Source organism: Agrobacterium albertimagni AOL15 (assembly GCF_000300855.1).
Taxonomy (GTDB): Bacteria; Pseudomonadota; Alphaproteobacteria; order Rhizobiales; family Rhizobiaceae; genus Allorhizobium; species Allorhizobium albertimagni.
In genome coordinates, this window is record NZ_ALJF01000004.1 from 165559 (window position 1) to 221249 (window position 55691).

Below are 55691 nucleotides of genomic sequence, written 5' to 3' on the forward strand. Positions count from 1 at the left end.
TTTCGATATACTGGAACGGGGCCATGGGGAGACGCTTTCTGGAGATTCGGCTGAAGAATCGGTCGGGGCTCGATTAACACTCCGTTAGGGTTAACAGATTATTGCTTGAGTGGAGGTTGCGCCGCCCGACAAAGGCGCGGCGGCGGGGACTAGCTAACTCGGGACGATCACCATGCGCATGCGAATTCCAGGCTCGGCAAACCATCTGCGGATCGTGGCCATGACAGGTCTGGTGATGGCGGCGATGACGCTCACCGGCTGCGGCTCGGCGAAGAAGGAGCTGACCACCGGCTCGATCCCCAAGGCAAGTCAGCAACTCGATTCGCTCAGCGGTCCGCAACTCAACCAAGCAGTGGAGGGCATTGGCCAGGCCTATGCTCGCAACCCGCGAGACCGGAATGTCGGGCTTTCCTATGCCAATGGACTGATGATGACCGGCCGCAACACGCAGGCGCTTGCCGTCATGCAGCAGGTGGCGATCGCGCATCCAAATGATCGCGAAGTGCTCTCCGCGCTTGGCAAGGCGCAGGCGGCGGCGGGGCAACTGGAAAAGGCACTAGGAACCATTCAACGGGCGCAGACGCCCGACCGGCCCGACTGGCGGCTCTATTCGGCGGAAGGTGCTGTGCTCGACCAGCTCGGCCGTTCCAGCGAGGCGCGCTCGCGTTACCGCATGGCGCTGCAGATGCAGCCGAACGATCCAAGCGTGCTGTCGAACATGGGCATGTCCTTCGTGCTTTCCGGCGACCTAAAGACGGCCGAGGACTATCTGCGCCAGGCGTCGCAGCAGCCCCGTGCAGACAGCAGGGTTCGCCAGAACCTCGCGCTGGTGGTTGGCCTTCAGGGCCGGTTCCAAGAGGCAGAACAGCTGGCGGCCCAGGAGCTCGATCCGCAGCAGGCGGCGGCCAATCTGCAATATCTGCGCGGCATGCTCGCCCAGCAGAATTCCTGGAAGCAGCTTTCCAGCCAGGACATGCCGAAAAAGAAGAGCTGAGGCTTTAGTCCGGAAAGACGAGGCTCGAGCGGCCGCTGGTGAGATCGCGCACCAGCCGGATCGCCTGATCCTCATCGCCCTGCCTCAGTGTGACCGTGAGATCGACACCCTCTGCCGTGAAGCTTTCGACGAAGGTGAGGTGCGGGATCGCGGCGAGCCGTGATTTCACGAGGGCGAGGTCCGAGAAGTTCACCGATGATTCGCCCGTCACCATCGGGATGATCTCGCGCTTGCCGGCGACCCGCAGCATCTGGGCTGCCGTTCCGCCATAGGCACGCATCAGCCCGCCACTGCCAAGCAAGATGCCACCGAAGAAGCGGGTCACGACCACGACGACACCATCGAGATCCTGACCATCGATGGCCTGGAGGATGGGCTTGCCGGCCGTGCCCGAGGGCTCACCGTCATCGGAGAAACGATAGGCCTGACCGATGCGCCAGGCCCAGCAATTGTGGTTGGCCGCGGGATCGGAGACCGCGGCGAGGAAGGCTTTCGCTTCCTCTTCACTTGCAATCGGGGCGGCCTGGGCGATGAAGCGGCTTTTCTTTATGTCCTGAACGAACTCAACCGGCGCGACGAGGGTGAACGGCATCGCCTAATCCTCAGCCGTCCGCTTCGTGGGCGGCGAGCCATTCGGCAAGCGCTGCGATCACGGAGAGGCGCAAGGCGGCTTTCATGGCGAGCGCACGGGTAAGCGAGGCGTCGCGGCTGGAGAAGCCGAGTTCGGCCATGACGCCGGAGGGCGAGAGTTTTCGAGCGCGCATGACCGCCTCGACCCGCTCGATCGTCGATGGCAGCAGGTAACGGCCATTGGCAATGAGGGCTGCGGCATCGTCGGGAATCGGTTCGGTAGCGGACGAAACGGGCGAGACGGATGCGCGGGCCCGCAGCTCTGCGGCGACCAGATCCAGAAAGGCCTGGCGATCCTCGGGACCTGTTGCTGTCCATGCCTTCAGGAGCTTCTTCAGGGGACTGGGCTTCTCTTTCTTCGACATGACCGGCTTTCTGTTCGTCCCCGTCCATAGCCCGAGCCGAGACATGGTGCGAGAAAAAAACTTGGGGGGCCGCATCTTCCGGCAAGGGGCGAAATTCGGCTTTGGCAACAGCGGCATCGGGGGCGAAACGGCCCGATTCAGACCCTTCATGCATTAGAAATTTCTGCCGGACGGAAAGCGGTCGTTAACCTTTATTTTCTACTCAGATAGCTCAGTTTTCGCGTTCTTGTATCCCGCCAGCGTTCAGGTTTCCGATGCACCCTCCCCGTTCAAATTCCGCGTATCAGCTCAATCAGTTAGGGGACAACAAGGGTGAAGGTGCCGATCAGTCGGCGGCCGACCAGATCGAGGGGCGTGAGGAAACGCCGGTTTGGCAGAAGGCCTTCGTTCTGGGTCCCAATGTGCGGTTCACCCGTACGCCCGACCGCGTGTCAGGCAAGGCCGAGCCGACGCCGGCGCCCGCTCCCCAGCCGAGCGCGCTGCCTGCACGGACAGTCACTCCACAGCCGGCAATGCCGCAGGCGCCGACACGGCAGGCCTATCAGCCGACACGCCAGCCAGTGGCCCCTGCCCCGGCCAAGCCCGCCTCGTCTGCCACGAGCAGCGTCCCCTATGCCGGATTGCCGTGCACGGGCGCGTCCGTCCCTGCACCGAAGCCCCAAGTGCCGCGTATGCCGGCTTCCGTGACCTTGCCGCAACCACCAGATGCCGTGGGCGCCCGCGCGCTCACCTACAAGCTTCGCCGGGAGCTCGCCCGCCAGCAGGCCGAACAAGCCACTTGGGAAGCATCGATGGCGGATGGCGCATCGCCACACGAGATCGGCCCTGCCTCGCAGCCCGCGCAGCCGGCACCCCTGGTTCAGGGCATGCGCAGCGTGCTGGCCAGCACGCAGGCCGCGACCGTCGGGACGAGTGTTCGTCTGGCGACCGAGGCCCATGTGCCGCCACATCTGCAGCGGTCGCTCGCCCAGCAGGCCGAAGCCGCGCGGCTTGCCGCCCAGCAGGCAGCTCCCGCCGCGCGTGCGCCCATGGTGCGCAATGCGTTTCTGCGGACACCGCCGGCGACAGCGACACCTGAGCCGGTTGCGGCCCCGGTTGCTGCCTCAGCACCTGTACAGCCGGTTGTCACGGCTCCGGCCGGAACGCCGCCAGTCTCGTCCGGCTTTATCGCATGGGCGCAGATGACCAATCCGTCACCAATGCAGCCCGGGGCAGTGACTGCCGTCGCGCCTGTGGCGGCCGAACCCAAAGCGCAGGCTGAACGCCTGCCGATCGCAGCGCTGCTGTCGGATCACATCTTCTTCGAGGCGATGATCGCGCCGGTGGATGCTCCATTGGAAATCGAAATGGCGCGTCCGGCGATTGCGCAACCTGTCTCACAGGCTCGCAAGCCGGCGGCTCCGCAGCCGGTTCGAGCCGCGGCAGTGCCGGCAGCTCAGGCCGTTTCACCCGTTCGCGCCGAAGTCGTGCGCTATCGCCCGGATGGCATCTCTGCGCCAGCGCAGCCGCTCGCCATCGCAGTGCGCAAGCCGGTGTTCGAGGCAACCCCGGGCTCGGTCGTCGCGCTCTATCGGGAAGTCGCATATCGCGAGGTTTCAGCTCCGTCCTATGCATTGCAGCAGGCACAGGCAGCGGCGAGCGAAACCGTTGCCCCACTTGAGGCCGTTTCTCCGGCGCCGCTTCAGGCAAACCATTCGTCGCTTGCTCCAATGTCCGCCGCCCTCCCACGCCAGCCCCTTTTCAAAGCGCAGGAGGCGCTCGGCGAAGGCGAATACGAGTTGCCGTATATCGACTTCCTGCAGATGCCGCCGGTGCAAACGGGCGTCACGATGACGGCAGAGGCACTAGAACAGAGCGCCGGGCTTCTGGAAAGCGTGCTGGAAGATTTCGGCATCAAAGGCGAAGTGATCGACGTGCGTCCCGGCCCCGTCGTCACGCTCTACGAATTCGAGCCGGCGCCGGGGGTCAAGTCCTCGCGCGTCATCGGTCTCTCCGACGATATCGCCCGCTCGATGTCGGCACTGTCGGCGCGTGTCGCCGTTGTCCCCGGCCGCAACGTGATCGGCATCGAGCTGCCGAACCCGGTGCGCGAGACGGTCTATCTGCGCGAGCTGATCGAGACGCCCGATTACGCCGAGACGCGCTACAAGCTGCCGGTCTGCCTCGGCAAGACCATCGGTGGCGAGCCGGTGATCGCGGAGCTTGCGAAGATGCCGCATCTGCTCGTTGCCGGCACCACGGGTTCGGGCAAATCGGTGGCGATCAACACGATGATCCTGTCGCTGCTCTACCGGTTCAGGCCGGACGAATGCCGGTTGATCATGGTCGACCCGAAGATGCTGGAGCTTTCCGTATATGACGGCATCCCGCATCTCTTGACCCCTGTCGTCACCGATCCGAAGAAGGCCGTCATGGCGCTGAAGTGGGCGGTGCGCGAGATGGAAGACCGCTATCGCAAGATGAGCCGCCTCGGCGTGCGCAATATCGACGGCTACAATGCCCGTGCAGCCCAGGCCCGCGAGAAGGGCGAGACGATCACCGTTTCCGTCCAGACCGGCTTTGACCGGCAGAGCGGCGAGATCGTCTATGAGGAGCAGGAGCTCGACCTCTCGCCGATGCCCTACATCGTCGTCGTGGTCGACGAGATGGCCGACCTGATGATGGTGGCCGGCAAGGAGATCGAAGGCGCGATCCAGCGGCTGGCGCAGATGGCGCGTGCGGCGGGCATCCACCTGATCATGGCGACGCAGCGTCCGTCGGTCGATGTCATCACCGGCACGATCAAGGCAAACTTCCCGACGCGCGTCTCCTTCCAGGTAACGTCCAAGATCGACAGCCGCACCATTCTCGGTGAGCCGGGCGCCGAACATCTGCTCGGCCAGGGCGACATGCTGCACATGGTCGGCGGCGGACGCATTGCCCGCGTGCACGGTCCCTTCGTTTCCGACGAGGAAGTCGAGAAGGTTGTCGCGCATCTGAAGATGCAGGGCCGTCCTGATTATCTGGGCACCGTCACCGAGGATGCCGATGAGGTTGAGGAAGAGCCGGAAGAAGACACCGCCGTCTTCGACAAGGGCGCCATGGCCGAAGAGGACGGCAATGACCTCTACGACAAGGCGGTCAAGGTGGTGCTGCGCGACAAGAAGTGCTCGACCTCCTATATCCAGCGCCGCCTCTCGATCGGCTACAACAAGGCCGCTTCGCTGGTGGAGCGCATGGAGCAGGAGGGCATCGTCGGTGCCGCCAACCATGTCGGCAAGCGGGCGATCATCGTCGGCGGACGAGAGGTGAATCCTGAAGGCGACTTCGAAGGCTGATCAAGACCGGCCAACGGTCCAGACATTCGGCCGCAGACTATTGCTAGTCGAGGCACGCCCTGCTGGGCGTGCCTTTTCCTTGACTGCTCCTGCATCTCGACCATGGGGAACCCTTCCGGAGGCCTGCAGTTCGGAGGCGGTCAGATCAAGGAGACAAAGACAATGGCAGAAGACAGACGTTCGCTCTTCGTTACCGGCCTGCGCAATGCGCATGCGATGGAAAACCAGGCAATCTCGATCATCAAGCCACAGCTTTCCCGGATCGAGAACTATCCGCAGGTGGCACGGCGACTGGAACAGCATCTGCAGGAGACCGAAGCGCAGTTAAAGCGGCTCGAGGACATCCTCGCCAGCCTCGACGAGGATCACTCGACCATCAAGGACTGGATGCTCTCGGCGGGCGGCAGCATGGCCGCGCTCAGCCACGCCATGGCAGGCGACGAGATCCTGAAGAATTCCTTCGCCAACCAGGCTTTCGAGAATTACGAGATCGCCGCGTATAATTCGCTCATGGTCATGGCGGAGATGGGTGGCTTCCAGGGCGCAACCAACGGTCTGCAGCAGAACCTCGCGGAAGAAGAGAACATGGCTCAGTGGCTGCGGGACAATCTGCGTGAGGTCACAATGGAATTTGTCTCGCGCGAAGAGGCGGGTGAACGCGCCAAGGTCTAACGCCCGTTCGTTTTCGAAAACGAAAAAAGGCGGAAGCGGGCTTAGCTCGCTTCCGCCTGCGCTACCGGGATCGCAGCAGCCTTGCGTCGATCAGATCTGCACGGGGCGGATCGTATCGATGCCGATCTCGCCTTCGATGAGGCCGCGGGTGAGACCCTGCCTGTCCCGCGCGATTTCAATGACCGTGTAGAGTTTCTCCGAGCGGAAGGCGCTTGCCATGCCGGTCGTGACGTCCTCGGCAGGCTTGGCGTCGATTTCCATATAGTCCAGTTCCTGCGAGGCCGCGACGAGGCGAGCATCGCCCGTTGACCGGGCAGCCACGGTCACGACACCATGGCTGGGGGCATTGTCCCAACGCGGATCGTCCGGCGCGGCGATGGGTTCCAGTCGGTAGATGTTGAGAAGTTCGCCATGCAGCGACATTCCATGTTCCGCGGCGGCGGCGTCCGACCGGCGCGCGGCCGCTTCGACGGGCTGCGCCAGATGAGGATCAATGTCCTCTCGCGCATCGTTCTTCGGCACTTCGTGATCGTTGTTGTCGGACATGGTCTTCTCCCTGTGAAACACTCTGATATCCAACCGATCTCGGCCTGATACGGTTCCGCCCTGCTTCCCGCGCCTCGAGATGGAACATGGCAGCCTGCGGACCAGTTTCCCTGACAACAAGGAGCCCGACATGCCGCCAGTGACCCCTTCATCCCCACCCCTCACCGCTTCCCATGTCCGTGACGACCGGGGACGGGATGCGCGCAGCCCCGGCGACATTCCGGTGCGGGGTCTGTGGGACGTGTCGCTCAGGGTCCTGTCGCGGCTGACATCCGACCGGGTGATGCTGGCCGCGGCTGGTGTGTCCTTCTATGTGATGCTGTCTTTGTTTCCAGGTCTTGCAGCCTTGGTCTCGCTTTATGGCCTGATTGCGGACCCGACCACGATCGCCGGACGGCTGGATTTCCTCTCCGAACTGCTGCCCGCCGATGGGGTCGCGATGATCCTCGGGCAGTTGCAGGCGCTGGCGGACGAAAACGACAGCACCTTGAGCACCGGTTTTCTCGTCGGTCTCGGCGTTTCGCTGTTCAGCGCCCGCAACGGCATGGTCGCGCTCTTCGAGGCAATGAACATTGCCTATCAGGAGCCGGAGAAACGCGGTTTCGTCCACACCACGCTGCTCGCCATCGCCTTTACGCTCGGTGCCATGGCCATTCTCGCCGTTATCGTCACGGCGCTGGCGATCCTGCCGCTGATCATGTCCGTGGTTTTCATCTCCGAACGGGCCGAGATGATCGTGGGATTGATTCGCTGGCCGATCCTGATCGGCGTTATCTGGCTCGGGACCGTAATGATCTATCGCTACGGGCCGAGCCGCGAGAATGCCCAGCTTCGATGGCTGACCTGGGGCACGCTGCTGAGCACGCTTATCTGGATGATCATGTCGCTCGGCTTCACCTTCTATCTGGAGAATTTCGCCGACTTCAACGCGACCTATGGCGCGCTCGGCACCTTTATCGGCTTCATGTTCTGGGCCTGGCTATCGGTGGTGATCCTGATTGTCGGGGCGATGCTGAATGCCGAGCTCGAGCATCAGACGGCCGAGGATACGACGACCGGGCCGGCTCAGCCGATGGGTCAGCGGGGCGCGCATGTCGCCGACACACTCGGCGAATCGCAGTAACGGCAATCGATACTTGTGAAAGAGGGGCGGCATCGGAATGCCGCCCCTCTTTCGTAAACTCTGTTTCACACTTGTGGTTAGGCGTTGCGGCGCTCGCGGGCGCGGCTGCCGGGAAACAAGAGCTGGATGAAGCTCTCGGCCGTCGGTTGTGGCTCGTGATTGGCAAGGCCGGGCCGCTCATTGGCTTCAATGAAGACATAATCTGGTTCGGCTGGATCCCGGACCATGAAATCGATGCCGACGACCGGGATCTTGATCGCCTTGGCGATCCGGCAGGCGGCATCGACGAGATCGGGATGTGCCTGGGCCGTGACGTCGTGGATCGTGCCGCCGGTATGGAGATTGGCGGCCTTGCGCACAGTGATCTCACGCCCCTCTTCCAGCACGCTGTCGAGATCGAGCTCCTGTTCGGCGAGGCAACGCTTCGTTTCGGCATCGACAGGGATGCGGCTTTCGCCGCCGGTTGCGGCAGCGCGTCGGCGGGACTGCTGTTCAATCAGCTTGCGGATCGGCGAGCGGCCATCGCCGACCACACGCGGTGGACGGCGGACGGCGGCGGCAACGAGCTTGTAGTCGATGACCACAAGGCGCAGGTCCTCGCCTTCGAAACAGGCTTCCAGGAGAACCCGGTCGCAGACCTGGCGGGCCTGGCGGATGGCGGCCTGCAGGGCATCCATCGAGGAGATGCCGACCGAGATGCCCCTGCCCTGTTCGCCCCGCGCGGGCTTTACCACCAGCTTGCCGTGCTTTTCGAGGAAGGCCTGCTTGTCGGCATCCGGGGCATCGGCTGAGAGCTGTTCCGGCACGCTGAGACCGGCTGCCTCGGCGAAGCGGCGGGTGACGGCCTTGTCGTCGCAGATCGACATGGCTACCGATGAGGTGAGATCCGAGAGGCTTTCGCGGCAGTGAATGCTTCGGCCGCCATGGCTCAACCGGAAGAAGCCGCCTTCGGGATCGGTCACCTCGACATGGATGCCGCGGCGGAGCGCCTCGTCAACGATCAGGCGGGCGTAGGGGTTAAGCGCTTCGTAGCCTTCGACCGGCTGGGCAAAGAACTTCTCGTTGATGGCGTTCTTGCGCTTGACGGCAAAGAGCGGCACGCGGCGGAAGCCGAGCTTCTCATAGAGACCGATCGCCTTGTCGTTGTCGTGCAGGACGGAGAGGTCGAGATAGGCCAGGCCCCGGGCCTGGAAATGTTCGGCGAGGATGCGCACAAGGCCCTCGCCGATGCCCGGCTGGCGGGCTTGCGGGTGAACGGCGAGGCACCACAGCGAAGCGCCGCGCTCCGGGTCGTCGAACAGGCGATGATGGTCGATGCCGGTGACCGTTCCGACGATCTCGCCGGTCAGATCGTCCTGTGCGACGAAATAGGTGACCGGGCGGTTGTCTCGCTCGCCGGTGACGAAGTCCTCGCGCACCTGGACCATGCCGCAGCTGGCATAGACCGCATTGATGCCCGCCGCATCGCTTTCGGAGGAAAAGCGCCTGAAGGTCACGCCCTTCGGGCGACGACCGCCGGCGCGATAGGTGGAAAGATCGAGCCTAAAGGTATGGGACGGATCGAGGAAGATCTCCTGCGGCGCCTGGGCGAGCAGGACATGGGGATCTCCGACATGAAAGGCGATGTCGCGGGTGTCGGGCGCTTCTTCGCGGAGCGCTTCGAGGAGGTCGGGATAGGCGTCGAAGCTCGGCGTAAAAAGAAGCCGCCCCCAGCCGCAATCCAGCGCGACGTTGCGGTTGCGCGCATCGGGTTCGCAGGCACGACTGGTCGCTCCCTGACTGCCGCCGCCGGGGGTGCGGAGCCGGGTCAACCGGTGTGACAGGGCATTGCCGCGACGGGCCTTGCGCGGCTGGGTGGCGGGCTTCTTCTCTGCCTTGCTCACGTCAGTTCTCCTGGGCCTGCAACCACATTTCGAGAAGGCCGATCTGCCAGAGCTCGGAGCCCTGCAGCGGGGTGATATGCGAGGCGGGATCGGCCACCAGACGGTCGATGTAGTCCTGGCGGAAGAGGCCACGTTCGCGGGCAGCCTGGGACGACAGGGCGTCACGGAGCATGTCGAGATAGGGACCGGCGATGTATTTCAGCTGGGGGACCGGGAAGTAGCCCTTCTTGCGGTCGATGACCTCTGACGGGATGACCTTGCGTGCGACATCCTTGAGGATGCCCTTGCCACCGTCCCGCAGCTTCTCCTCAGGGGGAATGCGGGCGGCGAGTTCGACCAGTTCGTGATCGAGGAAGGGCACGCGGGCTTCCAGGCCCCAGGCCATGGTCATGTTGTCGACGCGCTTGACCGGGTCGTCGACGAGCATGACATTGCTGTCGAGGCGGAGTGCCTGGTCGACCGGACTATCGGCACCGGAGCGCAGCAGATGTTCGCGCAGCAAGTCGCCGCTCACATCGCTGCCGGCGATCCAGCGATCCTGCAGCTGGGTTGCGAGCGTTTCATGCGATCGATCGCGGAAGGCACGGCCGTAGTCGCCGACGACATTGGTGGAGCCGACCAGCGGCGGGTACCAGTGATACCCGCCGAAGACCTCGTCGGCGCCCTGGCCGGACTGGACCACCTTGATGTGTTTCGAGACTTCCTTCGACAGAAGGTAGAAGCCGACATTGTCATAGGAGACCATGGGCTCCGACATGGCGGCAATCGTGCCGGGCAGCGCACCCATCAGATCGGCCGAGGGGACGAAGATCTTGTGGTGGTCGGTGCCGAAGCGTTTGGCGATGAGGTCGGAATAGACGAATTCGTCGCCCTTCTCGCCATTGGCTTCCTCGAAGCCGACGGAGAAGCTCATCAGGCCTGTCTGGCCGGCTTCCGCCAGAAGGCCGACGATCAGGCTGGAATCGACACCACCTGACAGCAGGACGCCGACGGGGACATCGGCAATCATCCGACGCTTGACGGCAAGACGCAGCGCATCGAGCAGTTGCTGCTGCCAGTCCTCGCGGCTCATGCCGAAATCTTCGGATCGACGCGTATAGGCGGGGTCCCAGTAGCGCTTGTCCTCGAAACTGCCATCGGGCTGGTAGACCCGGATCGTTGCCGGCGGCAGCTTGCGCACGCCCTTGTAGATCGTCCGCGGCGGCGGCACGACGGCGTGGAAGGTCATATAGTGGTGAAGCGCGGTCACATCGATCGCGGTGTCGACCCCGCCTGCCTTGACGAGGGCGGGAAGCGAGGACGCGAAGCGCAGACCACCCGAGACTTCGGCGAGATACAGCGGCTTGATGCCAAAGCGGTCTCGCGCCATGACGACGCGGCCGGTGTCGCGCTCATGGATGACGAAGGCGAACATGCCGTGGAAGCGGGATACGCAGTCCGTGCCCCAGGCATGCCAAGCCTTCAGGATGACCTCGGTGTCGCCATCGGAGAAGAATCGGTAGCCCTTGGCTTCCAATTCGCTGCGCAGTTCACGGAAGTTATAGATACAGCCGTTGAAGACGAGCGAAAGGCCGAGATCGGGATCGACCATCGGCTGCTGGGATTTGTCGGAAAGGTCGAGGATGCGCAATCGTCGATGGCCAAGCCCGACATTGCCCCTCACCATCACGCCGGCCGAATCCGGCCCTCGTGGGGCCAGAACATCCGCCATGATCGAAACTGCCGCTACCGACGGCGATGCGCCATCGAATCTCACTTCTCCACAAATGCCACACATGAACCGGGCTGAAACCTCCGTTGAAAGACCAAACGAAAAGGTGCCGGCAAACCGTTCTTCGGTTTACCGGACACATGATTTGCAAATGGTCGAGAGGTTCCATTGTTCCATTCTTTTTTCGGAACATGGCAGGCGCTTGCTCGGCGCCCCGCTTTTGGGGCGCCGAAATTCGATCAACTCAGGGCCTTTTTCAGCGGAGCGATGTGGCGAAAGACGAGGAGGTCGAGGAGGAGGACTGCCAGGAGGACGACGCCGGTAAGCGGGAACAGAAGTGCTGTCGCCAGCATCACAAAGGCGCCGGTCTTCCAGAGCGGTCCATGCTCGCCAACGGTCGGGGCCATGAGACGGGCCGCGCCCTTCGGCCGGCGCTTCCACCACATGACGAAGCCGCTGACCGAGAGGAAGATGACCGACAAACAGACGATATTGACCAGGACCAGGTTCCAGAGGCCCATATCGCCCTCGTGGAAGGCGACACCAGCGGCCATGGCCTTGCCGGCTGCGCCGTAGTCGTTGAAGCCGACATCGGCGAGGATACGTCCGGTATACTGGTCGACATGCACGGTCCGATCGTCAAGCGGATTGGCGCCGTCATTGCTCATCGTGTCACGCGAAATGGTCCAGACGGCCGTCTCATCGCCAGGGAAAGCCAGCTGGAAACGCTGATCGAAACCGATGATGCGGGCGAGCGAGACGACGGCGTCGAGCGTGACGGGCTGGCCTTCGGGCGTGCCGGTGACACCCGCCTGCGAGCCGGAGGCGGGCATCGGGGTCTGTTCCAGCGTCCACGGCACCTGTTTCACGCCGCCATGGTTCATGCTGGCATGGGTCTTGTCGGAGAGGGGGACATTGTCCCATTTCTCCGCCGGGAACGTGCTCCAGGCCTGGGTGAATTTCTCGCCCCAGACGCCGGCCCAGGTCAGGCCCGACAGCAGGAAGACGACGAGAAAGAGCGAGGCATAAAAGCCGATGGTCAGATGCAGCGACTTCCACAGCTGGCGACCTTTGGCAGAGAGCTGCGGGACGAGCACGGAGCCGAGGCCGCGGCCATCTCGCGGCCACCAGAGATAAAGGCCGGTGACGACGAGGACGATGCCGAAGCCGGCCGCAATCTCGATCAGGCGGTCACCAAACGTGCCGATCAGCAACGTGCCATGGACGTTGTCGGCGAGATCGTAGAGGCCGGTGCGCCGGTCCCAATGACCGAGGACTTCGGCACGGTAGGGGTCGACCGCGACCATATAGGAGGCGTCGCCCAGGTTGATCCGAAAGAGGGCGGCCTGTTCGGGCGTGCGCGGGGCGATGTACTGGATGATCTGGCCGGGGATTTCTAGGGTCGCGGCTCCCGCCTGCTCCGAGACAGAGGAAATGGCGGCCTGCGGCTCGACGGTATAGGTCTTCTCACCGTCACGACCGAACAAGGTCGCCGTCCACAGCATCATCAGGCCGGTGACGGCAAGCATGATCATGAAAGGCGCGACATAGAGGCCGGCATAGAAGTGCCAGCGCCAGGCGGTGATATAGAAGCGGCGCGACAGGACGGGGCTGTCTGCTTTTGTCGGAGAGAGATCGGAAACGGTTGTCATTCTGGGTCTCAGTTGGTTTGGAGGAGGATCAGTGGGACAGGGAGCGTTCACCGGCGGCGATGCCGGAAAGCTGTTGCGGTTCAAGGACGGTCACGAGATCGCCATGCCTGATGTCGATGAGGCCCGCCTTTTTCAGGCGGGAGATGCAGCGGCTGACTGTTTCGAGGGTCAGGCCGAGCCAATCGGCGAGATCGCCGCGTGTCGGATAGAGATGAAAGGTCACGGCGCCCCGCTTGCCGTGGCGCGCCGGACGACCGAACTGAAGGGCAAGGTCGATCAGGGCCGAGGCGACCCGTTCGGGTGCGGTCTTGCGCCCAAGCAGCATGACGAGGCTTTGCGAACGGGCCAGCATTTCGCTGAGCGCCAGATCACGCTCGCCCTCAGCCAAGCTTTCTGACATGGCCTCCAGCCGGGTGAAGCCGAGGGTTTCGGCGGAATAGCGGTTCTGATCGCCGAAGCCGAGGCCGATCAGGCGACCGGGACCGACCAGATCGATGATCTGGCGTCTGCCATCCGAGAGGGTTTGAACGGTTGCGACACAGCCGTCGATGACGCGGTATTGCGGTGCGCGGGCGAGGCCTTCGAGGAAAATTACCGTTCTTGGCGCCAGAAGCGGCCCGGCGAGCGGGGCCTGCCTGACTTCAGGGACCTGGACACTTGGCGACGGAAACGGAGGCGTCGCCCCGCGTTTAGCGAGCATTTGCAGCATGACAGACATCCGATTTTGACCGGAGCTGCGGATACTGCAGGCTCACAGGTCTGACGATACGAAGGACCGACGCAACGCGTCGGCTACGACAGTCGATCAGACGGTGACTGGGGGTGCGCGGGGATGGCTGGCGGGTGGGAACAGCTGGCGGTAATGCGCTTCGACCGGCTGCGGCAGGGTAGCCGCGGCGATGAGAGGGAGGCGAATGCCGACAGCATCCGCAGGCTTGGGCAAAAGCACCGAGGCGGAGATGCGGCAGGCTTCGCAATCGGAGGACATCGCATGCGGTTTGCCCTTGCCGTCCTCTGTGGGCAGGCAGAGCTCGGGCAGGGTGCCGTCGGGAAGCGTGAGGGCGGCGATTTCCTGCGGAGAGAGCTGCGGTGTGGATGGAACGGCAGGGCGATGCGCGAGGCCGAGCAAGACCAGCGCGATGACGCAGATCATGCGTATCGCCCGGTCAAAACTCAACTCAATGCCCCGTTCGGCCATTCTATCCCCCGACAGATGTCTGCTGGATAGCACTGGCCAAGCCGGCTCACAAGCGGGCGACAAGAGCCTTCGCGTCGCAGGCAGCAGACCTAAAAAAGGCAGCGCTAAAGCAGCTGGTGCGCGAGCGCCGATCGCGGTCAAACAGCCGGATGGCTGCGCATCTGGCCCGGCGTCCTGCCATAGGTGCCCTTGAAGACACGGGTGAAATGGGAGGTGTTCTGGAAGCCGACCTGAAGGGCGATATCGATCAGCGACGCATTGGTCTGGGTGACCAGCATCTTGGCGCGTTCCATGCGGAGCTTGGTGTAGATGCGGGCGGGCGAGACATCGATCTTCTGGGCGAAGAGGCGCTCGAGTTGCCGTCGGGACAGGCCGACCGAGCGAGCGAGTTGATCGATGGTCAGTTCGTTTTCGAGGCTCTGCTCCATCAGGATCAGAACCGCCTTCACACGGGGGTCGTCGCATTCGATGGTGAGTGGCCGACGGACCTGGATGTCCCTGTTGGTACGGGCCTTCTCGATCTGCAGGACTTCGAGAGCATTGCGCTCGGCATCATGGCCGAGATACTGGCGAACGATGAAGGCTGCGAGATCGGCGGAACTGCTGCCGCCGGCACAGGAGCCGCGGCGACGGTCGAGATTGAAGAGACGATCGGAGCGGACCTCGTGATCGGGAAAGCGGTCGCGGAACTGCTGGTAGTGGAGCCAGCTGACGCAGGTCTGATGGTTCTTCATCAGACCCGCTTCCGCCAGGATGAAGGTTCCCGTGCAAAGGCCGATCAACGGCACCTTCTGGGCATCGGCTCTTTTCAGGAAAGCGATCGTCTGGTCGTCCACGGCGGCCTGGCGCCCGAGAAGGCCGCCGACGACGACGATGTAGTCAAAGCGGCTCGGATCAACGAAGTCGCTGGTCGGTGCGACCTGCACACCGCAGCTGGAACTGATCAGGTGACGCGTGCTGCCGAGTACCTGCCAATCGGCAAGCACTCGGCCCGAACGATCATATTCGTCGCTTGCTAGACGGATCGTGTCGATGAAGAGCGCGAAAGCGGACAAAGTGAAGGAACGCGACAGCACGAAGCCGATCTTCAGCCGCGGCCTTTTCGTTGCCTCGTCGCCCGACATTGTCTCACTCTCCGCAGCTTCGACGCATTCGCCATTCCGAACGCTAGCAGTGGGAAACAATCGCCGCAATCGGATGTCAAGCCATGCGCAAAACTTCGCAACAATCGTGCCTCAAATGCGGCTCCAACTGCGGCGATCCGCGACGCGGGCAGATGGCTCGACGTGCCGGAATTATGGTTCGTCGGGTTCGTTTGCTCGAAGCACCTGCTCGGCCGGCGCCACCTTCTGGCGCGTGAAGCCGCGCAGGCCGGACACCTCTTCGGAATCGCGCTCGATCTGGACTTCGCTGGCGGCGTAGTGAACCACCAGCTTGGCGACCGAGATCAGCGCATGAAGATGGATGCGCTCGTAGCCATGGGAGGCATCGACGCCGAAGGCCAGAAGCGCCGTGCGCACGTCATGGCCGGCCTCCACTGCCGAGGCGGCATCGGAGCGATAGTAGCGGAAGACATCCTTCTGTACGCGAATGCCATGTTCGCCGCAGAGTTCGAAGAGCTTCTTGGACAGATGATAGTCGAAGGGGCCGGTCTGGTCGGCCATGGCAAGCGTCACGCCGAATTCGTCGGAAGCCTGGCCGGGGGCGGTGGTGCCATTGTCGATGGCGACCAGAGAGGCGATCTCCGGCACGAGCGCGGCTGAAGCGCCGACGCCGACTTCTTCTCCGATGGTGAACAGCCAATAGGTATCGACCGGTGTCTCGATTTCCTGCCGCTGCATCGCCTCGAGTGCTGCCAGCATGATGGCGACACCGGCCTTGTCATCGAGATGACGCGAGACGATGAAGCCGTTGTCGAGAAACTCCGGCTGCGGATCGATCGCAACGATGTCACCGATATCGATGCCCAGCTGTACGATGTCCTTGCGGTCACGCGCCAGGGCGTCGATGCGCATTTCAATGTGCCGCCAGCCTGTCGGCTGTGTGTCGACCTCATCGTTGAAGGTATGCCCGGATGCCTTCAAGGGCAGGATAGAGCCGCGGTAAATGCCCTTGGTCGAAAAGATCGAGGCGCGGGCGCCTTCGGCGAAGCGGGCAGACCAGTGGCCGATGGAGACCAGCTCCAGACGTCCATTGTCTTTCAGCGCTTTCACCTGGGCGCCGAGGGTGTCGAGGTGGGAGACGATGCCACGGGCAGGCCTGTCGGCGGCTCCCGGTCGACGGGCGCGGATCGCCCCTCTGCGGGTCAGCTTGACCTCAAGTCCAAGACGTTCCAGTTCGCGGGCGGTGTGCCGGACGGCCTCATCGGTGAAGCCTGTCGGGCTCGGAATGGCGAGCAATGCCTTCAGCCGAGACCTGAGATAATCCGGGTCAATATCGATCGGTGTATGCATTCGAGCCTTGTCGCAGTCCTTGGCCAATGGGTCAACACCGGGGCGCGATTGCCGATTCGGAGGCCGGACCAAGAGCGGAGCCTCCACCGCCTTCCATCAAGCCTTGTGGAGGGCATCCGGCTTGTGCGCGGCGCGATTGCCGGTCTTTGCGCTTTCGACGATGTATTGCGGATCGGATTTGGACGCCTTGACCGGGTGATCCTTAATCTTCGTCGGGCTCGTCTGCTTCTTCACCACCTTGCCTTCGGTCTTGCCCTGGCTGGTCTTCCATTCGACCTTGTCGCCCTTGTGAAAAATCTTGGTCATGTCGGTTCTCCCTGGTCCTGTTGGCTTCGGCCTGCGTCGATTTCAGGTGAGCTTGTCCTTCACCCAGTCGCGCCCGGCATCACCGCCCCACAGGAGCCAGGCGATGTAACCCGCCGACGGGTTTTCATCGTCGCCGAAATTCTTGGCGCGCTTGTCGACCTTGTGGCGGGCGAAATAGCTTTTCATGCGCTTGAGCGTGTCTTCGCTCAGGTTGCGTCGGTTCTTAAGGTCCCGTGCGCGGGCGACACCGACTGCGGTTCCGCCGCGCTTGAACTTCTCGCGCAGTTCCAGACCTCGGGCTGCTTCCTCGGCCATGGCGGTTGTCGGCTTGAAGGTGTCGGTCATGGGGTCCTTCCTCGGTCGGGGCAGGACAACACGGCGCCGCTCAACCCTTGGGCATGTGCGCTGCCAATTGCCGTCCGAGCGATGAACGGGAAAGGGATCCGACAGGTTCCCACCGGGCGAGTCGGCTCGGGATAGAACTGGGTGGCCGCCTACGGCTCGAGGCCGGCGCAGCGCGCGGTGTTGCGAATATGGGTTTCCATTTCCAGCTTGGCGCGCGCGCCGTCGTTGGACCGCAGGGCAAGGATGATCCTGCGGTGTTCCGCGATGGATTCCCGCATGCGTTCGGGATCGGTGATCGGGATCGGCTGGCGCTGCGTTTCCGTCACAAGGTCGCGGACGGTCTGATAAAGCGCTTTCAGCATGGCATTCGAGCAGGCCGAGACGATCAGCCCGTGAAATTCGAGGTCAGCCTCGACATTGGCCAGCAGATCCTGATTGGCCCAGCACTCTTCCATGGTGCGCGTCGCCTGCTCCATCTTGTCGAGCTGCAGCTGTGTGAGGCGGCCGGCCGCCAGGCGGGCGATCTCGCCTTCCAGCAGGATGCGGGTCTGGAAGACATCGAAGACCGAATGGCTGTCGGAGTAGCGCCAGGGGGCCATGTGACCGGTGGCAGCGGAGGCTGGCGTGGCAGGACTTGCGACGAAGGTGCCCCTGCCCGCCTCCGTCTTCAACAGACCGAGTGTTTCCAGCGTCAGCAGGGCTTCTCGCAGCGAGGCGCGGCTGATGCCGAACTTTTGGGAAAACTCCCGCTGCGAAGGGATCTTTTCGCCGGGCTTCAACTGCCCGGACTGGATCATGCCCTGGATCTCACGTGCTACCGATTGCGGCACGAGCGTCTTGTTGAACATGCGGTCCCTTCCCCGGCGGCGTGCTTCTCAGCGCAATCTATTTTTTTCGGCATCCCCTTGCCAAGCGGAAAGCCGCATGCTTGCTTGGCCTGACTGGTCTGACCAGTTAGACCAATGTAGATTGAGTCATGTTCAAAAAACAAGGGGAACTCTCATGACACGCTCCAACACATTCAAGGCAACCATGCTTGCGGGCCTCATCGCCGCGTTTTCAACCGGCGCTCAGGCGGCAGACCTCACCGTCGGCGCCAATATCGGCAACGTACCCTGGGAATTCGAAGACGCCAGCGGCAAGGTCACGGGCTTCGAGGTCGATCTCGTCAACGAAATCGCCAAACGCCTCGGCAAGACGGTCGAATTCGTCAACACGCCGTTCAACGGCCTCTTCCCGGCCGTGCAGTCGGGCCGCATCAACATGGCGATCTCGTCGATCACCATCACCGAAAAGCGCCTGGAATCGGTGTCCTTCGCGCAGCCTTATTACGACAGCGACCAGTCGCTGACCGTGACTGCCGCCTCCGGCATTACGGGTCTCAAGGACATGGGCGAAAAGGTCGTCGGCGTCGACACCGGCTCGACCGGCGACATGTGGTCCGAGGCCAACAAGGGCGAATATAAACTCGGCGAGATCCGCCGCTTCGAGGGCCTGCAGCCCGCGATGCTCGACCTGGTTGCCGGTCGCATCGATGGCTATATCTCCGACATCCCGGCGCTTCTTTATTACGTCAAGGACAAGCCGGAATTGAAGGTGGTCGAGCGCATCCCGACCGGCGAGAAATACTCGATCATGTTCAACAAGGACGATCCGCTCGCAACGGAAGTCAATGCCGTGATCACCACGCTCAAGCAGGAAGGCTTCATCGCCCAGTTGCACGAGACCTGGTTCGGCGCCAAGGCCGAGGACACGACCTCGACGGTCACCGTACTCGACATGCCCAAGGGCAAGTAACCTGTGATGCATCCGGCGGGACCGATACGTTCCGCCGGTTCACCAAGGGAGCCGATGCGGCATGACACTCCTCAATACCTTCTTCAATCTGCAGGTCCTCGCGGACAGCCTGCCGGCCCTCCTCTGGGGTCTGGTAGTGACCCTGCAGATCGGCGTGACCAGCATTCTGGTCGGCCTTGCCGGCGGACTGTTTCTCGCCGTCGCCCGCCTTTACGCACCGAATTTCTTCAAGCTTTTGATCCGCGTCTACATCGACATTTTCCGCTCGATCCCGCTTCTGGTCCTGCTGATCGTCGTTTATTACGCGCTGCCCTTCGTCGGCATCCGGCTTTCGCCGTTTCTCTCTGCAGTCACGGCACTGTCACTGGTGTCCGCCGCCTATACCGCCGAGATCTTCCGCGCCGGTATCGAGGCAATCCCGCATGGCCAGTTCGAGGCGTCGGCTGCACTCGGTCTTTCCAATCGTCATACGATGATCGACGTGATCCTGCCCCAGGCGATCCGCATCGTCATTCCGCCGCTCACCAATAACTGCATCAACGTGATGAAGGATACGGCTCTCGCTTCCGTTGTCGCTATGCCGGATCTTCTGAAACAGGCGACCCAGGCCCAGGCGCTCGCCGCCAATCCGACACCGCTTATCGGGGCGGCATTGATCTACATTGCCCTGCTCTGGCCGATGGTCGCCGTCGTCTCGCGTCTCGAGAAACATTTCAGCCGGGGGAAACGCTGATGACCGGAACTACTTCCCCGCTCATTTCCATCCGCGGGCTCACCAAGGCCTATGGCACCTTCACCGTTTTGCACGACATCGACCTCGACATTGCCGAAGGCGAAGTGGTCTGCGTGATCGGCCCGTCGGGCTCCGGCAAGTCGACGCTGATCCGCTGCATCAACCATCTCGAAGCCTTTGCACCGGAAAGCCGTATCACCGTCGATGGCATCCGCGTCGAGCCGGGCCCGGCGCTCGCCAAGGTGCGCGCTGAGGTTGGCATGGTGTTCCAGTCCTTCAACCTCTTCCCGCACATGACGGTTCTCAAGAACGTCATGCTCGCGCCAATGCGGGTGCGGGGCACGCCCGAGGCGGAAGCAGAACGCAAGGCGCGCGAACTACTCGCCCGTGTCGGCATATCTGAGCAGGCGGAGAAATTTCCCGGGCAATTGTCCGGCGGCCAGCAACAGCGCGTGGCGATTGCAAGGGCTCTCGCCATGGAGCCGCGCGTTCTGCTCTTCGACGAGCCGACATCGGCGCTCGATCCGGAAATGGTCGGCGAAGTGCTCGACGTGATGCGCAAGCTTGCAGGCTCCGGCGTCACCATGATTGTGGTGACACACGAGATGGGCTTTGCCCGTCAGGTCGCGGATCGGGTGATCTTCATGGATGGCGGCCGCCTCGTGGAAAGCGGCGCGCCTGAGGATATCTTCGACACCCCCCAACACGAACGGACGCGCGGCTTCCTGCGCGCAGTCCTCAACCACTGAAAAAAGAAAAGACCGGAGGACACCCCGCCATGCCAGCCTCTTCCACCAAGCCGCTCGATCTCGATTATGTGCGCAGCCAGTTCCCGGGGCTTGCCCGCGGCTGGACCTTCTTCGACAATGCGGGCGGCTCACAGATCCTGAAGGGCGCAGTCGAGCGCATAAACACCTTCCTCTTTGAGAAGAACGTGCAGATCGGCGGCTCCTACGAGGTATCGCAGGCGGCAGCCGCAGCCCTCCAGGAGGCGCGCACGGCGGCCATGCATCTGGTCAATGCCAGCCGCCCAGAAGAGATCGTCTTCGGCAATTCGACGACCGCGTTGTTGCAGAACCTCGCGCGCGCGATGCATAGCCAGCTATCGGCAGGCGACGAGATCATCATCACGATTGCGGACCACGAATCCAATATCGGCCCCTGGGACCGACTGCAGGAGCGTGGCGTGGTGCTGAAGATATGGCCGCTGAACAAGGAGACTTTGACGCTGGATCTCGCCGATCTCGGCCCGTTGATGACCGAACGCACGAAACTCGTCTGCGTGACCCATTGCTCGAACCTGCTGGGCTCGATCAACCCGATCCGCGAGATCGCCGATTTCGTGCATGCCCGCGGCGCCAAGATCTGCGTCGATGCGGTTGCATACGCACCCCACCGGGCCGTCGACGTTCAGGCTTTCGACGTCGACTACTATGTCTTCAGCCTCTACAAGACCTATGGTCCGCATTACGCCCTCATGTATGGCAAATACGACCTGCTTCTCGAGCTCGACCCGATCTACCACTACTTTTACGGCAAGGACAAAGTGCCGGGCAAGCTGGAGCCGGGCAACCCCAATTACGAGCTCGCCTATTCCACCTGCGGCATCGTCGACTACCTCGTGAGCCTTGGCGAACAGGCCGGCGAAACCGGCAGCGTGCGCCGGAAAATCGAGGCCGCCTATGCGGCGATCACGGCGCAGGAGGATGCCCTGACCGACCGTCTGCTCACCTATCTGCGCTCGCGCAACGACTGCATGATCGTCGGCCAGTCAGCCAATCACGAGAGCCGCCGGGTGCCGACCATCGCCTTCCGCTTCGACGGTCGCGAGGCCGGCGAGATGTGCAGGGCGATGGACGCAGAAAAGATCGCGATGCGCTTCGGCGATTTTCACTCGCGCCGGCTCGCCGAATATCTCGGCCTGACGGATCATGGCGGCATGCTGCGCGTCTCGATGGTGCATTACAACACCCTGGAGGAAGTGGACCGCTTCACGGCAGCGCTTGACCGGATCCTGGCCGGACAGGCCGGGTTTGCGAAAGCAAGCTGAGCCTCAACTGAGAAGGACGAGCCCCATGCATTTCGACACGGTGATCCGCAACGGAACGGTGGTGACAGCGAGCGATACCTTTGTCAGCGATGTCGGCATCAAAAACGGGCGGATCGTGGCGCTGGCAACCGATCTGACGGATGCCGACGAGGTGATCGATGCGACGGGGCTCTTCGTCCTCCCCGGCGGGATCGACAGCCATGTGCATCTCGACCAGCCGTCCGGTGAGGGCATCGTCATGGCTGATGATTTCGACAGCGGCACGCGGTCGGCTGCGATCGGCGGCAACAGCAGCGTGCTCGCCTTCTGCATGCAGGAAAAGGGTCAGTCACTTCGCGAGGCGCTCAAGGTCTATCACGGCAAGGCCGAGGGGAAATGTCATATCGACGTGTCCTTCCACCTCGTCGTGACCGATCCGACGGCAGAAGTTCTCGGCCAGGAACTGCCGGCGCTTGTCGAAGATGGCTATACCTCGCTCAAGGTCTTCATGACCTATGAGGGACTGCGTCTGCGTGACGACGAGATTCTGGCCACGCTCGATACGGCAAGGCGCACCGGTGCGCTGGTCATGGTCCATTGCGAAAACGAGGACGCGATCCGCTACTTGATCGGCCGGCACGAGGAAGAGGGCAAATTCGCCCCGAAATACCATGCCACAACCCGCCCGGTGGCGGCCGAGCGCGAAGCGACCCACCGGGCGCTGTCGCTCGCCGAAATCGTCGACGTACCCATCGTCATCGTCCATGTCTCAAACCGCGAGGCGATGGAGGAAATCCGCCGCGCCCGCCAGCGCGGACAGAAGATCGCCGGCGAGACCTGCCCGCAATATCTGATGCTGACGGCTGATGATCTCGACCTCGAGGGTCTCGACGGCGCAAAATTCGTCTGCTCGCCGCCGCCGCGTGACAAGCCGAGCCAGGATGCCTGCTGGGAAGGTCTCGAACAGGGCGTCTTCGACCTCTTCTCGTCCGATCATTGCCCGTTTCGTTTCGATGATCCGGAGGGCAAGCTGAACGAGAAGGGCAAGCGGCATTTCCGCTGGATCCCGAACGGCATACCGGGCGTGGCAACGCGCCTTCCCATTCTGTTTTCCGAAGGGGTGATGAAGGGGCGGATCGATATCAACCGCTTCGTTGCGGTGACGTCGACCAACCACGCCAAGCTCTACGGCATGTATCCGCAGAAGGGCACGATCGCGATCGGCTCAGATGCCGACATCGCGCTGTGGGACCCGAAGAAGCAGCTCACCCTGACCAATGAGATGTTGCAACACGGGGCAGACTACACGCCCTATGAAGGGCTTGCGGTGACGGGTTGGCCGGTGCGCCTGCTGGTCCGCGGCAAGACTGTGATGGATCAAGGATCCATCGTTCGCGCAGCAGAGGGACGTTACCTCAGCCGCAAACGTTCGGCCTTGAGCACCGCACCGGCCTGAGATTGGCGAAAGCCAGATCAGGCTTTCGCGATTTTCGAGCGGAAGCGGTCCGCACCCGTCACGATATGATCCAGAATGATCTCCACGGCCCGGTGGCGTTCCGTAATGTCATGCGGCACGGCGCGGCTGTGAACATTCGAGAATGTGCCGATGCGGCGATGGAAATGCTTGGCGAGCTTCGGGTAGCCGAGGCTCTCGGACATGGCCGACAGGACGAGGAAGGTGTCGAGTTCGGCGGCAAGTTCCGGATGGGCTTTGCCGTGATCGTAGAGCCAGCGATAGAGGTCCGGGTGGAAGTTGTTCATGACACCGGAAAAGCCGTGGCCACCGGCCTGAAGGAAAGGCCAGGCGATCGCTGCATTGGCATTGTTGATTGCGAGCGGCGTGTTCTCGACCAAGGCAAGCCTGCGGCGGATGTGGGCTAGATCGCAGGAGACATCCTTCAAGAAGGCGAAGCGACCGCTCTCGGCGCACCAGCGGACCTCATCATCGGTCAGCAATCGGCGATACGGTGCGGGGCACTCATAGAGCCCCAATGTCATGTCGGTCGGGATCGCGCCGAGCAGGTCCTGCATCCTAGAGCGGAAGACGGTCGCATCTTCGTCGGCAGACGCCAGGCGGTTGGTCACGAGCACGACGGCATCGACACCCGTTTCCGCCATGGCCCGAAGCTCTGCCTTCTGGTCGTCCATGCTCTCGGAAATATGTCCGGACGCGACAACCGGGACCCGGCCCTTGACCTGTTTGACGGTGAAGGAGGCGAGCTCGGTTCGCTCCTTGAGCGTCAGAAACAGCATTTCTGAAGACTGGCACACGGCGAACAGGCCATGGGAGCCATTGTCGATGTACCATTCGATCAGCCTGGCATAGCCATCCCAGTCGATCGTGTTGTTGTCGTCGAAGGGCGTGATCATCACCGGGACGATCCCGTGGAAGTTATGCGTCATTGAAGCGGTCCTCGAAACAGGGGCATTTGCGATCAGCCGGCATAACCGAGGGCACGCGGCAGCATCAGGGTGATGTCGGGAATGAGGATCAGCAGCAGCAGGGCAACCAGAAGGGCCGCCAGGAAGTGCCAGATCTCTCGGATGATTTCAGCGAGCGGAATGCGCGTCACGGCATTGATGACGAAGAGCAGGATGCCGTAGGGCGGTGTGATCAGGCCGATCATGCAATTGACCACGGCCACCACACCAAAATGCACGAGATCGATGCCAAGCGCCCGGCATGTCGGGATGAACAGCGGAATGATGACCAGGATGATCGTGGAGGCATCCAGGAAACAGCCGAGCACGAGCAGCAGCAGGTTGATGCCGAGCAGGAAGACCAACGGATGCACATCGAGGTCGACCAGGGCATTGGCGACGACGGTCGGAATGTTTTCCGAGGCGACGATGTAGTTCAGGATGAGCGCGCCGCCGATGATCAGGCCGACGGCAGCGGACGAACGGGCGCTGGTGACCAGGATCTCATAGAAATGCTTGAAGCTGAGCGACCTGTAGAAGATCGTGGCGAGGATCAGCGCATAGAAGGCCGCGACGGCTGCTGCCTCGGTCGGCGTCGTGACGCCGCCATAAATGCCGTAGAGCAGGATCGCCGGCATCATCAAGGCAGGGCCGGCATTGATCGTCAGGGCCGGGAACTCGCGCAGGGGCACGGGCTCATGCTTGGCAAAGCCGCGACGGTGCGAAATCCACGCGTTCATCGCCATCAGCATGGCCCCCATCATCAGGCCGGGCACAATGCCGCCGAGGAAGAGGAAGCCGATGGAGGTGTTGGACACGAGGGCATAGAGCACCATCGGGATAGACGGCGGGATGATCGGGCCGATGGTGGCGGATGCAGCCGTGATCGCAGCGGCATAGCCGCGCGTGTAGTGGCCGGACTTCACCATCATGTCGATGATCATCTTGCCAATGCCGGCGGCATCGGCGATGGCCGAGCCGGACATCCCGGAAAAGACGAGCGAGGAGAGAATGTTCACGTGGCCGAGGCCACCGCGGAAACGGCCGACAAGGGCGACGCAGAACTGCAGCAGCCGATCGGAGACCGAGCCGGCATTCATGATGTTGGCCGCGATGATGAAGAGCGGCACGGCGAGTAGAATGAAGCTCTGATAGAGGCCATCGAGCAGGATCTTGCCGCTGATGCCGATGCTCTGACCGCTGGCGGCAAGATAGGCGAAGGAGGCGACAAGGATCGCATAGGCGATGGGCATGCCCATGACGGCAAGGCCGAGCAGAATGACGATGCAGAGGAGAAAGGCGATGCTCATGCCTGGCCTCCCGTCTGTCCGGTGTCACCCGTGCCTCCAAGGCTTTCGCGCAGTGCCTGCCAGACCTGCCAGAGATAGCGGCCGGCGACGGCGACGAGAAAGACGATGTAGATCATGTAGACATCCCGCATGCGGATCCAGTCGCCGAAGAGATCACCGAGGGTGGCTGTCTTTTTCAGGCGAAGAATGGCGAGGCGATCCCAGGTGGGCGCCACCGACAAGAGAAGCGCGATCGCGACGGCAAGGCCGGTGACGATGGTGAAGATCCGCCTGACACGCGGGGACACGGAGACATAGAGCACGTCGAAGGTAACGTGATCCTCGACCCTGACGACGAAGCTGTTGCCCCAGAAGATCAGCCAGACCCAGATGGCGAGACAGAATTCCAGCGTCCAGCCGAAGTTGGTCGGCTGCAGAAAGGGCATGTTCTCGGCGACCCAGGGGAGGCGCGCCGTGTAGCGAACGAGGACCTGCAGGATGAAGGTCGCGAACATGGCGGCCATCAGCGCGGCAGCCACGGCCTCGGCCGAGGTCCGAAACAGTCTGATTAGAGAAGACACACCATCACCTTCGACAGGACATCATGTTCGACGATGGGCCGGAGATCGCTCTCCGGCCCGGTTCAGGTCAGGTCGCGCTTAGTCCGCGATGGCGTTGATCTTGTCGAGAACACCTTCCGGCCAGGCCTTGGCGAAGTCGGAACCGACATACTGTGCCTGGACATGGGTGCGGAAGGCGTTGAGATCGGGCTCGTAGACCTCGAGACCCTGATCCTTGAGGAAGGCGACGAGTTCATCTTCCTTCTTCAGCTGGCCTTCACGGCCGGCCTGGGCTGCATCTTCGGCCGCCTTCTGCACGGTCGCCTGCTGCTCCGGCGTCAGCTTGTCCCATACGGCCTTGGAGAATGCGACGTAGTTCAGGTCAACGAGGTGGGCGGTCAGGCTCACCTGCTTGGTGACTTCGTAGAACTTGGCGTCGACGACCGTCGGCAGCGGGTTGTCCTGACCATCGACCGAGCCGGTCTGCAGGCCGGTGTAGATTTCGGTGAAGGCCACCGGTGTCGGGTTTGCACCAAGGGCGCGACCAAGGAACTGCCAGGCGTCACTGCCGGGCATGCGCAGGTTGACGCCAGCGAGATCTGCCGGGGTCATGATGTTCTTTTCAGAGCGCGGGAAGCGCAGGTTCACGTGGCGCTTGCCGAGATACATGACGGCGAGGAGCTTCACGCCGAGTTCGCTCTCGACCTTCTCCTTGAACGGGTCCATCAGCGGGTCGCTGAAGACGTTGACCTGATGCTGGGCGCTGCGGTGAACATAACCAGTGGCGAAGATCGAGAATTCCGGCAGGAAGTTTGCAAGTTCCTGCGCCGAGGTGATCGACATTTCGAGGTCGCCGGATGCAATGGCCTCGAGTTCCGAGCCCTGCGGAACCAGAGAGGCGTTGTAGTGCGGCTGATAGGTGGCGAATTCGGCGATCGCGGGGCCGAAGACGGTTGCGAGCGCAACCGATCGCTGATCGGTCTCGGAGGCCGGTGTGGACATGCGGATCACCGGCTTGTCCTGGGCGATTGCGAGCGGACCGCTTGCTGCGAGTGCCGTGAAGGTGATGGCGGAGGCCATCAGGAAGCGGCGGGTCAGTGTGAGTTTCATTGCGTAGTCTCCTCCCGTTTGACTATGGAACTTCTGGTTGTTTTTCCGCCCCAGCACGCTTCCGGTCCTCCAAACCTGTCAAAACGCGCCGATGGCAGAGATCCTGCCTTACTGATATCGAACTAACATGTTAGTATGCTGTTATCAATCCCGAACAACGACAGTGTGATCCTATGAGAGACCAACCGAGCGCCCGGCAGGCAGTTATGTCGACGACAGGTGAAAGCTCCCTCAGGCAGCTCGCCTATAGTCGAATTGAAGAACTTCTGAATTGGGGCCGGCTGAAGCCGGGCCAAGTCATCTCCCAGCGCGCGCTGGTCGAGACGACGGGGCTGACGCTCAGCGCCATCCGCGAAGCCATCCCGCGGCTCGAGGCCGAGGGCCTTTTGCAGACGCTGCCGCAACGCGGGTTGATGGTGCCCAGCCTCGACGTGACCTTCGTGCGGGAGGCGTATCAGATGCGCCGCATCATCGAGCTCAGCGCCATCCCGGACATGATCCAGCGCCTCGACCGCGCCGTGATCGCGAACTGGCTCGACTGGCACATCCAGGCGCGCGAGCGGCTCGGCGGCGACGACATCACCGATCTTCCGGCGTTCCTGCGCGAGTTGCAGGTCTATGACTGGCAAATGCATGCCGACATGGTCGATGCCATGGAAAACAGCCTGATCGCCAATGTCTACCGCGTCACGGCGATCAAGATCCGGATGACGGCACAAACCCGAGTGCGCGTGACCCGGGACAACGCCAAGCGGGTGATCTCCGAACACCTGGCCTTCCTCACCCCGCTGATGGAGGGTGCCACTGAGGCAGCGGCCGCGTCTCTGTCGCGCCATATTGACCAGTCGCTGACGATTGCGCTCGGTGGCACGGTGGCGATTTGAAAGGCTGCGACCGGCCGCATGATTGATCTGGGCGCTCATTTCGGCATCCCCTTCGGACGCAGATGGCGCTTGAGGGCAGCGATGCGGAAGATCGCATTCGGCGCTCCATAGCCACGATAGCCCCGACGCTCGACGATTTCGAAGAAGAAACCCTCGCCATAGGTTGGCGAGTAGAGCTGGAAATACTCCCCCGCTTCATCCTGATCATAGAGGATGTTCGCCGATTTCATCCGCTCGACGAGATCGGGATCGAGACCGAAGCGGGCTTCGATGTCGTCGTAGTAATTCGGCGAGATCACGAGGGATCGGAAACCCTTGGCGGCAAGCGCCTCTGCGGTGGCGAAGATGTCGTCCGTCTCGAAGGCGATGTGCTGGATGCCCGAGCCGAAGGTCTCGGCGATGAAACGGCCGGCCAGCGTGTTGCGGTTTTCAGCGCCGTTCAGGGTGATTCGCAGGCGCCCGTCCGGTGTTTCCACCACCTGGCTTCTGACGAGGCCAGCCGGATCGATGATGTCGACCATGGGCGTCTTCCGGGCATCGAGCTGCGACGTGTAAAAGAGTAGCCAGGTCAGCATCTCTTCGTAGCGCGTCGTCTGGGCGATGTGGTCTACCCGCGTCAGGCCGATGTTGACGGTGCTCTCCGGCGTTTCGTCGAGAGGCGTGAACTCGACGTCGAATATCCGCGCAAGTTCACTCTTTTGGTCGAGGAAGTAGACGAGACCCCCGCCGACGCCCCGTATCGCCGGCACCTGCAGCTCGCCCGGACCGACGGGCTGGCGGAAATCCTCGGCGCCGAGTTGAAGCGCGCGCCTGTGCGCCTCTGCTGCGTCATTAACCATGAGCCCGAAAGCATAGGCATTGGCCCCATGGACGAGATAGGAGGCGTTGGCGAAACCCTTCGCTTCCCTGTTGATGACGAGATTGATGTCACCCTGGCGATAAAGGGTCACGGCCTTTGAACGATGCCGGGCTGTGGGCACGAAACCGAGAAGCGTGAAAAGTGCCTCGAGTTCGCGCTCCTCGTCCTCACCGGCCGCGAATTCGATGAAGGCGACGTCGGTCACCTTGGCGCGATCGGGCATGGCCGGCACCGGTATATTGATCTTCGGTTCGGCCCGCGCCACCTGATCCATGAGGTTGACCAGCGAACGACGCCCATCGCGCGAGATCGCGTCCGGTGAGCCGCCACGAAACTGGTCGTTGAAAATTTCCAGTGACAGATAGCCGTTATACCCGGTGGCCGCGACGGCCTGCATGAAGGCGGTGACGGCCAAGTCACCCTCGCCCGGCATGTTGCGGAAGTGGCGCGACCAATAAAGGAGATCCATCTCGATCAGCGGCGCATCCGCGAGCTGGACGATGAAGATGCGATCTCCAGGAATAGAGCGGATCGAATTCAACTCGATCTTGCGCGACAAGGTGTGGAAGCTGTCGAGGATCAGCCCGATGCTGGGATGATCGGCGCGGCGCACGATCTCCCAGGCGTCACGATGGTCGTTGATATGCCGACCCCAGGCGAGCGCCTCATAGCCCACCCGCAAGCCGCGGCGGGCGGCACGCTCGCCGAGCGCACGGAAATCCTCGGCGGCGCGGTCGATCCCGCCCAGCGCGACCGGAGAGGCGTTCGAGCAGATCAGCATCAGATCGGTGCCCAGTTCGGCCATCAGATCGAATTTGCGCTCGGCACGGTCGAAATTGCGAGAGCGGAACGGTTCCGGCATGCCTTCGAAGTCGCGAAACGGCTGGAAGAGCGAGACGGCAAGCCCGTGATCACGAACCATCTGCCCGACCTCGGCCGGCGAACGGTCGAAGGCTAGGAAGTCGTTCTCGAAGATCTCGACGGCATCGAAGCCGGCCCGCGCGATGGCGGCGAGCTTTTCCTCGAACTCCCCACTGATGGAGACGGTCGCAATCGAGGTCTTCATGCGGGCCTCCTCTCACAGGTGGGAACAGCCAGCAGAGCGGATTGCATGCAAGGAGTTGGAGCATTAGGCAGCGACGCGTCGCGCACAGCCTGGGAGTTCAAGATGTCGATTATGCCGGACATGTCTTCCTCCTCCCCGCCCTTTAGGGCAAATCGTTTCCAACTTAGCCAGGCTGTCAGCACCTGACGCCTGCCACTCCAGATGCACTCTCCGCCTCAAGCCGTCTGAGGCTGGCGTGTGACGCCCGCTTCAGTCAAAGCCTCGAAATGGCGAAGCATGCGACCGACATCGGGCTCCAGGCCCGTAAACAAGGAAAACGCGCCGACCGCCTGGAAAACGGCCATGCCGCCGCCGTTCGCCACGCGACATCCGCGCTGACGGGCGGCCTGCAGCAGCGCCGTCTCCAAGGGGAAATAGACCACCTCGGCGACCCAGAGGCCCGGGTGCAACAGTTCTGCCGGCAAGGGCATGCCGGGGTGCTTGTCCATTCCGATCGGCGTCGCGTGGACGAGCCCGGTGGCGTGACCGATGACAGCCTGCAGATCTGAGGCGACAGTGACCGATGCTTCCGGGAAATGTCGCGCCATGAGCGACGCAAGTTCCAATGCCTTTTCCGGATCGATGTCGAACACCGCGAGTGACCGCGCGCCCATTTCGAGCACGGCATAGGCCGTCGCCGCACCGGCGCCGCCAGCACCGATCTGAACCACAGACGACAGGTCTGCGTCAGGCAGCTGTCGGCTAAGCCCTTGCGCAAATCCCCACCAGTCGGTGTTGTGGCCTATGCGCTTGCCGTCTCGCAAGATCACCGTATTGACCGCGCCGAGCTTGCGCGCGTCCTCGGAGATGTCGGTCAGCAAGGGCAGGATCTTCTGCTTGCAGGGATAGGTGATGTTGAGGCCGCAAAAGCCTCGCTCCTCGGCCTCGGCGACAAGCGCATCGAGATCATCGGGGCCGAGCTTGCGTTCGTTGAGGTCGATTAGTTCATAGCGATAGTCGACGCCCTGGGCCTCGCCTTCGCGCATGTGCATGGCAGGGGTCAGCGAGCGCTGAATGCCGAACCCTATCAGTCCGGCGCGCAAGATATCGCGCTTTTGCGTCATAACTGCCTCCCTATGTCGAAGCCTGGATCTCGTCCATGCTTCCGGCCTCCCAACCTGACAGCAACAATAATGTACTAACTAGTTAGTGTCAACCGAGGCCAGCTTGAAGCGCGGGGCCGAGACCACTATGAACTGAAAGCGCGGTGCGTCGGCAATGGCCGCAATCGCGATCGGGGATGGAGACTATGGCGAAAACGGCGAGGGAAACGCGCAGGAACGACCCTGAGCGGACGCGGGAAGACATCCTGGATGTCGCAACGGAGGAGTTCGCCGAATTCGGACTGTCGGGCGCACGGGTGGATCAGATCGCCGAGAAGACGCGCACGTCCAAGCGGATGATCTATTACTACTACGGCAGCAAGGAGGGGCTGTATCTGGCGGTGCTGGAAAAGGCCTATCGCAAGATTCGATCGCTCGAAGCGGACCTGCAGCTGTCGGAACTGGAGCCCGACGAAGCCTTGCGCCGGTTGATCAGCACGACCTTCGACCATGACGAAGACAATCCCGATTTCGTGCGGCTCGTCAGTATCGAGAACATCCATCATGCGATGCACATGAAGCGATCGAGCGAGATTGCCGATCTCAACATCTCCGTCATTCGCACGCTGCAGGACATCATCGACCGCGGCCTGAAGAGCGGCCTGTTCCGGCGCCCAGTCGACGCGATCGATCTGCACATGCTGATCAGCGCCTTCTGCTTCTTTCGCGTCTCGAACCGCTATACCTTCGGCACGATCTTCAAGCGCGACCTCTCCGAACCGGACCTCTACGACCGTCACAAGTCGATGATCGCCGACGCCGTGCTTGGATATCTGCGTAGCACCGATCTTTGAGCGCTCGGAAAATCGAGGAACTCTCCGAGGCCGGGCGAAACGCTCCGGCAACGAATGCTGGCCGCTATTGATGTGTGTCAACCGCCAGTCGGCGCTTTGCCGATAGCCTTCCCCCGGGTTCGCTTCGGGCAGCCCGTCACTGGAGGAGGTAGGCATGCATCACGTAACCGCTCATGTCGTCTGGTTTGATGACCTCAAGCGCTCGGATGTCGCCAAGGTTGGCGGCAAGAATTCCTCGCTCGGCGAAATGATCCAGGAGTTAGGTCGCCACGGCGTCGACGTTCCGCCGGGCTTTGCGACCACTTCCGATGCCTACTGGCATTTCATCGACGAAAATCAGATCCGCGAATCGATCGGCAAATCGATCGCCGACTGGACAGCCGGCAAGGCAAGCCTTTCCGAGACGGGGGCGGCCATCCGCCAACTGTTCCTCAGGGCAGACTGGCCGGCCGCCACGGCCGCCGCCATCATCGAGGCCTATCGCGGCCTTGCCGACCGCGCCGGTCAGCCCGACGTCAGCGTCGCCGTCCGATCCAGCGCCACGGCGGAAGACCTTCCGGATGCGAGCTTTGCAGGACAGCAGGAGACCTTTCTCAACATCGTCGGGGAGACGGAACTCCTGCAGGCCTGCAAGCGCTGCTTTGCCTCGCTGTTTACCGACCGGGCGATCTCCTATCGCCAGACGAAAGGCTTCGACCATATGAAGGTCGCGCTGTCTGTCGGGATCCAGCAAATGGTGCGTTCCGACATCGGCGGATCGGGCGTCATGTTCTCGATCGATACGGAAACGGGGTTCGACAAGGTCGTCCTGATCGATGCCGCCTGGGGGCTCGGTGAAAACGTCGTTCAGGGCGCCGTCGACCCGGACGAATATCAGGTCTTCAAGCCGCTCCTCAACGATCCCGCTCTCAGTCCAATCATTTCGAAGAAGTGCGGCAGCAAAACCATCAAGATGGTCTATGGCTCTGCCGAGCAGCCGACGCGCAACGTGCCGACGTCGAAAGCGGAGCGCGCCGCCTATGTGCTATCAGACGCCGAGATCCTGACACTGGCACGTTGGGCGACGACCATCGAACGCCATTACGGCTGCGCCATGGATATGGAATGGGCCCGTGACGGTCACAGCCAGCGCCTCTATATCGTCCAGGCCCGACCGGAAACGGTCCAGTCGAACCGCGAAACGGCAGTGTTCAGTTCCTACAAGATCAAGAGCAAGGGCAAGACGCTGGTGAAGGGCCTGTCGATCGGCGACGCCGTCGTTTCCGGCCAAGTCTGCCTGATCGAGAATGCCCGCGACATCGGACAATTCGTCGACGGATCGATCCTGGTGACGTCGACGACCGACCCCGACTGGGTTCCGATCATGAAGCGGGCGGCGGCCATCGTGACCGACCATGGCGGCCGCACATCGCATGCCGCCATCGTCAGCCGGGAGCTCGGACTGCCGGCCGTCGTCGGAACGGGGACGGCAACCCAGATCCTGCATTCCGGCCAGGAGATCACCGTATCCTGCGCCGAGGGCGACGAGGCGTCGATCTATGAAGGCCGCGCCGACTACGAGGTGCAAACACTCGACATGGAGGACATTCCGGCGACGAAGACGAAGGTAATGCTGAACCTCGCCAATCCGGGGGCCGCATTCCGCTGGTGGCGGCTGCCGGCGGATGGCGTGGGGCTGGCACGCATGGAATTCGTCATCAGCAACGCCATTCGCATCCATCCCATGGCACTGGTGAATTTCGACAGCCTGACCGATCAAAGCGCCAAGGCCGAAATCGCCGAGCTGACGGCGGGCTATGCCGACAAGTCCGCCTACTTCGTCGACAAGCTCGCCGAAGGACTGGCGAGGATCGCAGCGGCCTTCTACCCGCAACCGGTCATCGTCCGGATGAGCGATTTCAAGACCAATGAATATGCGGGGCTTCTTGGCGGCGCGGCGTTCGAGCCGACCGAGGAAAACCCGATGATCGGTTTTCGCGGTGCCTCGCGATACTATTCGCCGCGATACCGGGACGGATTTGCGCTGGAATGCAAGGCAATCCGCAAGCTGCGCAACGAACTTGGCTTCAAGAATGTCGTGGTGATGATCCCCTTCTGCCGCTCCGTTGCGGAGGCCGAAAAGGTGCTGGACGTGATGGCCGAAAACGGATTGAAACGCGGCGAGAGCGAGTTGCAGGTCTTCGTCATGTGCGAGATCCCTTCGAACGTCATCCTTGCCAAGCAGTTCGCCCGACACTTCGATGGGTTCTCGATTGGATCGAACGACCTGACCCAGCTGACACTTGGGGTCGACCGCGATTCCGGCGAGCTTGCCGATCTCTTCGACGAACAAGACGATGCGGTCAAATGGATGATCCGCAGCGTGATCGGCGAAGCCAAGGCTGCCGGCGCCCGGATCGGCATTTGTGGCCAGGCCCCGAGCGACCATCCGGAATTTGCCAAGTTCCTCGTGGAGTGCGGCATCGACAGCATCTCGGTCACACCGGACAGTTTCATCGCGGTGAAGCAGAATGTTTCGGAAGCCGAGAATGCAAAGGGAGCTGCCGGCACGGCGCCATTGGGGTGAATGGCGTCATGTAGCCGAACGGAGATTGGGAAGAATGGCGGACAGGGTGTCCGTCATACTGCCATTTCATAGCGTCCCAGATCGTCGCATTTTGCCGCTTTATTCCAGCATTTTAGCATTTCACCCGTATCGACATGTGTCATGCTGCCCCATAGAATTGCAGTCATCTGTTAGGGTAACTGTTGGGGTAGATATGGCTCTCGCACTGAACAAACTCAGCGCCCGCGGCGTGACTGCGATCACCAAGCCGGGCCGGCACGGCGACGGCGGCGGGCTTTACCTGGTTGTCGACAAGAGCGGCGCGAAGCGTTGGGTCTTCCTGTACCGGCGGGATGGGACACTGCGCGAGATGGGTCTGGGCGGCCTGAAGGCCGTCACGCTTGCTCGGGCTCGGGAACTTGCCAGCGAGGCGCGGGCGAACCTTCAGGCCGGCGTTGATCCGATCGCAGCAAAAAACACAGTTCCAGTTGCCGTTCCCACGTTCGGCGAGGAAGCGGACGATTTCATCGACGCCATGGGGCCGCAGTTCAGGAATGCGAAGCACCTCGACCAATGGAAGATGACACTGAAGGTCTACGCCGAGCCGCTGCGGTCGAAACGGGTAGACGAGATCTCGACGGTTGACGTGCTGGAGGTGCTGAAGCCGATCTGGCTCACGAAGCCAGAGACGGCCGCCCGACTGCGCGGGCGCATTGAACGGGTATTGGATGCGGCCAAGGCGAAGGGCCACCGCTCCGAACCGAACCCGGCCCTCTGGCGCGGGCATCTGGCGAACCTGCTCCCGAAGCGCAAGAAGCTGTCACGCGGCCACCATGCCGCAATGCCGTATGAAGACGTTCCGGCGTTCATTGCTGATCTGCGGGAGCGCGAAGCGATGGCAGCGAGAGCCCTCGAATTCACGATCCTGACGGCGGCGCGAACCGGCGAGACATTCGGCGCAACGTGGCGAGAGATCGACCTCAAGGCAGCGTTGTGGACCATTCCCGCCGCGCGGATGAAGGCCGGGCGGGAGCATCGCGTTCCGCTGACGCCTCGGGCTGTCGAGATCCTGACGGAACTCGCCAATCTAGGCGCCGAGCCTGACGCCTATGTGTTCCCAGGCCAGAAGGAAGGGCGCCCGCTGTCAATTATGGCCATGGACATGATCCTGCGCCGGATGAAGGTCGATGTCACTGTGCACGGCTTCCGTTCGTCTTTCCGCGATTGGAGCGGCAACGAAACGGCGTTTCCTAGGGACGTTGCAGAAGCTGCGCTGGCTCATGTCGTCGGCGATCAGACCGAACGGGCCTATAGGCGCAGTGACGCGCTGGAGAAGCGGCGCAAGCTCATGGCGGCTTGGGCCAACTTCTGCGAGCCGAAGAAGTCCGGCAACGTGGTTGATATGAAGCGGGCAAAACAGGCTTCGTGAATGGAGCCACTTGCGCCCCGGAGCTTGTCGAGCGATAGAAAGCCCGGCGGCGACATCAACGAATAACCGGGCCATATGCGGCGGCCCATGAGTGACCGCCCATGCATGCTTTCAAGGGAGCCCGGACCCTGTCCGAGTTCGCCGGCCGCAAGATCCACGTCGAGTGCCTGAAATGCGAGATCCGGCGCCGCTACGATGGTGACGCGATGATTGCGCGTGTCGGACGTGACGCGGTGATGCCGGATCTGCTTAACCGAATCGCCCGCGGCAACGGCTGTACGTTAAACGATGCGCCGACGCCAAACGGGATCAGGTGCGCTATGCACTATTGTAGTCAAGCTGCAAACCTCGCTTCCTCTGCTTAAGGGCCCTGCTTCGTTGCGCCGAGTCGCGCGCTCCGGGAGCGCGAAAGCATGCGGATCTCACGTCTCGGTTGACAGATAAGGCTTAAGTTGAAAAACCTTGTGGTGATATAACCTCCTGGCCAGAGCACACTCTCTTTGAAGCTGGGTGACAAAATCTTAATCTAGCTTCCGGTTGTTAACCCAGGGTTATTGACTTATATGTCAATCCAGTCAGAGATTGAGCAACACTGCAAAGCAGGGAGCCTGAAGCTGCACGTCCCGGAAAGACGGTCTTTCGTAGTTGAGAGACATGTTTTCCTAGGTGGCGAAGCGAGGAGCTTCATAGATTGGGATGGCACCGTTGACGTTAAGTTCGACACAGTATCGGCACGCGCTGGCTCAGTGTTGGATCGCTTCTGCAACGGGAGTTATGTCACCGTTGGTATGGATCCGCACAACAAGAAGAGCACGAGCCTTATCGCGAGAGTTGATCCGGTGGGCGACGGCATCGTTGATTTTCGCATCACGGACCCCAACCCGGCGGTTAGAATTTTTGGCTCGTTCGCTGCGGTCGACGTCATCGTGCTCTTAACGTGGTCTCCTAGGCAAGACTGTGATTTCAAGGCTGAAGTAACTAGGTGCAGGAAAGTGTGGGATGCACTTTTTCCGAAACACCTACCGATCGTATCTGAGAAGATTGAATCCTATGTCTCAAAACACTTCGATGCTGGCTAGACCTGAAGGCGATAGCGAAATCTCGCGTCGGGCAATTGCCTACGCGAGCGAATCCGCGCGGCAAGAACTATACGACCTCGTCGTGCGGAACTGCGTCGAGTCGGGTGTTACCAAAGCGACGCTTGCAAAACGACTGAACAAGGATCCTGCTCAAGTCAGTAGGCTGCTTGGTGCTCCGGGAAACTGGACCATCGATACCGTCGCTGAGCTTCTTTTCGCCATAGACGGAAGCTTGCTGAAAGCTGGCTCTTTCGTTGCCGCTGAGGAAGCCGTAGCCAATATGCGTGGCGCTTCATGTTTTGTTGAGCGACCAGAGCACGTAAATGTCACCTATGTGAACAGAAAAGAGCTTGTTCGCAAAGCAACGCGTTCAGCAGTGTCCCGGGTAAATTGGCGATGAAAATCCAAGCGCTATTCTGTGACGACGTTCGGCGCGATGAAACCGGAACCTTCATTGTAATCGGTGTATATCCGGGCGTGATTTACGTCGATCCTGATCCTTCCAGTAAGAATATAAGTAATTTCGTACTCATCACAGAACTGGAGCCAGGCGAGCACGAGGCCCGGCTCATGATGACCTTTCATCCCGATGATGGAAGCGACCCGCAAGTACTTGGTGACGATATTCTTTCGCTTCAGGGAGGGGATGACGCCGCACTTGTTCTCAGTCCGAGCGGTTTGCAACTGCAAGTCAAGGGCCCAGGCTTTTTGACCCTGAGACTCGGAATGGACGGCTCAGAGCCCTCAGAGATCTGCTCTCTGAAAGTACTGGTTCACATAGAAGAACCGAGGTGAGTTGAGACCCCCTCAGGGCACACGCAGACTTTGACCATAGGGCGCGGTCCGGTCGATTGTGAACACCCTTAAATCCAAGGGTTGCGCGTGAGTTTCGCGGCGTCACAATGGTAGGCTTGTGCTAGGGAGTGCTGCCGTGAAACAGATGAACCCTGACGATATCCCCGCCTTCATCGATGAAGTTATGGCAACCGGCTGCCGTCCGATTGCAGTGGCCAACGGCTGGATTGTCGGTGACGCAGATCTGCCCGAGCCGGCGTGCTCAAATGTTCAGCCCGTCTTGCGTCAGATCCGAATGAAGTACGGCGAGCGCGACCATCTCGTTGAAGAGATTGCTGCCCACCTCAGATCGATAGGGCAGTCATATTCAATGCCGTCCTCCACCCATTAAGCGAGTTCGCGAGCGGCGGTGACTACTCATTCTCATCTGACGTTTAAGAGCCCTCTGCAGTCAAGGAGCACGCTGACCTAAGGCCAGTAACTGTCCTCATCGTAGTTGGCCGGGATCGGGTCTACCGCCTTCAGCGCTCGCTTGGCCTCGTGCAGGACTTGCATGAAGGCTTTGCCGGCGTTGACCAGTTCGATCACCTGGACTGGCGTCAGATAATGGTCGCCGTTGTCGCGATCGGTGAGGAATAAAACGGGCGCGGCGACCCCAGCCTCCTGGAGATCGCGCGCCGTGTCTTTGAGGGCAAGCAGCACCGTCTGGGTTCGGAGAGATCCTTCGAGCGGCAAACTCCCGTAGCCCGCCAGGTCGAATACCTTCCCGCGGATTGCGCGACGATCATGTTCGGCGTCCACGTCCGCTCCCGTGATCGGTTGGGGCTCCGGTGTTGGTGTGCGGTCCACCCACTCGCCGTTTTCCCAAACGTGGTGCTCAGAAGGCTGAGCCGGGCGGATGGCAAAGCCGCCGTCGATCGTGACTTCCAGTCCATCGAGCATGCCGGCAAGGGCGGCCTCGTATTGCTTCTGGCTGATCCTGGTGCCGCCTTCGATGAAGCTCTGGCTGATCGTGCCGTTATTTGCGTAGGGCATCCTATTTGATCCTCATGTAATAGCTGACGCCGATGTTCTTGGGGCGTGTCTCTGTCCCGACGCGCGCACCGAACGTCTGCGAGATCCCAAGAAAGGGTACGCCTGTGTTCTCGGCGTTGCCGCGCGAGAGGGTCGTCGTAGCGCTCCCGCTGGCGATGGCTGCTTCGACGCGGTGATTGTGATCCTGCAACTGATCGTTCTCGGTAGCGCCGGGCGTGCCAGCTCGAAGAAAGCGGCGTTCCGTGTTGATGAGATTGATCGTCTGCCCGAGCATCGGGCTGCCGGTCAGGGCGATGCTGGCCGTCGCTACGACCAGGGGCGCGGAGCCGCTGACACTCTCAGAAGCGAGGCATCCTTGATTGTACCCGCCCGAGCCGGTCAGTCCGGCTGTGAGCTTCACGAAGCGAAAGCGAGCGTCGTTGGTGGGAGGAATAGCGGCGCCGGTCTTTGTATCGTCCACCTCGTAGAGACTACCAACGCCGCAAGCGAACCAAGGCGCGTTTGCGATCAGGTCAGCGAGCGCATCCTGAAGGCCCGCAATCGTGGAGATCGCCTGTGTTCCGGTGTGGTTCTGGCGAGCGAAAGCATCGGCCTCGATGGACTGCGGGTCGTAGACCGAGATGAGCATGTCACCGCCGCCAGGCAGGTAGCCCCAGGCGCTGTCGCCTTCTGCGGATGATGCCTTGATAGGAACCTGACCAGCGCTCCCGCCTGTCGGGAGAACGCGTGTCGCCAGCGGCGGGATGTCTTCGGCGAGCTCTGCGACCGTGACGATTGCAGCGATGTTGAGCGCGACTGTCGAGAGATAGGTAGTGGACCCGAGAATGGCCTTCACCGCAGGCGATAGGCTGTCGACCGTGACGATCCCATTCTTCAGTGCGCCGTCGTCCCGCCGGACGTCCTTGAGCGCATCGATGGTGCCATTCACGGACCGCTCAACGCTATTAAGCTCGTTATTGACCTGGAGGCCTGGGACACCGGGAGCAAAGTTGTAGGCCCGCTCGTAATAGATTGGCGAAGGCATAAGTCGCACCACATGAACAACTTCGCGAAGCTCGCGTCTTAAGGCGAGGGAATGGCGAAGGAGTTGAACTCTGCTTCATAGAAGCGGTGGTGCGGACTGCTCGACTTTCCGCTGTTTACCAGCACGAAAATCTTACGTGAATTACGCCGAATAGACAAGGAGATCAGCCATCTGCTGCCCGCAGTTTCTGAAACCGTTCCTCAGCCTAAGGTATGTGTGGGAAAGCAAGACAACTCTTTCTTTCTGAGCTTCGCGCGGATAGCTTGCTGCCTGGAAACCATGCTGGGGAGCACCATGAAGAAATACGTCGTCGCTGCGGCAACACTTGCCGCTCTCTCATCCTGCGCCAAGCGACCGGACGCAATTGTGCCAGTCGATATCCCGATGGCCGTGTATCAGGGCCAGAGCTGCCAGCAGCTTGGGAATGAGCTCATCAAAGAACAACAGAACCTCGCGGCGGTGTCGAAGGCCCAAAATGAAGCGGCCACCGGCGACGCAGTCGGCGTGTTCCTGATCGGCGTACCAATGTCCTCGGCAGTCGGCGGTGACAAGGAAGGCCAGGTCGCGGTGGCAAAGGGCAAGGTCCAGGCGATCGAGAACACCTTGAAGAGCAAGGGTTGCCAATAAGACAGTGACGGCTGGCGAAGGGAAGGCGGCAAGTGGCCAACAAAGTTCCAGACTTTCCTAAGGATGATGATAGGAGCCTTGCCTACCACGTTGCTCAAACGACCCTGGGAGCTGCCGACGTAGCGCTTCCTGGCGCTGGCTATGCTCTTCAGCAGATGGTCTCACACTTCATCGGAGAACCCCTGCAAAAGCGGCGGGAGCAGTGGTTCGAGGAGGTTGGCCGGGGCTTGCTTGAGCTGCAAGAGAGGTTCGAAGAATTCGACCCGTCGACGCTGTCAGACAATGAAGACTTCGTGAGCGCTGTCTATGAAGCGTCTCACTTGGCTTTGAAGTCCGGGAAGGAATACAAGCGCAAAGCGCTTCTGAATGCGGTGCTAAACATCGCTCTCGGTCAGACGGTCGAGGAAACTCTTCGCGGGCGCTTTATGGGACTGCTTGATGTCCTTTCGAAGCCTCATCTGAGGGTTTTGTCCGTCTTGGCGGCTCCAGCCGACTACCCGCAATGCGTCGAGATGTCCGGCCGTATGAGTATGGGCGCCCAAGAGCACATCATCCGTGCAGAAATCAGTACTGAAGAGATCCCCAACGACCTATTTGAAATCGTGTTGAGCGACTTGGGCAGAGAAGGGTTGTTCGACGGCAACTTGAAGGGGATGGGCTCTAGCGGGACCTTCTTGGTCAAGCGGACAACTACCGCAGGGGATCACTTCCTTGCGTTCATCAGTTCGCCATTGGATTGAAAACGATATGCCAACGCTTTGGCTAGGCGTCTGCGTTGTCGCTGCCCCGCAAAGTTTCGGCTATTGAGGAAGGCCCAATATGTGCAACCTCTACAACATCACCACCAACCAGGAGGCAATCCGGGCCTTCACCAAGGCGATCGACCGCCTGGGCAATCTGGAGCCTTCACTGAACGTCTACCCGGATCAGATGGCGCCGATCGTCCGCAACAACGGCGGCGAGCGAGAAGCGGTGATGGTGCGCTGGGGTATGCCGTCTTCGCAGAAGGCACTCTTTGACGCTGCCTCCAAGCGAGCCGACAAGCTGCGGGAGAAGGGCAAGCCGGTCGATTTTGATCATCTGCTGAAGCATGAGCCTGACCGCGGCACCACCAACATTCGCAACACGAACAGTTCCCATTGGAAACGGTGGCTGAGCGTAGAGAACCGCTGCGTTGTGCCGATTACGCGATTTGCCGAGCCCGATCCTGCTTCGAAGCCGGAAGGTGGCGCGACCCCGAACGCCTGGTTTGCCGGCGACGAGAGCGAGCCGCTGATGTTTTTCGCGGGGATCTGGGTTTCGCAGTGGGAGAGCGTGAGGAAGGTGAAGGACGGGCTGACACGCGACGACCTGTTTGGGTTCCTGACGACGGAGCCCAACGGCGTGGTCGGGCCGATCCATCCCAAGGCTATGCCCGTCATCCTGCGTGAGAGCGCCGACGTCGAGATGTGGCTGTCGGCGCCCTGGAGCGAGGCAAAGGCGTTGCAACGACCACTCCCTGACGACCAACTGATCCAACTCGATCAGCGGAAGCTCGAGCCTTGAAAGACTGGCTACTGATCGCGCTGCTCGCAATGCTCATCCTGTCCGCTATTGCATCCACAGCCGCGACGATAGCGAAGCTGTTGGGGTGGGCGTAACGGAGAAGAAATGATCTCAGCACTGATAATCTGCGCGGCGCTTTCAGTCGTCGATGGCGATACCCTCAAATGCGACGGCCAAAACATGCGTCTCTTGGGCGAAGGCGTAGTGAATGTTCGCGGCGTCGACACACCCGAGATGGGCAGCTACGCGAAGTGCGACAAAGAGCGGAAAATGGCGCAGCTTGCTAAGTTTCGGCTCTCAGAGATGATCAAGGGCAAAACCCTACGGATCGAAGCCAAAGGCAAGGATCGTTACGGTCGTCCGCTGGTAAATGTCTATCTCCCGAATGGCCGAGAGATCGGAAAAGAGCTTATCCGCGAAGGTTTCGCCAGAGAGTGGCGAAAGGGGAAGAAGATCAATTGGTGCAACTAGCGGACCGGCCCACTCGACTTGGGCGCGCAATCATGCGGTAATGCCGCCTCTACTTGGGTGAGGGTATCATGAAGCGTTTTCCAATTGTCAGCGTTGCCGTCCTGCTTGCTGCCACTCCGGCGTTTCCAACGGATGCTATACCGTGGAAAGAGGTTGGCGGTTGGGTTGTGATGATGGATCCCACTCTGGGGAATGCTTGTTACGTCAGTACAATCTATGAAGATGGGACGGTGCTTCGCCTCGGTTTCAATTTCACCGGGTCTCAGGGCGCCATTTACATTGCCCTGGGGAACCAGAACTGGAAGTCACTTGAGCCGGGCAAGGATTATCCAGTCGTCATAACGTTTGATCGAGAGACGCCGTGGAATGCTGTTGCGAGCGGCATGGAGTTTAGCAACATAAACTGGCTGACAGTCCATACGACGGATATGGATTTCGCTGCCGAGTTCGCGCGCAAACACACCATGAATGCGACGTTTCAAGGCCGGTCTATTGCGACGCTCCAACTGAGAGGTTCTGCGCGAGCTGTGAGTGAGATGCTGAATTGCCAAGATGCAGTGAAAGCTTATTCATCCACGCAGCAGCCAGCGCCGCAACCTGCGGATCCATTTGCCGTAACACCAGACGTGAAGAGCGCGACCGATCCTTTTGCTTTGTGAGTTTGCATCCGTGCATTACATCCCGACCTCTAGCGAGAAATCTTGCGCTCGAAGAAGTCTTCCCATGAGCCGGCGCCCTGCGGCGGCCGGGGTACGCGCTCGCCCGCCTCGTTGGGCTGGGACGCGCCAGCGTTCAGCCACTCAAGAGCGGCCTGCACGTCGGAGTTTTCAGCCAATGCGTTGCTGACCATCTCGATGAGCAGCTAGTCTTGCTGCCGGCCTGAGTCGAAGTCAAATGCGCTGAGAACTGATACTGATCGGCGCGGTGTTTTTAGTGATCGTGGCCTCGATAGCAGGGCAGGCGATGCAGATTCGGTAGGCGCTGCAATGAGTGAAGGATGTGGCGATGCAAGATGCGATCAGGGTGGGCGACGTGGTGCGCACCAGACACATTAGGTCGCCGGCGATGCTGGTGATCAAGCTGCATATCCAAAACGATGACAGCGACGTGGCCGAACTGCTGTGGTTCGACGCGAACATGAACGCTAGGCAGCTCGCCCTTGATACGTCGCTGCTCGAACATGTGCCGCAGCAATGACGCGCTATCTTTCGCTGAAATTTTGCCTAGTGCCAAGCTAAGAAGTCTAAATACGCATACGGAGCGATCGCATGAGCGGCGGCGGGAACGACGAAAAGGATGGCGCGCCAGCGACGCCCGAACAGCGGCCGGCAATCATTTTTTGGGCGTGTATGGGCAGCGCCGGCTGGCTACTGGTGACCGGCCTGTTCGTTTATCTCTCGCCGCTTCCAAGTGATTGCGCAGGTCCAATCCGGTGCATGACCCTCAACGAGTGGGGGGATTTCGTCGCAGGTGTGTCAGCGCCCCTCGCATTCCTCTGGCTTGTTGTCGCAGTCTTCATCCAATCAAAGGAGCTCTCAGAGCAAAGGGCTGAGCTGAGGCTCACTAGGCGGGAGTTCGAGCTCAATCGGGACGTAATGAAAGCCCAGGCTGAGGATGCCAAACAGCAAGCGGCCTATATTGGGCAGCAAACGGCACTGATGACCAAGGGGGCGACAGAAAGTGAAAGGAAGCAGAAAGAACAAGTCCTTGAAACGACGCTGGAAGAACTAGGCTCGACGATCCGCCAACACCTTCACATGCAGCCCGTCATTTTGGGCTCAGGGAAAAACAACTCATTCCAACCGGCTGTATTCCAGACCAGAAGCCAAGACAACGAGGACTTCATCCTACGATTTGCCGATTTTCTCAACGGTATCAGTTCTACCGGAGTCAAGCCGCCACACTTCGTGAATCCTCGTCACAAGGTGGAAATGATGAAGGCTTATCTGCTCGCGGAAGAAGCTAGGCGTCTTGCTGCAGATCTAAAGGGACATTCCCAAAGCAGAATCGACCGGCTGCGAGTGCCCGAGATAGTCAGCATCTTCCACAGCGTCTTTTTGGACATGCACGTAGACGTCAGCTCCGCCGGAGAAGCAGTTGCCTCGGCAGAGTTCAAAGCCCCCTGGGCGCCGGGCTTGGCCGACGATACGGATGCAAACATATAACCAGCGTGGGACGTCAGAACGCCGCGCCTTCATGCTCTATCTTTGGGCGACTGAACGGCATCGAATGACGGCTGCATTGTTGCCTCTCATGAGGCCGACAGGATCAGCTCAGCAAAGCGGCGAGCTTCTCAGCCATCGCAATGAGACCCATGATGCCGAGCACGCCGACAACCAAACTCGCTACCACATCGCAAGCGGAATATATCCGCTCGCCGGTAAGCTGCCTGTCTTGTTCCTGCGGCATGAATTCATCCCTTCCTACGGGTCTCGACCTTACTTCGAAGGCGGGCACGCAGCAATAGATTTGCGCCGTGAGCTATCACTAGAGATAGAAGAGCAAAGGCCGGCTAAGCTCAACGGAATTGAAGCTCACCGGCTCCCGACGTACTGAGATCCGGCAGCAGCCGATTTGACGAAGGCGTTACGGTTAGCATCGATCGCGGACTGAACGGCATTCGGGCGGGCTTGCGTAGCGGCTTTGCTGCCGCCGGCCATAATAATATCGACCAGCTCCCGAACGTAGCCGTCCTGCATCCGCTCGGCCCCCTTGCGAGCCACGTAGCCAACAGCCGGGGCAGCGACCGCGCCGACGGGGCCGCCGACTTGGTAGCCAACGCCGCTGGATAGAGCGCCGCTTACAATACCTGTAGGCGAGAGCTTGCCGACGAGCCGGAGAGCGTTCTGATCGGGGGTGCCGGTGATGGCCTGCATCAACGCCGCTTGCTCATCAGCCGTAAAGCCGCGCGTGGCTGACTTGGAATTGCGCAGGCTCTTCATCGCCTGGTGAGAAGCGTTCTCGCGGTTCGCGCCGGATCCGGCAGCGGCCGCATTCAATTCGCCGCGGGCTGCGGCCTCGGTGACGACATTCGCCTTCGACATGCGGGACCAGAGATCGCGCGCCGTCTTCAGGGCTTCGGCTCCGGCCGTCGCGTCACCGCTCAAGACTTCGCCGGCCTGCGTGTTGCCCACAAGGTCATCGATGCGGTTCACGATCGCAGAAACGGCCGCGTTGTTGCTCTTGTTGCCCGGAATGTATCCGCCGCTCGCGACCTTTCGCAAAGTGTCGAGCCCCTTCAACGTCACGTTCTGGCCTTGGAGATCCTGGAGGCGGCGAAGGACGGCAGCGGCTCCAGGCTGCAATGCCGGATCGAAGCCGGTATCTGTGAGCGTTTGAACGATCTCGGTTTGCAGGCGGTTTGTCGCCTGGGGCGTGAAGATCACGCCGGCGTTGTCGGCAGCATCGTAAGCCTGCCGGGCTGCCGTCGATAGCTCGTCCAAGGTGGGGATTTTCGGCTTTGCATTGAACGCCCCGGCGACCTTGCGAGCACCCGTCGCGAGAGCTTCGCCGGCTGCGTTGCCCGCGCCGCCGAAAATCGCACCCATCAATGCCCCTTGGCCGATGTCCTGGTCATGCCCGGAAGCATTCAGCGCGCCATAGCCTGAACCCTCGACTGCGGCGAGCCCGGAGCGGGCCACGGTGCCGGTTACGCCTGGAACGGCTGCTGCGATGCGGGGCAAGGATGCGCCGGCGCTCGCGGCCATGACCGGCGTTGCAATCGCCCCTCCGATCTCTGCAACGGTCGTTGCGGGTCCGCCCCGCATTTGAGCCTCGGCGCTCTTCTGCCGTTCTTCCTCGGTGCTGGTGCCATTCATGTAAGCAGCGAGCTTGTCAGCATAACCAAAGGTCGCGCCATTCGCGATCGATCGAGCCACATCGTCGGCTGCAACGGCCGCTTTCTGATACCAAGGCCTCGCGTCGAACTCGGCCTGAACGTTCTCAGCGGTGCGCGGCTGCGGCGCGGTCTCCAGCGTGAAGCCATCGGGCAGCGGCGGGAGTTGCTGCGGCTGCGGACTGGCTTCAAGCTGAAAGCCGGCGGGAAGGGGCGGCAGGTTGCTCATTGTGCGGGCTCCCATGCTCCATTGCGAAGAACCAGGCGCTGGCCTGTCTGCGGGTTCGTGGCGTAGACCGGCGCGGCGGCTTCAGCCGGTGCGGCCGGAGCGGTCTGCTCGGTCGGCATCACCGATGCGCTCAGATCGACGCCAGCACGCTCGGCGTTGATGATAGCGTCAGGCGGTAGACCAAGGCGGATAGCTGCCAAGGCGCGGGCGCGCGATGCTTTCTTCTGGTCGAGCAATTCGGGGCTGTCGAACGGCTGCGGGAGATAGACGCGGCCGTATTCCGATTGCTCTTCCTTGGTGATGGCGGCGCCCGTGTCTTTGCGCAGGATCGCCTGAAGAAACTCAAGGCCGGCCTGCTCGGCAAGCTGATATTCCTTGCTCTTGATCGCGTTGCCGCCGGCCTGTTCTGTGGCGCTGCCGATGCGGCCGGTGATCTGCGTCAGTGCTTCGCCGTACTGGTCGAGCTTCGGGATCGCACCGGATGCGCGCGTGAAATAGACGCTATCCTTCGACTGCCCCTCGGTGAGCGCCTTGCCGCCTTGCTGGACCACGGTGCCATCTGGCAGAGTTACCGACATGCCGGGAGCCTGTTCCTTCGGCGCGGGGCTCGCACCCTGTCGCACGGCGGCACCGGGCGACATGTAGACGGGCCTTCCATCCGGGCCGACTGCCTGAACCGGCGCGCGCTCGCCCATGATGGTATCGACCAGCATTTCGTCAGTAAGCTGCCCGTTGTCGAGCAGCCGCGCCCGCTGCTGCGCGTCCCATTCGGCGGCCGTCAGTGGCTTCAGGGCGCCAGCGGCGGGACCGATGCCGGGCATCTCCAGAAGCCCCATCACGTCTTGAGCGACTTCGTGGCGGATCTGACCAGGGTCGAGCGGGCCGAGCAGCGTTGTGATCGCCTTCGTCTGATTGTCCCGGAGATTGTTGCCGCCGCTTACGGCGGCTTCGCTGTCCACCTTGTAGCGGGCGTTCACGTCGGGGATGCCGAGCCGCTGTGTTGCTGCGGCCTCGATCATTTCACGCTCAGAGAGCACGCGGGCATTGTCGCGAACGTTGTTTTCCGTTGCTGCCTGATAGCCGCGATCGACGTTGTAGGTGAAGCCCTCCGGCGTCTGGCCATAGCCCTGAACGCCCGTCAGAGAAGACCGCTTCGAAGCGGTCGGATCTTCTGGATTGTCGAAGAGCCAGGCCAACTGGTTCATCTTGGCCCGGCGTTCATCTGCCAGGGCGTAGTTCGCCACGTCGGCGGCTTCCGGTGGCTGGAAGAGGCCGGCAAGGTTTGCGGCCGCAGTTCCGAACGCCTCGTTGTTGAAATAGCGGTTCGACTTGATCATGGCGGGATCCTCAGTGAATGGCCGGGCGGTCTTCGTAGACCGCTGAAAGCGTGGTTTTGGCGATGACAAAGGCGAGATCTGCTTGCGGGCCGGTGGCGATTGCGTTGCGCAGGTAAACGCCCCTCAGATCGGCCTCTAACATGGCGACCGCTGCCAAGAGCCAAGGGCGCCGCGCTTCATCTGCCGTCGTCAGAGCCGCGTTTGCGCAGCCCAAGCAAAAGAAGATCTCTTCAGGGGTGAGGCGGCCGGCTGTCAGCTCGGTCACGCGCGGCGCAACAGCAAAGAGCCGCTGCGAAGCCTCGGCGATCAAGCCGGCGTCGAGCGAGCCAAAGCCCACGGCGTGCACCAGGTGATGCAGGGCGTGGGCGCAAGGGATAAGCACCGATCCGGCCAGTGCCGTGTCGAGATGCTTGATTGTCTCGGAGAGGTGAGCGTTTCCGTCGGTCATGAGAACATCCCGTAGGTTGGTTCAGTTGACGTCTCAAGCAGCGCGTCAATCGTGCCGTGTTGGCGATCGTACCGACGGTTCGCCATGTCCTGCCGATGTTCGGCAATGCGCGCATGATGGATCAGGATTTTGACGCGGGTTCGATCGTCTTCAGAACACGGCAGGCTGACGTCCTCGCGGTCGAACGCCTGGACCAGACGTGCTGCCGCGAGAAAACCGTCGCCAAGATGCTCGCGGTCGATCTTTCCCATGCGCTCAGTATCGGTGCCCCAACGCAAAGCGTGTGCGAGCGCATCGAAGCAGCTGGCGAACAATTCATTCGTGAAGCGGGTGTCGGGCAGCTCCCAGCGCTCCCGCCTGGGGTCGGCGAAGTGCAGAATATCGCCAAGCGCCATCTGGATTTCGAAAACCCAATTCGAATGACCGCCCGCGCGCCGCAGATGTGTTGCCGCTGCCTTGGCCCTTTCGTTGGCCGCTGCCGTTGCGATGCCGTCCATGGATCTGCCCACTGTGCTGTTGTCGTTGCGACAATGTGGGCCGGATTGCCGAGCCGATATATACCCGGCGGAAGGGCGCTTTTCGGCGAGAAATTTGGAGAGTAGCGGGCATATGGTCATAGCGGCATCGCATGTCACGAACGGTCGCGCCGCTTTGAAGCTGGCGAGGTTGTTCGATTGACGAGAGAGCCCGGAGGCCCGGCGATGCGGTTGCCTGAAGCCGCTGTTTACTGACAGACCGAATATAGCACGGTGGGACTGTGGAGGCCAGCACGGCGGCAGCGGGTGGCGGGGTGGAAAGTTCCAGCAAACCGCGAATTTCTCCGGAGGTCGTATGTGCCTTTCCGGGCCGCGTTTTGAGTAACGGGCAGGGGGTCGGGTCGGGGGTAGCCGGGTGCGGGTCCGATCCGGTGCCGGTGCTGCTGCGGTGCCTCGACCCTTCGCGCTCGATGACCGCGCCGCCTGAAAGAAGGGCCGTTGACAGGGCCGCAGATGGTGTTACATTAATGGCAACGAACGTAGACGAAAACGTAACACACTTGGACAAGGGCAGGAACGGCAATGGCAAACGGCAAGTTCATCGCTTACTATCGCGTCTCGACCGCTCGCCAGGGTGCCAGCGGCCTCGGCCTCGAAGCGCAGCAAGAAGCCGTCCGCTCCTACCTGAACGGCGGCAACTGGTCCCTGGTCGCTGAGGTGACAGAAGTCGAGAGCGGCAAGCGCAACGATCGCCCGAAGCTCGCCGAAGCGCTCCGGCTCTGCAAACTGCACGGCGCGACACTGATCATCGCCAAGCTCGACCGTCTCGCCCGTAACGTTGCGTTCATCTCGAACCTGATGGAAAGCGGCGTAGACTTTACCGCTGTTGACTTCCCGAAGGCCAACCGCCTGACGGTCCACATTCTCGCAGCTGTGGCCGAGCATGAGCGCGAAATGATCTCGCAGCGCACGAAGGCCGCTCTTCAGGCCGCAAAGGCGCGCGGCAAGCGTCTCGGCGGCGACCGTGGCAACTTCGCCGACGTTCGGGCGCTCGGTCCTGCTGTGAGCGTTGCAGCCCGCAGCAAGAAGGCCGATGACCGCGCCGCGCTGGTCGCGCCGATCATCCAAGAGCTACAGGCCTCCGGCGCATCGCTGCGCACCGTGGCGGCGGAACTGAATGCTCGCGGCATCTCGACGCCTCGCGGCGGCGAGTGGAGTGCTGTGCAGGTCAAGCGGGTTGCCGAGCGCGCTGCCTGATCTGAGAGCCCAACAGCCCCGAAACGATAACGCCCCGGCTCATGACCGGGGCGAACTGTTTGCATGACTGCGTGGTGCGATCAGGCGGAGTGCGAGAGCAGAGACGACAAAACCCCGGCTCAACGTAGCCGGGGCTTTCGCTTGTGGCGATGGGTGGATCAAGCGCCGATAGACGACAGGCTTGCGTTGTGTGCGTCGCAGATGGCCTGTGCCTTTTGAGCAATCACCAAGGGCACGAGACCATCGATCAGGACGCGTCCAGTATCGTTTGCGATTTCGGCGGGTTCAAGATCGTCAAGCCCGAACATATCGAGGTGACTGCCGGCGTGGACGCAAAACGAGTTAACCTCAAGCGCCACGTCCAAAGGAACGAGGCCATCAATATAGAACCGGCCGTCCGGATCCTGTGGCGTCCCTCTCATGATGGGATCGTCCCAGCATACGATTTCTAGTTTCGCCATACGATCTGCGGGGACGTTCAGATGTTGGCGATGGTTTGAACCTCTTGCCATGCGAAAGCACTCCTTTTCTCGATTTTTGCACTGAGAAAAGGATAGTATAAAAGACTACCAAGTCAATGTTTTTATTTGTCTTTTAGGTTTTGCTTTGTCGCGTTACAGACGAGACGGAAGATACCGTTCGAAGATGTCGAAACGCGAGTTCAGCCGAACACATCGTCTTGGTTCCCGCCGTCCAATGCCTTCAGAGCGGCCTGTTTCTCGGTTTCGATCCGATTGGTGAAGTCGCGCAGTTCCTGCATCGACATTTGGCTTAGATCCTTATCGGGCTCGGCGTTCTTCTGGTCGAAGAAGCCGCCGGCTCGCAGAATGCTGGTGCCTGCGGTGCTCTTGGCCGGTGCCGGTGCCTTGGGATCGCGACACACGGCCACCAGGGCCTCAACGGCCGCAATCACGCCTTCGGTCTGGAGCAAGTGCTTTGCCCGCTCCATTGCTTCTCTACGTTCGCTTGCTGCGCTCACCCGAATACTCCTTGATCTTGATTGGCCTGCTCTGCGAGCCGACGGTAATGGTCCCTTGCTTCCTCCAGTGCCGCCGCCTGCCGCTGCAATTCCGCAAGCTCGGCTGATGCCGGCTTGTCGTCGGGCTTCTCCAGACTGGCGCGGATCTCGGCGGCTCGCTTGCGATCGTCCCGCCGCCTTGCGCGTTCCGCTGCCGGTCCTGGCGCATGGGTCTTGGCCCGCTGGTCGTAGCGCTGCCGCTCTTCCGGGCTCATGGCTGCCAGCCTCTTCGCCTTCGCCTTCCGATCCCGCTCAATCCTTTTCAACTTCGCCTGCAACTTGGCTTCAGCATCCGGGGCTTTCCCGTTGGGCCACTGCGTCAGGTTCCACTGATCACCTTTAGGGGTGGCGCCACCATGAACCCGGCAGCGATCGTGACCGGCCAAGGCCAGGTTCTGGCAGGGGCGGTGATCCTCGGTCGATTTCGTGCGAGCGCCGCAGAGCTTTCGAAAGGGTCGGACTTCTTGATTGTATCGCGTCAGGGCCTCGGCGCCGGCCTTTGGCAGTCCGAACTTATCCCATGCCTGCTGTCGTTCGGAGCGCTTCCTAGACATGCCTCACCCCCGTAGCGGAATAGTGCGCCCATGAGGTCTTCCAATTTGAGCGCTCAAGGCCAGGGGCGTCCCAATCGCTCCGACCGCGACCGTAGACATATTGTCCGACCTCGCGACCCCAAAAGCCCAAGGGGTGGAGGCGGCAGCGCGGCTGGCGCGCAGCGCAGCCTCTCCCCCGTAGGGGTGCAATTTTGCGCAAACAATTCTGCGCACCTGAGAACCCCTGAGAAACAAGGACTTTTGCGCAATTCTGCGCAATTTCGCGCACTCCAATTCCGCGCAAAGCTCTGCGCAATGATTTCAATGACTTAGAGGGATCTGCGCAAGATTGCGCGCAGAGTTTTGCGCAAGATCTGCGCACCTTGTTCACCCGTCTCATTCGAATACTCCAGCATCTGGCGAAGCCTTCGCGGACACTTTGTCTGGAATGACGATGTAGCCGAACTGCCTCTGACGTTGATCATTCCTGCCGATGGCGTCGAACCGGATCGCCCCGCGCGCCTCCAGCCGATGCAGCGCACTGGTGATGTCGTCCACCGAGAACGCTGCCAGGATGTCGGAGGCTCGCCGTTCAAGCACCCTCGGGGCGAAGTGGACGCTACGGGGCTTGTCCGACATCGGGACGCCGGGCATTTCGAGCAGGGCCGAAACAACCGCACTTTCTGCGGCGTCGTTCAGGCTCGGAATAGCACCGGATGCGCTTGCATCACGCAGGACCGCAGGAGCGCTGCCGGCGAGCACGTCGAACGCGCCGCGGTTCCAGCGCAGCTTGAGCCCGGCGCCCTTCGCCCCATAGTTCAGCTTCATGTTCGTGAGCTGCCGGATATCGCCGCTCTTGGCCTTGCCCGGATACTGGAGATAGAGGCGGGAGCGGGAGGCATTATTCCAGCCCGTCGAACCGGAGGTGCCGTCGCCCGAACTCTTGCCGGCAGCGGACGGGTGGCCGAGCGCGATGACAGAGCCGCCAATCGAACGGCCCAAGCCGCCAAGGAAGCGCTTCACGAAGTCGTTGACCAAGACGCGGTCAATCTCGGAACCTGCGTAGATATCGGCGATTGTATCGAGGATCAGCACATCAGCATCGAAGGCAATCGCATCCTCGCGGATCTGGTGCCAGAATGCCGTCTTGGCGAGCGTCTGGCTTTTCCGGTCAAAGGTCGCAATAAAGTTGTCCTGAAAGTTCCTCGACACCAGGCGCAAGTTGCCGAGCTCGGAGAGGCTGACGCCGAGCGAACGGTTGATATCGATCTGGCGACGGTGGAGCTCGGCCGCGCTGTCTTCGCAGAATACGCACATCACGCGCGCCGGGCGAGTGATCTGACCTAGCCAGCTTCGGCCCGTTGCCGCTGCCGTCGCGTACTGGTGCGCCAGCAGCGTTTTGCCTATGCCGCCATCTCCATAGAGCAAGGTGACTTCGCCACGCGGTATCCAGCCCTCAACCTCCCATTCACGGGCAAGCGGCTCGATGCCCTGCCAATCACGGCTAGGGTCGATCCATCCCAACGGCGGCAGTTCTGCCGCTGCCTTGGGCGCGCGCTCGACGGCCTGGGGCTCTGCCTGGAAGCCCTCGGCAATCAGTTCCTCGACCTTGGCAACGGATAAGCCCCTGTCGCTCAGAGTAGCCCAACGATCGACCAGGCTCGTGAACGTCGCCGGATTGGAGATCCGCAGAGATGCCAGCAGCCCGCCATTGTCGCGGATGTCGTCAGCGTCCCACGATCCCGGCTCCCGCTTGCCGAAGCCTTGCCAATCGACAAACTCAAAGACGCGGGCAATCTCCAGATCGGCGGCGTTGTAGCCCATGGCCTGCGCAACGGTGAGAGACGCGCTTTTCCAATCGGCCGAGCCCGCATAGGTCGGGAAGTTGTCAGAGCCGAGCCGGCGGCAGAGCCATGTGACGGCCTGCGCTGGAGTTGGGCGCCGGGCGCTGTCGTCCGCGACCTCGTAAACCTCGCCATCTCCGGGCCGATATTCCGGGGCGCCGCCGAAGTGAATTTCGCCCTCGTCATCGATCTCGCCAAACTCGCAAATGAGGCTCACCGGGTTATGCGCCCGGCGCGTTCCCCAATCGTAGATGCCATCAGGGTAGATCGTGAGATCTTCCTCAAGCTCGCGGTCCAGGTGATCGGCGCCGATCCGCAATTCGCCTTCGTCGTTGCCGACGTTCAGGCCGAGCCCAAGCACATCAGGCAGCCAATCCCTTTTGCGCTCCAGCGCTGCGCGCGTGATCGGGTCGCGCACCTTTGCCGAGACGGTGCCGGGCTTGCGGGAGGGCTTCACGTTGACGGCATAGCCGAGAGCTTCGGCCTTTTCCCTGATGCGCGCGAAGATGACCGAAACGCCCTGTTCATCGACCAAGGGGAGATGGGACAGATTGTGTTCGGTGAGCGTGTTCATCTGCGGAACGCCGCTTTCGTGCATGCCGCTCACAACGACTTGCTGGCCCGTCGCCAGGAACTCTAGCTGATGCCGATGGCCGGCGGCCTCGAAGGTCATCACCTCCTTGAAAAGTTCATCCTCGGTTCGGGCGAAATAGACGGCGCTGGTCGAGTTGGATCGCTCACGGCGCGGCATACCCTTCGCCGACAAGCCAAAGCGCTCGGCCAAGACGTTGCGGATCTCGGCGGCAAGCCGGCGAGCCTGCACATCGTGGGGCGCCATTGACGACGGGTCCACCTTGATATCGCTATCGAAGGCGACAAGGCCAAAACCGGTCCGAACGCCAATCCCGGTTCCCGCCGGCAAGGTCTTCCACGTTCCGAGACCGATCGGCGGGGCCTTCGTCCAGTTCCAGGCGTTGCGCCAGTTGGTCCCGTTCCACTCGCCCGGAACCTTGCCGTTCGCGGGGCGAGATTGCCCGCTGACATAGGAGCCGCAGGGAATGAGCGGCAGCATCAGCTTGCCGTAGCCGCGGGCGTCGAGCGCTCTGGCGCGTTGATGCACCGGAAGCAACTCCGGCGCGGGCGAATGCTGCGCTTTGCCTTCCTGTTCGGCCTGGTCAGCAGTTGAAAGCGAATTGTTTTCGGCGGTCTTAGATGCTAAAGTCACAGCTGTATCCAATGCATTGTAGACCGGTTCTTCGCTTGCCCGCGAAGGCCGGTCGTTTCGTTTCAGGGATCGTTGTTGACGGCGAGATAGATCGTGCTCGTCTTCACGCGGACGGGCGAAGCTGTCGCCTCGACCCCGTCGATGAACTTCACAAGGCTCGCCACGGTGACGACGACGGGGCCGCCGGCCTGAAGCTGCCGCCCGACTAGGCGGCCTTCGCCGATGCGGTTCCGCACCCAATCGGGCGACCGCGCCATGATCTGAGCGACCTCGCGGACGCTGACGAATGCGCGATCGCGCCAAGGGATGTAGATTTCGGCTGCTGACTTGGTCATCTCTTTCTCCTTATTTCGGAGAAGGCAGACTGCGCGGAGTGGCCGCGCCAATAAACGAGATATGCCGAGAGGATTTCCGGCGAGCCGCCTCGGCAGCCTGTTCGGTTTCCAGGTCCGCAGCGATAACCCGCAATTCCTCGGCAACGACGAAAAGCGTGTCCCAAAGGAAGCGGCGAAGCTTCGGGCAGCCACCACGCGCGCGCACCGCTGCGGAGGCTTTGCGCAGCCAGGCTTTCAGGTTCTTCTCTACCCGATCCTTCGTCGCCGGCTCGCCAAGGAACTGAGCCGCCTGCTTGGCCGCTGCCGAGTGGGACTTTCCTTCGGTGGTGAAGAGAGAGAATGCGGCCGCATAGATGATGCGCGTGTTGTAATCGACTTGCGGCCTGCCGCGCTGCGGTTTGCCTTCGCCCTCCAGCAACGGCACCCAAACCGGCGCGATCTCTCCGCAGGCTTGATCAATCGCATACTTGACCAGCGACGGATCGCCGATCAGCTTGACGCCCCGATGCTTCAGGTACTCGGCCGCGATGGCGCGAAGAACGTCTGCCCGGATGTCGTCCCATATGTGTTGCTCATGCGGGGGGAGATTGTCGAAGCGCTCTTTGGCGCGCTTGAATACGGTATTGGCGGCGGCGGTCATGCTGGCACCGCCTTTGCGCCACGCTCGCGCAGTGCGCCGGCGGGGATCGCTTCGAGCGAAGCGAGATATTCGATCACCGAGCTTG

Annotated in this window: 59 protein-coding genes (2 of these 59 only partly in view); 25 read left to right on the forward strand and 34 right to left on the reverse strand. The window is 61.5% G+C overall.

Annotation, left to right across the window (positions count from 1 at the left end; genetic code table 11):
- Positions 1–25: the start of a leucyl aminopeptidase family protein gene (locus QWE_RS05590; RefSeq protein ID WP_006725119.1), read on the reverse strand. The gene continues 1367 nt to the left of window position 1, outside the view; only the first 25 of its 1392 coding nucleotides appear in the window; the start codon lies at positions 23–25; its stop codon lies off the left edge, out of view.
- Positions 26–220: 195 nt separating this feature from the next.
- Between QWE_RS05590 and QWE_RS05595 the strand changes: the two genes are divergently transcribed.
- Positions 221–994 (forward strand): tetratricopeptide repeat protein, encoded by a 774-nt coding sequence (locus tag QWE_RS05595; protein WP_420804544.1) that lies wholly within the window; start codon positions 221–223, stop codon positions 992–994.
- A gap of 4 nt (positions 995–998) precedes the next feature.
- On the opposite strand, the gene QWE_RS05600 is transcribed toward QWE_RS05595, so the two are convergent.
- Entirely contained in the window at positions 999–1586 is a 588-nt protein-coding gene (locus QWE_RS05600; RefSeq protein ID WP_006725121.1) for an IMPACT family protein, read from the reverse strand.
- A gap of 10 nt (positions 1587–1596) precedes the next feature.
- Positions 1597–1989 carry a hypothetical protein gene (locus tag QWE_RS05605; protein ID WP_006725122.1) on the reverse strand — a complete coding sequence of 131 codons (393 nt, stop codon included), beginning with the start codon at positions 1987–1989 and terminating at the stop codon, positions 1597–1599.
- A gap of 254 nt (positions 1990–2243) precedes the next feature.
- On the opposite strand from QWE_RS05605, the gene QWE_RS05610 reads away from it, so the two are divergent.
- Both QWE_RS05610 and QWE_RS05615 read left to right on the forward strand, forming a co-directional pair.
- Entirely contained in the window at positions 2244–5306 is a 3063-nt protein-coding gene (locus QWE_RS05610; RefSeq protein ID WP_006725123.1) for a DNA translocase FtsK, read from the forward strand.
- 162 nt (positions 5307–5468) lie between these two features.
- Positions 5469–5978 carry a ferritin-like domain-containing protein gene (locus tag QWE_RS05615; RefSeq protein WP_006725124.1) on the forward strand — a complete coding sequence of 170 codons (510 nt, stop codon included), beginning with the start codon at positions 5469–5471 and terminating at the stop codon, positions 5976–5978.
- A gap of 90 nt (positions 5979–6068) precedes the next feature.
- Here QWE_RS05615 and QWE_RS05620 read toward each other — a convergent pair whose 3' ends face one another.
- Positions 6069–6524 (reverse strand): hypothetical protein, encoded by a 456-nt coding sequence (locus QWE_RS05620; protein WP_006725125.1) that lies wholly within the window; start codon positions 6522–6524, stop codon positions 6069–6071.
- Positions 6525–6654: 130 nt separating this feature from the next.
- Between QWE_RS05620 and QWE_RS05625 the strand changes: the two genes are divergently transcribed.
- The gene (locus tag QWE_RS05625; protein WP_006725126.1) at positions 6655–7647 is read left to right on the forward strand and encodes a YihY/virulence factor BrkB family protein; all 993 of its coding nucleotides are present in this window, start codon (positions 6655–6657) and stop codon (positions 7645–7647) included.
- Between the two features lie 77 nt (positions 7648–7724).
- On the opposite strand, the gene ngg is transcribed toward QWE_RS05625, so the two are convergent.
- The 10 genes from ngg to QWE_RS05675 form a co-directional block, all read right to left on the reverse strand.
- Positions 7725–9530: an N-acetylglutaminylglutamine synthetase gene (gene ngg / locus QWE_RS05630; protein ID WP_006725127.1), complete on the reverse strand. Its 1806-nt coding sequence runs from the start codon at positions 9528–9530 to the stop codon at positions 7725–7727.
- Between the two features lies 1 nt (position 9531).
- Positions 9532–11307, reverse strand: coding sequence for an N-acetylglutaminylglutamine amidotransferase (locus QWE_RS05635; RefSeq protein WP_006725128.1), 1776 nt, complete (start codon positions 11305–11307; stop codon positions 9532–9534).
- A 173-nt stretch (positions 11308–11480) separates the two neighbouring features.
- Positions 11481–12893, reverse strand: coding sequence for a PepSY-associated TM helix domain-containing protein (locus QWE_RS05640; protein WP_006725129.1), 1413 nt, complete (start codon positions 12891–12893; stop codon positions 11481–11483).
- Positions 12894–12921: 28 nt separating this feature from the next.
- Positions 12922–13602, reverse strand: a complete 681-nt coding sequence (locus QWE_RS05645; protein ID WP_006725130.1) for a Crp/Fnr family transcriptional regulator — start codon at positions 13600–13602, stop codon at positions 12922–12924.
- A gap of 96 nt (positions 13603–13698) precedes the next feature.
- Entirely contained in the window at positions 13699–14091 is a 393-nt protein-coding gene (locus tag QWE_RS05650) for a hypothetical protein (protein WP_006725131.1), read from the reverse strand.
- 137 nt (positions 14092–14228) lie between these two features.
- Positions 14229–15215, reverse strand: a complete 987-nt coding sequence (locus tag QWE_RS05655) for a GlxA family transcriptional regulator (RefSeq protein ID WP_006725132.1) — start codon at positions 15213–15215, stop codon at positions 14229–14231.
- A 171-nt stretch (positions 15216–15386) separates the two neighbouring features.
- A complete protein-coding gene (locus QWE_RS05660) occupies positions 15387–16544 on the reverse strand; it encodes an osmoprotectant NAGGN system M42 family peptidase (RefSeq protein WP_006725133.1) in 1158 nt (385 codons plus the stop codon).
- Positions 16545–16640: 96 nt separating this feature from the next.
- Positions 16641–16850, reverse strand: coding sequence for a hypervirulence associated TUDOR domain-containing protein (locus QWE_RS05665; protein WP_006725134.1), 210 nt, complete (start codon positions 16848–16850; stop codon positions 16641–16643).
- Positions 16851–16892: 42 nt separating this feature from the next.
- Positions 16893–17195: a hypothetical protein gene (locus tag QWE_RS05670; protein WP_006725135.1), complete on the reverse strand. Its 303-nt coding sequence runs from the start codon at positions 17193–17195 to the stop codon at positions 16893–16895.
- Between the two features lie 149 nt (positions 17196–17344).
- Positions 17345–18043 carry a FadR/GntR family transcriptional regulator gene (locus tag QWE_RS05675; RefSeq protein ID WP_006725136.1) on the reverse strand — a complete coding sequence of 233 codons (699 nt, stop codon included), beginning with the start codon at positions 18041–18043 and terminating at the stop codon, positions 17345–17347.
- 154 nt (positions 18044–18197) lie between these two features.
- Between QWE_RS05675 and QWE_RS05680 the strand changes: the two genes are divergently transcribed.
- From QWE_RS05680 to hydA, 5 genes are all read left to right on the forward strand, one after another.
- Positions 18198–18992, forward strand: coding sequence for an ABC transporter substrate-binding protein (locus QWE_RS05680; RefSeq protein WP_006725137.1), 795 nt, complete (start codon positions 18198–18200; stop codon positions 18990–18992).
- 61 nt (positions 18993–19053) lie between these two features.
- Positions 19054–19725 (forward strand): amino acid ABC transporter permease, encoded by a 672-nt coding sequence (locus QWE_RS05685; protein ID WP_006725138.1) that lies wholly within the window; start codon positions 19054–19056, stop codon positions 19723–19725.
- Positions 19725–20474: an amino acid ABC transporter ATP-binding protein gene (locus tag QWE_RS05690; RefSeq protein WP_006725139.1), complete on the forward strand. Its 750-nt coding sequence runs from the start codon at positions 19725–19727 to the stop codon at positions 20472–20474. Before QWE_RS05685 ends, QWE_RS05690 begins: the two co-directional genes overlap by 1 nt.
- Before the next feature lie 29 nt (positions 20475–20503).
- Positions 20504–21775 carry a cysteine desulfurase-like protein gene (locus tag QWE_RS05695; protein ID WP_006725140.1) on the forward strand — a complete coding sequence of 424 codons (1272 nt, stop codon included), beginning with the start codon at positions 20504–20506 and terminating at the stop codon, positions 21773–21775.
- Positions 21776–21800: 25 nt separating this feature from the next.
- Entirely contained in the window at positions 21801–23210 is a 1410-nt protein-coding gene (gene hydA / locus QWE_RS05700) for a dihydropyrimidinase (RefSeq protein ID WP_006725141.1), read from the forward strand.
- 17 nt (positions 23211–23227) lie between these two features.
- Here hydA and QWE_RS05705 read toward each other — a convergent pair whose 3' ends face one another.
- The 4 genes from QWE_RS05705 to dctP form a co-directional block, all read right to left on the reverse strand.
- Positions 23228–24157 carry a dihydrodipicolinate synthase family protein gene (locus QWE_RS05705; RefSeq protein WP_006725142.1) on the reverse strand — a complete coding sequence of 310 codons (930 nt, stop codon included), beginning with the start codon at positions 24155–24157 and terminating at the stop codon, positions 23228–23230.
- 32 nt (positions 24158–24189) lie between these two features.
- Positions 24190–25485 (reverse strand): TRAP transporter large permease, encoded by a 1296-nt coding sequence (locus tag QWE_RS05710; protein ID WP_006725143.1) that lies wholly within the window; start codon positions 25483–25485, stop codon positions 24190–24192.
- Entirely contained in the window at positions 25482–26045 is a 564-nt protein-coding gene (locus QWE_RS05715; protein WP_006725144.1) for a TRAP transporter small permease, read from the reverse strand. The genes QWE_RS05710 and QWE_RS05715 overlap by 4 nt, the downstream gene beginning before the upstream one ends.
- Before the next feature lie 78 nt (positions 26046–26123).
- Positions 26124–27134, reverse strand: coding sequence for a TRAP transporter substrate-binding protein DctP (gene dctP, locus QWE_RS05720; RefSeq protein ID WP_006725145.1), 1011 nt, complete (start codon positions 27132–27134; stop codon positions 26124–26126).
- Positions 27135–27340: 206 nt separating this feature from the next.
- Between dctP and QWE_RS05725 the strand changes: the two genes are divergently transcribed.
- Positions 27341–28018, forward strand: a complete 678-nt coding sequence (locus tag QWE_RS05725; protein WP_006725146.1) for a GntR family transcriptional regulator — start codon at positions 27341–27343, stop codon at positions 28016–28018.
- Positions 28019–28053: 35 nt separating this feature from the next.
- Here the strand turns inward: QWE_RS05725 and QWE_RS05730 are convergent, their stop codons facing one another.
- Together QWE_RS05730 and QWE_RS05735 are read right to left on the reverse strand one after the other, a co-directional pair.
- Positions 28054–29943, reverse strand: coding sequence for a bifunctional sugar phosphate isomerase/epimerase/4-hydroxyphenylpyruvate dioxygenase family protein (locus QWE_RS05730; protein WP_006725147.1), 1890 nt, complete (start codon positions 29941–29943; stop codon positions 28054–28056).
- A 215-nt stretch (positions 29944–30158) separates the two neighbouring features.
- The gene (locus QWE_RS05735; RefSeq protein ID WP_006725148.1) at positions 30159–31046 is read right to left on the reverse strand and encodes a shikimate dehydrogenase; all 888 of its coding nucleotides are present in this window, start codon (positions 31044–31046) and stop codon (positions 30159–30161) included.
- Between the two features lie 185 nt (positions 31047–31231).
- Here QWE_RS05735 and QWE_RS05740 point away from each other — a divergent pair, with 185 nt between their 5' ends.
- The 7 genes from QWE_RS05740 (at position 31232) to QWE_RS05770 (ending at position 38118) form a co-directional block, all read left to right on the forward strand.
- The gene (locus QWE_RS05740; protein WP_006725149.1) at positions 31232–31879 is read left to right on the forward strand and encodes a TetR/AcrR family transcriptional regulator; all 648 of its coding nucleotides are present in this window, start codon (positions 31232–31234) and stop codon (positions 31877–31879) included.
- 154 nt (positions 31880–32033) lie between these two features.
- Positions 32034–34445 carry a phosphoenolpyruvate synthase gene (gene ppsA, locus QWE_RS05745; protein WP_006725150.1) on the forward strand — a complete coding sequence of 804 codons (2412 nt, stop codon included), beginning with the start codon at positions 32034–32036 and terminating at the stop codon, positions 34443–34445.
- Between the two features lie 193 nt (positions 34446–34638).
- Positions 34639–35853: a tyrosine-type recombinase/integrase gene (locus tag QWE_RS05750; RefSeq protein WP_006725151.1), complete on the forward strand. Its 1215-nt coding sequence runs from the start codon at positions 34639–34641 to the stop codon at positions 35851–35853.
- Between the two features lie 563 nt (positions 35854–36416).
- Entirely contained in the window at positions 36417–36932 is a 516-nt protein-coding gene (locus tag QWE_RS05760; protein ID WP_006725153.1) for a hypothetical protein, read from the forward strand.
- Entirely contained in the window at positions 36904–37332 is a 429-nt protein-coding gene (locus QWE_RS25215; protein ID WP_157790676.1) for a hypothetical protein, read from the forward strand. Before QWE_RS05760 ends, QWE_RS25215 begins: the two co-directional genes overlap by 29 nt.
- Positions 37329–37727, forward strand: coding sequence for a hypothetical protein (locus QWE_RS05765; protein WP_006725154.1), 399 nt, complete (start codon positions 37329–37331; stop codon positions 37725–37727). Before QWE_RS25215 ends, QWE_RS05765 begins: the two co-directional genes overlap by 4 nt.
- 136 nt (positions 37728–37863) lie before the next feature.
- Positions 37864–38118: a hypothetical protein gene (locus QWE_RS05770; RefSeq protein ID WP_006725155.1), complete on the forward strand. Its 255-nt coding sequence runs from the start codon at positions 37864–37866 to the stop codon at positions 38116–38118.
- A 77-nt stretch (positions 38119–38195) separates the two neighbouring features.
- Here the strand turns inward: QWE_RS05770 and QWE_RS05775 are convergent, their stop codons facing one another.
- Together QWE_RS05775 and QWE_RS05780 are read right to left on the reverse strand one after the other, a co-directional pair.
- Positions 38196–38762, reverse strand: a complete 567-nt coding sequence (locus QWE_RS05775; protein ID WP_006725156.1) for a DUF4376 domain-containing protein — start codon at positions 38760–38762, stop codon at positions 38196–38198.
- A 1-nt stretch (position 38763) separates the two neighbouring features.
- The gene (locus QWE_RS05780) at positions 38764–39690 is read right to left on the reverse strand and encodes a hypothetical protein (RefSeq protein ID WP_006725157.1); all 927 of its coding nucleotides are present in this window, start codon (positions 39688–39690) and stop codon (positions 38764–38766) included.
- A gap of 390 nt (positions 39691–40080) precedes the next feature.
- On the opposite strand from QWE_RS05780, the gene QWE_RS05785 reads away from it, so the two are divergent.
- The 7 genes from QWE_RS05785 (at position 40081) to QWE_RS24330 (ending at position 44594) form a co-directional block, all read left to right on the forward strand.
- A complete protein-coding gene (locus QWE_RS05785; RefSeq protein WP_006725158.1) occupies positions 40081–40413 on the forward strand; it encodes a hypothetical protein in 333 nt (110 codons plus the stop codon).
- Positions 40414–40445: 32 nt separating this feature from the next.
- Positions 40446–41153 carry a hypothetical protein gene (locus tag QWE_RS05790; protein ID WP_006725159.1) on the forward strand — a complete coding sequence of 236 codons (708 nt, stop codon included), beginning with the start codon at positions 40446–40448 and terminating at the stop codon, positions 41151–41153.
- A gap of 79 nt (positions 41154–41232) precedes the next feature.
- Entirely contained in the window at positions 41233–41958 is a 726-nt protein-coding gene (locus tag QWE_RS05795) for an SOS response-associated peptidase (protein ID WP_006725160.1), read from the forward strand.
- A gap of 105 nt (positions 41959–42063) precedes the next feature.
- Positions 42064–42429, forward strand: a complete 366-nt coding sequence (locus QWE_RS05800; RefSeq protein WP_006725161.1) for a thermonuclease family protein — start codon at positions 42064–42066, stop codon at positions 42427–42429.
- 68 nt (positions 42430–42497) lie between these two features.
- Positions 42498–43088 (forward strand): hypothetical protein, encoded by a 591-nt coding sequence (locus QWE_RS05805; protein ID WP_100220852.1) that lies wholly within the window; start codon positions 42498–42500, stop codon positions 43086–43088.
- A 346-nt stretch (positions 43089–43434) separates the two neighbouring features.
- Positions 43435–43626 (forward strand): hypothetical protein, encoded by a 192-nt coding sequence (locus tag QWE_RS05810; RefSeq protein ID WP_006725163.1) that lies wholly within the window; start codon positions 43435–43437, stop codon positions 43624–43626.
- Between the two features lie 71 nt (positions 43627–43697).
- Positions 43698–44594: a hypothetical protein gene (locus QWE_RS24330; RefSeq protein WP_006725164.1), complete on the forward strand. Its 897-nt coding sequence runs from the start codon at positions 43698–43700 to the stop codon at positions 44592–44594.
- Positions 44595–44697: 103 nt separating this feature from the next.
- Here QWE_RS24330 and QWE_RS25220 read toward each other — a convergent pair whose 3' ends face one another.
- The 5 genes from QWE_RS25220 to QWE_RS05835 form a co-directional block, all read right to left on the reverse strand.
- Positions 44698–44838, reverse strand: a complete 141-nt coding sequence (locus QWE_RS25220; RefSeq protein WP_157790677.1) for a hypothetical protein — start codon at positions 44836–44838, stop codon at positions 44698–44700.
- Between the two features lie 125 nt (positions 44839–44963).
- Entirely contained in the window at positions 44964–46493 is a 1530-nt protein-coding gene (locus tag QWE_RS05820) for a hypothetical protein (protein WP_006725165.1), read from the reverse strand.
- Positions 46490–47830: a hypothetical protein gene (locus QWE_RS05825; RefSeq protein ID WP_006725166.1), complete on the reverse strand. Its 1341-nt coding sequence runs from the start codon at positions 47828–47830 to the stop codon at positions 46490–46492. The genes QWE_RS05820 and QWE_RS05825 overlap by 4 nt, the downstream gene beginning before the upstream one ends.
- 10 nt (positions 47831–47840) lie before the next feature.
- Positions 47841–48278, reverse strand: a complete 438-nt coding sequence (locus QWE_RS05830; RefSeq protein ID WP_006725167.1) for a hypothetical protein — start codon at positions 48276–48278, stop codon at positions 47841–47843.
- Entirely contained in the window at positions 48275–48775 is a 501-nt protein-coding gene (locus QWE_RS05835) for a hypothetical protein (RefSeq protein WP_006725168.1), read from the reverse strand. Before QWE_RS05835 ends, QWE_RS05830 begins: the two co-directional genes overlap by 4 nt.
- A gap of 561 nt (positions 48776–49336) precedes the next feature.
- Here QWE_RS05835 and QWE_RS05840 point away from each other — a divergent pair.
- Positions 49337–50011 carry a recombinase family protein gene (locus tag QWE_RS05840; protein ID WP_006725169.1) on the forward strand — a complete coding sequence of 225 codons (675 nt, stop codon included), beginning with the start codon at positions 49337–49339 and terminating at the stop codon, positions 50009–50011.
- 158 nt (positions 50012–50169) lie between these two features.
- Here QWE_RS05840 and QWE_RS05845 read toward each other — a convergent pair whose 3' ends face one another.
- The 7 genes from QWE_RS05845 to QWE_RS05875 all read right to left on the reverse strand — a co-directional run.
- Positions 50170–50523 (reverse strand): hypothetical protein, encoded by a 354-nt coding sequence (locus QWE_RS05845; protein ID WP_006725170.1) that lies wholly within the window; start codon positions 50521–50523, stop codon positions 50170–50172.
- Positions 50524–50672: 149 nt separating this feature from the next.
- Positions 50673–50990 (reverse strand): hypothetical protein, encoded by a 318-nt coding sequence (locus tag QWE_RS05850; RefSeq protein ID WP_157790678.1) that lies wholly within the window; start codon positions 50988–50990, stop codon positions 50673–50675.
- Entirely contained in the window at positions 50987–51583 is a 597-nt protein-coding gene (locus QWE_RS05855; RefSeq protein WP_006725172.1) for a hypothetical protein, read from the reverse strand. Before QWE_RS05855 ends, QWE_RS05850 begins: the two co-directional genes overlap by 4 nt.
- Before the next feature lie 375 nt (positions 51584–51958).
- Positions 51959–54631 carry an AAA family ATPase gene (locus QWE_RS24335; protein WP_052018078.1) on the reverse strand — a complete coding sequence of 891 codons (2673 nt, stop codon included), beginning with the start codon at positions 54629–54631 and terminating at the stop codon, positions 51959–51961.
- 62 nt (positions 54632–54693) lie between these two features.
- On the reverse strand, positions 54694–54966 hold the full coding sequence (locus QWE_RS05865; RefSeq protein ID WP_006725174.1) for a hypothetical protein: 273 nt from the start codon (positions 54964–54966) through the stop codon (positions 54694–54696).
- 10 nt (positions 54967–54976) lie between these two features.
- Complete coding sequence (locus QWE_RS05870; protein ID WP_006725175.1) at positions 54977–55606, reverse strand: hypothetical protein; 630 nt, start codon at positions 55604–55606, stop codon at positions 54977–54979.
- Positions 55603–55691: the 3' portion of a helix-turn-helix transcriptional regulator gene (locus QWE_RS05875; protein WP_006725176.1), read on the reverse strand. Its footprint extends 187 nt past the window's final position; 89 of the gene's 276 nt are visible here — the last part of the coding sequence; its start codon lies off the right edge, out of view — the gene reads right to left on this strand; it ends in the stop codon at positions 55603–55605. The genes QWE_RS05870 and QWE_RS05875 overlap by 4 nt, the downstream gene beginning before the upstream one ends.

Excerpts from the sequence above, each read along its gene's own strand:
- QWE_RS05775 (WP_006725156.1), bottom strand. The coding sequence starts at position 38,762 with ATGCCCTACGCAAATAACGGCACGATCAGCCAGAGCTTCATCGAAGGC.
- QWE_RS05610 (WP_006725123.1), top strand. The coding sequence starts at position 2,244 with ATGCACCCTCCCCGTTCAAATTCCGCGTATCAGCTCAATCAGTTAGGG.
- QWE_RS25215 (WP_157790676.1), top strand. The coding sequence starts at position 36,904 with ATGTCTCAAAACACTTCGATGCTGGCTAGACCTGAAGGCGATAGCGAA.
- QWE_RS05825 (WP_006725166.1), bottom strand. The coding sequence starts at position 47,830 with ATGATCAAGTCGAACCGCTATTTCAACAACGAGGCGTTCGGAACTGCG.
- QWE_RS05655 (WP_006725132.1), bottom strand. The coding sequence starts at position 15,215 with ATGTCGGGCGACGAGGCAACGAAAAGGCCGCGGCTGAAGATCGGCTTC.
- QWE_RS05795 (WP_006725160.1), top strand. The coding sequence starts at position 41,233 with ATGTGCAACCTCTACAACATCACCACCAACCAGGAGGCAATCCGGGCC.
- QWE_RS05675 (WP_006725136.1), bottom strand. The coding sequence starts at position 18,043 with ATGTTCAACAAGACGCTCGTGCCGCAATCGGTAGCACGTGAGATCCAG.
- QWE_RS05845 (WP_006725170.1), bottom strand. The coding sequence starts at position 50,523 with ATGGCAAGAGGTTCAAACCATCGCCAACATCTGAACGTCCCCGCAGAT.
- QWE_RS05665 (WP_006725134.1), bottom strand. The coding sequence starts at position 16,850 with ATGACCAAGATTTTTCACAAGGGCGACAAGGTCGAATGGAAGACCAGC.
- QWE_RS05640 (WP_006725129.1), bottom strand. The coding sequence starts at position 12,893 with ATGACAACCGTTTCCGATCTCTCTCCGACAAAAGCAGACAGCCCCGTC.
- QWE_RS05750 (WP_006725151.1), top strand. The coding sequence starts at position 34,639 with ATGGCTCTCGCACTGAACAAACTCAGCGCCCGCGGCGTGACTGCGATC.
- hydA (WP_006725141.1), top strand. The coding sequence starts at position 21,801 with ATGCATTTCGACACGGTGATCCGCAACGGAACGGTGGTGACAGCGAGC.
- QWE_RS05855 (WP_006725172.1), bottom strand. The coding sequence starts at position 51,583 with ATGTCTAGGAAGCGCTCCGAACGACAGCAGGCATGGGATAAGTTCGGA.
- QWE_RS05800 (WP_006725161.1), top strand. The coding sequence starts at position 42,064 with ATGATCTCAGCACTGATAATCTGCGCGGCGCTTTCAGTCGTCGATGGC.
- QWE_RS05695 (WP_006725140.1), top strand. The coding sequence starts at position 20,504 with ATGCCAGCCTCTTCCACCAAGCCGCTCGATCTCGATTATGTGCGCAGC.
- QWE_RS05660 (WP_006725133.1), bottom strand. The coding sequence starts at position 16,544 with ATGCATACACCGATCGATATTGACCCGGATTATCTCAGGTCTCGGCTG.
- QWE_RS05740 (WP_006725149.1), top strand. The coding sequence starts at position 31,232 with ATGGCGAAAACGGCGAGGGAAACGCGCAGGAACGACCCTGAGCGGACG.
- QWE_RS24330 (WP_006725164.1), top strand. The coding sequence starts at position 43,698 with ATGAGCGGCGGCGGGAACGACGAAAAGGATGGCGCGCCAGCGACGCCC.
- QWE_RS05605 (WP_006725122.1), bottom strand. The coding sequence starts at position 1,989 with ATGTCGAAGAAAGAGAAGCCCAGTCCCCTGAAGAAGCTCCTGAAGGCA.
- QWE_RS05820 (WP_006725165.1), bottom strand. The coding sequence starts at position 46,493 with ATGAGCAACCTGCCGCCCCTTCCCGCCGGCTTTCAGCTTGAAGCCAGT.
- QWE_RS05600 (WP_006725121.1), bottom strand. The coding sequence starts at position 1,586 with ATGCCGTTCACCCTCGTCGCGCCGGTTGAGTTCGTTCAGGACATAAAG.
- ppsA (WP_006725150.1), top strand. The coding sequence starts at position 32,034 with ATGCATCACGTAACCGCTCATGTCGTCTGGTTTGATGACCTCAAGCGC.
- QWE_RS05650 (WP_006725131.1), bottom strand. The coding sequence starts at position 14,091 with ATGGCCGAACGGGGCATTGAGTTGAGTTTTGACCGGGCGATACGCATG.
- QWE_RS05710 (WP_006725143.1), bottom strand. The coding sequence starts at position 25,485 with ATGAGCATCGCCTTTCTCCTCTGCATCGTCATTCTGCTCGGCCTTGCC.
- QWE_RS05725 (WP_006725146.1), top strand. The coding sequence starts at position 27,341 with ATGTCGACGACAGGTGAAAGCTCCCTCAGGCAGCTCGCCTATAGTCGA.
- QWE_RS05645 (WP_006725130.1), bottom strand. The coding sequence starts at position 13,602 with ATGCTGCAAATGCTCGCTAAACGCGGGGCGACGCCTCCGTTTCCGTCG.
- QWE_RS05735 (WP_006725148.1), bottom strand. The coding sequence starts at position 31,046 with ATGACGCAAAAGCGCGATATCTTGCGCGCCGGACTGATAGGGTTCGGC.
- QWE_RS05760 (WP_006725153.1), top strand. The coding sequence starts at position 36,417 with ATGTCAATCCAGTCAGAGATTGAGCAACACTGCAAAGCAGGGAGCCTG.
- QWE_RS05625 (WP_006725126.1), top strand. The coding sequence starts at position 6,655 with ATGCCGCCAGTGACCCCTTCATCCCCACCCCTCACCGCTTCCCATGTC.
- QWE_RS05685 (WP_006725138.1), top strand. The coding sequence starts at position 19,054 with ATGACACTCCTCAATACCTTCTTCAATCTGCAGGTCCTCGCGGACAGC.
- QWE_RS05635 (WP_006725128.1), bottom strand. The coding sequence starts at position 11,307 with ATGTGTGGCATTTGTGGAGAAGTGAGATTCGATGGCGCATCGCCGTCG.
- QWE_RS05620 (WP_006725125.1), bottom strand. The coding sequence starts at position 6,524 with ATGTCCGACAACAACGATCACGAAGTGCCGAAGAACGATGCGCGAGAG.
- dctP (WP_006725145.1), bottom strand. The coding sequence starts at position 27,134 with ATGAAACTCACACTGACCCGCCGCTTCCTGATGGCCTCCGCCATCACC.
- QWE_RS05730 (WP_006725147.1), bottom strand. The coding sequence starts at position 29,943 with ATGAAGACCTCGATTGCGACCGTCTCCATCAGTGGGGAGTTCGAGGAA.
- QWE_RS25220 (WP_157790677.1), bottom strand. The coding sequence starts at position 44,838 with ATGCCGCAGGAACAAGACAGGCAGCTTACCGGCGAGCGGATATATTCC.
- QWE_RS05840 (WP_006725169.1), top strand. The coding sequence starts at position 49,337 with ATGGCAAACGGCAAGTTCATCGCTTACTATCGCGTCTCGACCGCTCGC.
- QWE_RS05765 (WP_006725154.1), top strand. The coding sequence starts at position 37,329 with ATGAAAATCCAAGCGCTATTCTGTGACGACGTTCGGCGCGATGAAACC.
- QWE_RS05595 (WP_420804544.1), top strand. The coding sequence starts at position 221 with ATGACAGGTCTGGTGATGGCGGCGATGACGCTCACCGGCTGCGGCTCG.
- QWE_RS05865 (WP_006725174.1), bottom strand. The coding sequence starts at position 54,966 with ATGACCAAGTCAGCAGCCGAAATCTACATCCCTTGGCGCGATCGCGCA.
- QWE_RS05830 (WP_006725167.1), bottom strand. The coding sequence starts at position 48,278 with ATGACCGACGGAAACGCTCACCTCTCCGAGACAATCAAGCATCTCGAC.
- QWE_RS05690 (WP_006725139.1), top strand. The coding sequence starts at position 19,725 with ATGACCGGAACTACTTCCCCGCTCATTTCCATCCGCGGGCTCACCAAG.
- QWE_RS05785 (WP_006725158.1), top strand. The coding sequence starts at position 40,081 with ATGAAGAAATACGTCGTCGCTGCGGCAACACTTGCCGCTCTCTCATCC.
- QWE_RS05835 (WP_006725168.1), bottom strand. The coding sequence starts at position 48,775 with ATGGACGGCATCGCAACGGCAGCGGCCAACGAAAGGGCCAAGGCAGCG.
- QWE_RS05615 (WP_006725124.1), top strand. The coding sequence starts at position 5,469 with ATGGCAGAAGACAGACGTTCGCTCTTCGTTACCGGCCTGCGCAATGCG.
- QWE_RS05805 (WP_100220852.1), top strand. The coding sequence starts at position 42,498 with ATGAAGCGTTTTCCAATTGTCAGCGTTGCCGTCCTGCTTGCTGCCACT.
- QWE_RS05810 (WP_006725163.1), top strand. The coding sequence starts at position 43,435 with ATGCAAGATGCGATCAGGGTGGGCGACGTGGTGCGCACCAGACACATT.
- QWE_RS05670 (WP_006725135.1), bottom strand. The coding sequence starts at position 17,195 with ATGACCGACACCTTCAAGCCGACAACCGCCATGGCCGAGGAAGCAGCC.
- QWE_RS05680 (WP_006725137.1), top strand. The coding sequence starts at position 18,198 with ATGACACGCTCCAACACATTCAAGGCAACCATGCTTGCGGGCCTCATC.
- QWE_RS05705 (WP_006725142.1), bottom strand. The coding sequence starts at position 24,157 with ATGACGCATAACTTCCACGGGATCGTCCCGGTGATGATCACGCCCTTC.
- QWE_RS05870 (WP_006725175.1), bottom strand. The coding sequence starts at position 55,606 with ATGACCGCCGCCGCCAATACCGTATTCAAGCGCGCCAAAGAGCGCTTC.